Origin of the sequence: Streptomyces sp. SID5469, from assembly GCF_009862865.1 — a bacterium.
GTDB lineage: Bacteria > Actinomycetota > Actinomycetes > Streptomycetales > Streptomycetaceae > Streptomyces > Streptomyces avermitilis.
In genome coordinates, this window is the sequence record NZ_WWIN01000001.1 from 6,404,402 (window position 1) to 6,462,072 (window position 57,671).

General features: G+C 70.2%; 49 protein-coding genes (2 of these 49 running past the window's edge). 26 read left to right on the top strand and 23 right to left on the bottom strand.

Translation table 11 applies throughout. The annotated features are described in order from the left end of the window. Together speB and GTY58_RS27630 are read left to right on the top strand one after the other, a co-directional pair. Positions 1 to 11: the final stretch of an agmatinase gene (gene speB, locus GTY58_RS27625; protein WP_010986689.1), read on the top strand. 958 nt of this gene lie to the left of the window's left edge; only the last 11 of its 969 coding nucleotides appear in the window; the start codon falls outside the window, past its left edge; the stop codon is at positions 9 to 11. After that, complete coding sequence (locus GTY58_RS27630) at positions 8 to 1,693, top strand: thiamine pyrophosphate-binding protein (protein ID WP_010986690.1); 1,686 nt, start codon at positions 8 to 10, stop codon at positions 1,691 to 1,693. Before speB ends, GTY58_RS27630 begins: the two co-directional genes overlap by 4 nt. 68 nt (positions 1,694 to 1,761) lie before the next feature. On the opposite strand, the gene GTY58_RS41395 is transcribed toward GTY58_RS27630, so the two are convergent. The 4 genes from GTY58_RS41395 to GTY58_RS27650 all read right to left on the bottom strand — a co-directional run bounded on the left by GTY58_RS41395 (position 1,762) and on the right by GTY58_RS27650 (position 7,338). Next, positions 1,762 to 3,189 (bottom strand): FG-GAP-like repeat-containing protein, encoded by a 1,428-nt coding sequence (locus tag GTY58_RS41395; RefSeq protein ID WP_010986691.1) that lies wholly within the window; start codon positions 3,187 to 3,189, stop codon positions 1,762 to 1,764. Positions 3,190 to 3,412: 223 nt separating this feature from the next. Beyond that, entirely contained in the window at positions 3,413 to 4,015 is a 603-nt protein-coding gene (locus GTY58_RS27640) for a hypothetical protein (protein ID WP_237528896.1), read from the bottom strand. Positions 4,016 to 4,129: 114 nt separating this feature from the next. Then, positions 4,130 to 4,936 carry an endonuclease gene (locus tag GTY58_RS27645; RefSeq protein WP_010986693.1) on the bottom strand — a complete coding sequence of 269 codons (807 nt, stop codon included), beginning with the start codon at positions 4,934 to 4,936 and terminating at the stop codon, positions 4,130 to 4,132. A gap of 224 nt (positions 4,937 to 5,160) precedes the next feature. After that, positions 5,161 to 7,338, bottom strand: a complete 2,178-nt coding sequence (locus tag GTY58_RS27650; RefSeq protein WP_107277524.1) for a glycosyltransferase family 39 protein — start codon at positions 7,336 to 7,338, stop codon at positions 5,161 to 5,163. Positions 7,339 to 8,001: 663 nt separating this feature from the next. Here GTY58_RS27650 and GTY58_RS27655 point away from each other — a divergent pair. Then, positions 8,002 to 8,481, top strand: a complete 480-nt coding sequence (locus GTY58_RS27655) for a hypothetical protein (RefSeq protein WP_010986695.1) — start codon at positions 8,002 to 8,004, stop codon at positions 8,479 to 8,481. A 377-nt stretch (positions 8,482 to 8,858) separates the two neighbouring features. Beyond that, a complete protein-coding gene (locus GTY58_RS27660; RefSeq protein ID WP_010986696.1) occupies positions 8,859 to 10,769 on the top strand; it encodes a polymorphic toxin-type HINT domain-containing protein in 1,911 nt (636 codons plus the stop codon). A 129-nt stretch (positions 10,770 to 10,898) separates the two neighbouring features. On the opposite strand, the gene GTY58_RS27665 is transcribed toward GTY58_RS27660, so the two are convergent. After that, the gene (locus GTY58_RS27665; protein WP_037649842.1) at positions 10,899 to 11,090 is read right to left on the bottom strand and encodes a hypothetical protein; all 192 of its coding nucleotides are present in this window, start codon (positions 11,088 to 11,090) and stop codon (positions 10,899 to 10,901) included. Positions 11,091 to 11,320: 230 nt separating this feature from the next. Between GTY58_RS27665 and GTY58_RS27670 the strand changes: the two genes are divergently transcribed. Next, positions 11,321 to 11,746 carry a DUF4279 domain-containing protein gene (locus GTY58_RS27670; protein WP_107083045.1) on the top strand — a complete coding sequence of 142 codons (426 nt, stop codon included), beginning with the start codon at positions 11,321 to 11,323 and terminating at the stop codon, positions 11,744 to 11,746. 44 nt (positions 11,747 to 11,790) lie between these two features. Here GTY58_RS27670 and GTY58_RS27675 read toward each other — a convergent pair whose 3' ends face one another. Further along, a complete protein-coding gene (locus tag GTY58_RS27675; protein ID WP_010986698.1) occupies positions 11,791 to 12,012 on the bottom strand; it encodes a DUF397 domain-containing protein in 222 nt (73 codons plus the stop codon). Beyond that, positions 12,005 to 12,799, bottom strand: a complete 795-nt coding sequence (locus GTY58_RS27680) for a helix-turn-helix transcriptional regulator (RefSeq protein WP_037649840.1) — start codon at positions 12,797 to 12,799, stop codon at positions 12,005 to 12,007. Before GTY58_RS27680 ends, GTY58_RS27675 begins: the two co-directional genes overlap by 8 nt. A 163-nt stretch (positions 12,800 to 12,962) precedes the next feature. Between GTY58_RS27680 and GTY58_RS27685 the strand changes: the two genes are divergently transcribed. The 6 genes from GTY58_RS27685 to GTY58_RS27710 all read left to right on the top strand — a co-directional run bounded on the left by GTY58_RS27685 (position 12,963) and on the right by GTY58_RS27710 (position 21,018). Next, positions 12,963 to 13,310 carry a hypothetical protein gene (locus GTY58_RS27685; RefSeq protein ID WP_078234514.1) on the top strand — a complete coding sequence of 116 codons (348 nt, stop codon included), beginning with the start codon at positions 12,963 to 12,965 and terminating at the stop codon, positions 13,308 to 13,310. Next, entirely contained in the window at positions 13,307 to 13,645 is a 339-nt protein-coding gene (locus GTY58_RS27690; protein WP_010986701.1) for a hypothetical protein, read from the top strand. The genes GTY58_RS27685 and GTY58_RS27690 overlap by 4 nt, the downstream gene beginning before the upstream one ends. A 274-nt stretch (positions 13,646 to 13,919) precedes the next feature. Beyond that, positions 13,920 to 14,795, top strand: coding sequence for a serine hydrolase (locus tag GTY58_RS27695; protein WP_237529558.1), 876 nt, complete (start codon positions 13,920 to 13,922; stop codon positions 14,793 to 14,795). Positions 14,796 to 15,083: 288 nt separating this feature from the next. Next, positions 15,084 to 18,833, top strand: a complete 3,750-nt coding sequence (locus GTY58_RS27700) for an ABC transporter ATP-binding protein (RefSeq protein ID WP_037649927.1) — start codon at positions 15,084 to 15,086, stop codon at positions 18,831 to 18,833. Positions 18,834 to 19,081: 248 nt separating this feature from the next. Beyond that, positions 19,082 to 19,474 carry a hypothetical protein gene (locus GTY58_RS27705; RefSeq protein ID WP_037649837.1) on the top strand — a complete coding sequence of 131 codons (393 nt, stop codon included), beginning with the start codon at positions 19,082 to 19,084 and terminating at the stop codon, positions 19,472 to 19,474. 95 nt (positions 19,475 to 19,569) lie between these two features. Then, on the top strand, positions 19,570 to 21,018 hold the full coding sequence (locus tag GTY58_RS27710; protein WP_010986704.1) for a S28 family serine protease: 1,449 nt from the start codon (positions 19,570 to 19,572) through the stop codon (positions 21,016 to 21,018). Positions 21,019 to 21,424: 406 nt separating this feature from the next. Here GTY58_RS27710 and GTY58_RS27715 read toward each other — a convergent pair whose 3' ends face one another. From GTY58_RS27715 to GTY58_RS27725, 3 genes are all read right to left on the bottom strand, one after another. Continuing rightward, complete coding sequence (locus tag GTY58_RS27715; protein WP_010986705.1) at positions 21,425 to 22,057, bottom strand: hypothetical protein; 633 nt, start codon at positions 22,055 to 22,057, stop codon at positions 21,425 to 21,427. Between the two features lie 114 nt (positions 22,058 to 22,171). Continuing rightward, positions 22,172 to 24,022 carry a glycoside hydrolase family 3 protein gene (locus GTY58_RS27720; protein ID WP_010986706.1) on the bottom strand — a complete coding sequence of 617 codons (1,851 nt, stop codon included), beginning with the start codon at positions 24,020 to 24,022 and terminating at the stop codon, positions 22,172 to 22,174. A 418-nt stretch (positions 24,023 to 24,440) separates the two neighbouring features. Next, positions 24,441 to 25,367 carry a LysR family transcriptional regulator gene (locus tag GTY58_RS27725; RefSeq protein WP_010986707.1) on the bottom strand — a complete coding sequence of 309 codons (927 nt, stop codon included), beginning with the start codon at positions 25,365 to 25,367 and terminating at the stop codon, positions 24,441 to 24,443. A gap of 87 nt (positions 25,368 to 25,454) precedes the next feature. Between GTY58_RS27725 and GTY58_RS27730 the strand changes: the two genes are divergently transcribed. Then, positions 25,455 to 26,375 (top strand): EamA family transporter, encoded by a 921-nt coding sequence (locus tag GTY58_RS27730; protein ID WP_010986708.1) that lies wholly within the window; start codon positions 25,455 to 25,457, stop codon positions 26,373 to 26,375. A 56-nt stretch (positions 26,376 to 26,431) separates the two neighbouring features. Continuing rightward, positions 26,432 to 26,881: a DUF6281 family protein gene (locus GTY58_RS39810; RefSeq protein ID WP_048894318.1), complete on the top strand. Its 450-nt coding sequence runs from the start codon at positions 26,432 to 26,434 to the stop codon at positions 26,879 to 26,881. A 1-nt stretch (position 26,882) separates the two neighbouring features. Here GTY58_RS39810 and GTY58_RS27740 read toward each other — a convergent pair whose 3' ends face one another. The 7 genes from GTY58_RS27740 to GTY58_RS27770 all read right to left on the bottom strand — a co-directional run bounded on the left by GTY58_RS27740 (position 26,883) and on the right by GTY58_RS27770 (position 35,151). Continuing rightward, positions 26,883 to 28,706, bottom strand: a complete 1,824-nt coding sequence (locus GTY58_RS27740; protein WP_107083038.1) for an SPFH domain-containing protein — start codon at positions 28,704 to 28,706, stop codon at positions 26,883 to 26,885. Continuing rightward, positions 28,700 to 30,223 carry a TIR domain-containing protein gene (locus GTY58_RS27745; protein WP_242432153.1) on the bottom strand — a complete coding sequence of 508 codons (1,524 nt, stop codon included), beginning with the start codon at positions 30,221 to 30,223 and terminating at the stop codon, positions 28,700 to 28,702. The genes GTY58_RS27740 and GTY58_RS27745 overlap by 7 nt, the downstream gene beginning before the upstream one ends. 101 nt (positions 30,224 to 30,324) lie before the next feature. Continuing rightward, positions 30,325 to 31,311: a serine/threonine protein kinase gene (locus tag GTY58_RS27750; RefSeq protein ID WP_010986712.1), complete on the bottom strand. Its 987-nt coding sequence runs from the start codon at positions 31,309 to 31,311 to the stop codon at positions 30,325 to 30,327. Positions 31,312 to 31,363: 52 nt separating this feature from the next. Further along, positions 31,364 to 31,699 (bottom strand): hypothetical protein, encoded by a 336-nt coding sequence (locus GTY58_RS41720; protein WP_063823071.1) that lies wholly within the window; start codon positions 31,697 to 31,699, stop codon positions 31,364 to 31,366. 356 nt (positions 31,700 to 32,055) lie between these two features. Further along, complete coding sequence (locus GTY58_RS27760) at positions 32,056 to 32,856, bottom strand: sugar phosphate isomerase/epimerase family protein (RefSeq protein ID WP_010986714.1); 801 nt, start codon at positions 32,854 to 32,856, stop codon at positions 32,056 to 32,058. Positions 32,857 to 32,889: 33 nt separating this feature from the next. Further along, on the bottom strand, positions 32,890 to 33,822 hold the full coding sequence (locus GTY58_RS27765; protein ID WP_010986715.1) for a bifunctional helix-turn-helix transcriptional regulator/GNAT family N-acetyltransferase: 933 nt from the start codon (positions 33,820 to 33,822) through the stop codon (positions 32,890 to 32,892). A gap of 288 nt (positions 33,823 to 34,110) precedes the next feature. After that, entirely contained in the window at positions 34,111 to 35,151 is a 1,041-nt protein-coding gene (locus GTY58_RS27770; RefSeq protein WP_010986716.1) for a LacI family DNA-binding transcriptional regulator, read from the bottom strand. A 234-nt stretch (positions 35,152 to 35,385) separates the two neighbouring features. Between GTY58_RS27770 and GTY58_RS27775 the strand changes: the two genes are divergently transcribed. From GTY58_RS27775 to GTY58_RS27785, 3 genes are read left to right on the top strand one after another with little or no spacing between them, the layout of a single operon-like run. Beyond that, positions 35,386 to 36,537 (top strand): Gfo/Idh/MocA family oxidoreductase, encoded by a 1,152-nt coding sequence (locus GTY58_RS27775; RefSeq protein ID WP_010986717.1) that lies wholly within the window; start codon positions 35,386 to 35,388, stop codon positions 36,535 to 36,537. Further along, on the top strand, positions 36,534 to 37,685 hold the full coding sequence (locus GTY58_RS27780; protein ID WP_010986718.1) for a dihydrodipicolinate synthase family protein: 1,152 nt from the start codon (positions 36,534 to 36,536) through the stop codon (positions 37,683 to 37,685). Before GTY58_RS27775 ends, GTY58_RS27780 begins: the two co-directional genes overlap by 4 nt. Further along, positions 37,682 to 38,515, top strand: a complete 834-nt coding sequence (locus GTY58_RS27785) for a sugar phosphate isomerase/epimerase family protein (protein WP_010986719.1) — start codon at positions 37,682 to 37,684, stop codon at positions 38,513 to 38,515. The genes GTY58_RS27780 and GTY58_RS27785 overlap by 4 nt, the downstream gene beginning before the upstream one ends. A gap of 235 nt (positions 38,516 to 38,750) precedes the next feature. On the opposite strand, the gene rbsD is transcribed toward GTY58_RS27785, so the two are convergent. The 5 genes from rbsD to GTY58_RS27810 all read right to left on the bottom strand — a co-directional run bounded on the left by rbsD (position 38,751) and on the right by GTY58_RS27810 (position 44,682). Beyond that, positions 38,751 to 39,140 (bottom strand): D-ribose pyranase, encoded by a 390-nt coding sequence (gene rbsD / locus GTY58_RS27790; RefSeq protein WP_010986720.1) that lies wholly within the window; start codon positions 39,138 to 39,140, stop codon positions 38,751 to 38,753. Beyond that, a complete protein-coding gene (locus tag GTY58_RS27795) occupies positions 39,137 to 40,036 on the bottom strand; it encodes a ribokinase (RefSeq protein WP_010986721.1) in 900 nt (299 codons plus the stop codon). Before GTY58_RS27795 ends, rbsD begins: the two co-directional genes overlap by 4 nt. Before the next feature lie 80 nt (positions 40,037 to 40,116). Beyond that, entirely contained in the window at positions 40,117 to 42,063 is a 1,947-nt protein-coding gene (locus GTY58_RS27800) for a substrate-binding domain-containing protein (RefSeq protein ID WP_010986722.1), read from the bottom strand. After that, the gene (locus tag GTY58_RS27805; protein ID WP_010986723.1) at positions 42,053 to 43,621 is read right to left on the bottom strand and encodes a sugar ABC transporter ATP-binding protein; all 1,569 of its coding nucleotides are present in this window, start codon (positions 43,619 to 43,621) and stop codon (positions 42,053 to 42,055) included. The genes GTY58_RS27800 and GTY58_RS27805 overlap by 11 nt, the downstream gene beginning before the upstream one ends. Beyond that, a complete protein-coding gene (locus GTY58_RS27810) occupies positions 43,618 to 44,682 on the bottom strand; it encodes a LacI family DNA-binding transcriptional regulator (protein ID WP_010986724.1) in 1,065 nt (354 codons plus the stop codon). The genes GTY58_RS27805 and GTY58_RS27810 overlap by 4 nt, the downstream gene beginning before the upstream one ends. A 357-nt stretch (positions 44,683 to 45,039) precedes the next feature. Here GTY58_RS27810 and GTY58_RS27815 point away from each other — a divergent pair, with 357 nt between their 5' ends. The 10 genes from GTY58_RS27815 (at position 45,040) to GTY58_RS27860 (ending at position 55,567) form a co-directional block, all read left to right on the top strand. Then, the gene (locus GTY58_RS27815) at positions 45,040 to 45,372 is read left to right on the top strand and encodes a hypothetical protein (protein ID WP_010986725.1); all 333 of its coding nucleotides are present in this window, start codon (positions 45,040 to 45,042) and stop codon (positions 45,370 to 45,372) included. Positions 45,373 to 45,472: 100 nt separating this feature from the next. Beyond that, on the top strand, positions 45,473 to 45,787 hold the full coding sequence (locus GTY58_RS27820) for a pore-forming ESAT-6 family protein (protein ID WP_010986835.1): 315 nt from the start codon (positions 45,473 to 45,475) through the stop codon (positions 45,785 to 45,787). Between the two features lie 43 nt (positions 45,788 to 45,830). Then, positions 45,831 to 46,226, top strand: coding sequence for a DUF6507 family protein (locus GTY58_RS27825; protein ID WP_052082380.1), 396 nt, complete (start codon positions 45,831 to 45,833; stop codon positions 46,224 to 46,226). Further along, the gene (locus tag GTY58_RS39815) at positions 46,223 to 48,925 is read left to right on the top strand and encodes a hypothetical protein (RefSeq protein WP_010986727.1); all 2,703 of its coding nucleotides are present in this window, start codon (positions 46,223 to 46,225) and stop codon (positions 48,923 to 48,925) included. The genes GTY58_RS27825 and GTY58_RS39815 overlap by 4 nt, the downstream gene beginning before the upstream one ends. Then, positions 48,922 to 49,929: a hypothetical protein gene (locus GTY58_RS27835; RefSeq protein ID WP_010986728.1), complete on the top strand. Its 1,008-nt coding sequence runs from the start codon at positions 48,922 to 48,924 to the stop codon at positions 49,927 to 49,929. Before GTY58_RS39815 ends, GTY58_RS27835 begins: the two co-directional genes overlap by 4 nt. Positions 49,930 to 50,160: 231 nt before the next feature. After that, the gene (locus GTY58_RS27840; RefSeq protein WP_010986729.1) at positions 50,161 to 50,523 is read left to right on the top strand and encodes a hypothetical protein; all 363 of its coding nucleotides are present in this window, start codon (positions 50,161 to 50,163) and stop codon (positions 50,521 to 50,523) included. 41 nt (positions 50,524 to 50,564) lie between these two features. Next, a complete protein-coding gene (locus tag GTY58_RS27845; protein ID WP_037649920.1) occupies positions 50,565 to 51,194 on the top strand; it encodes a hypothetical protein in 630 nt (209 codons plus the stop codon). Positions 51,195 to 51,326: 132 nt separating this feature from the next. Further along, positions 51,327 to 51,689: a hypothetical protein gene (locus GTY58_RS27850; protein ID WP_010986731.1), complete on the top strand. Its 363-nt coding sequence runs from the start codon at positions 51,327 to 51,329 to the stop codon at positions 51,687 to 51,689. A 69-nt stretch (positions 51,690 to 51,758) separates the two neighbouring features. Further along, complete coding sequence (locus GTY58_RS27855) at positions 51,759 to 54,035, top strand: ATP-dependent RecD-like DNA helicase (RefSeq protein ID WP_010986732.1); 2,277 nt, start codon at positions 51,759 to 51,761, stop codon at positions 54,033 to 54,035. Positions 54,036 to 54,277: 242 nt separating this feature from the next. Then, positions 54,278 to 55,567, top strand: coding sequence for a citrate synthase (locus GTY58_RS27860; RefSeq protein WP_010986733.1), 1,290 nt, complete (start codon positions 54,278 to 54,280; stop codon positions 55,565 to 55,567). 656 nt (positions 55,568 to 56,223) lie between these two features. Here the strand turns inward: GTY58_RS27860 and GTY58_RS27865 are convergent. Next, positions 56,224 to 57,671: the 3' portion of a heavy metal translocating P-type ATPase gene (locus GTY58_RS27865; protein WP_010986734.1), read on the bottom strand. It continues 805 nt past the right edge of the window; the window shows 1,448 of its 2,253 coding nt (coding positions 806-2,253); its start codon lies off the right edge, out of view; the stop codon is at positions 56,224 to 56,226.

The following is a 57,671-nucleotide window of genomic DNA, read 5'->3' on the forward strand; positions in this document are numbered from 1 at the left end:
GGAACAAGTGACCCACGACCACGACCTGGTGCTTCGCCCCACGGCCGCCGAGACGTCAGCCGCGTTGAACCCACCCCCGGGGCGCAATGGCGGGGACCTGGTCGTGGAGACCCTCACCGGTCTCGGCGCGACGACCGTCTTCGGCCTGCCGGGCCAGCACGCGCTCGGCATGTTCGACGCGCTGCGGCGGTCGGACCTGCGGTACATCGGCCTGCGGGTGGAGAACAACGCGGGTTTCGCGGCGGACGCGTACGGGCGGATCACCGGGGAGGCGGCCCCGCTGCTGCTCTCCACCGGCCCCGGCGCCCTCACCTCCCTGGCCGCGCTCCAGGAGGCGGCGGCGGCCTCGGCGCCCGTCCTCGCGATCAGCAGCCAGATCCCGACCGCCGGACTGGGCGGCGGCCGCCACGGCTATCTGCACGAACTCCCGGACCAGCAGGCGTCGTTCCGGGGTGTGGTGAAGTCCGTCCACACGGTCCGTACGCAGTCGCAGATCCCGTCGGCGATCGCGGCGGCCTGGGAGTCGGCGCTGACGGTTCCGCACGGCCCGGTGTGGGTGGAGATCCCGCAGGACGTCCTGCTCGCCGAGACGAGCCTGCCGGTGGTGACGGCGCTCGACGCGACACCGGAGGACGTGGTCCCGCGCCCCGAACTGACGGCGGTGGCGGCCCACCTGCTGTCGAACGCCGCCCGCCCCGCGATCATCGCCGGCGGCGGGGTCGTACGGGCGGACGCGGCCGGAAAGCTGAGGGCGCTGGCCGAGAAGCTGGACGCCCCCGTGATCACGACCTTCGGCGGCAAGGGCGCCTTCCCCTGGGAGCACCCGCTGTCGCTCCAGTCCTGGCTGGAGGACCGTCACACGACGGACTTCCTGGAGGACGCGGACGTCCTCCTGGTGGTCGGCTCGGGGCTCGGCGAACTGTCCTCGAACTACCACACGTTCAAGCCGCGCGGCCGGGTGATCCAGATCGAGGCCGACCTCGGCAAGCTGGAGTCCAACCACCCGGCACTGGGCATCCACGCGGACGCCCGGCTGGCACTCTCCGCGCTCCTGGAGACGGTCGGGGAACGCACCGACCCGACGGCGGCGGACCGCGTACGCACCGTCCTCACCCGCGTCCGTGAACGCATCGCCGCCCAGGAACTCACCCTGGAACAGGACGTACTGGCGTCCGTGCGCCGGGCCCTGCCGGACGACTCCCCGTCGTTCTGGGACATGACGATCCTGGCCTACTGGGCGTGGTCCGCCTTCGACCCCCGCGGCTCCAACTCCATGCACTCCGCGCAGGGCGCGGGCGGTCTCGGCTACGGCTTCCCGGCGGCCCTCGGCGCGGCCGCGGCCGACCCCACCCGCCCGGTCCTGGCGGTCTCGGGTGACGGCGGAGCCCTGTACTCCATCGCCGAACTGGCCACGGCGAAGCAGTACGACCTGAACGTCACCTGGCTGATCGTCGACGACGGCGGCTACGGCATCCTGCGCGAGTACATGACGGACACCTTCGGCGAGGCGACGGCGACCGAGCTGTCCCGCCCGGACTATGTGGCCCTCGCGGAGTCGTTCGGGGTGTCGGGGGTGCGGACGACCCGCGAGACGCTGGAAGTGGACCTGGCGAAGGCGCTGGCGACCCCGGGGCCGTCGGTGGTGCTGCTGCCGGCGGTGCTGCGGATGTTCGCGCCGACGCACCTGGGCTGACGGCGCGGGTACGGCGGGGGCGGGTACGGCGGAATGGCCGACCGCCCCGCCGTACCCGGTTCAGCAGGTCACCGCAGGAACGAGCCGAACAGCGCGTTCGTGTAGGGGGCCGACAGGGTCTTCGGGCCGAAGGCGAAGGCCGACTTGGCGGAGAGGCCGGCCGCGTCGCCGCGCAGCACCCAGACCGCGCCGTTGCTCGCGTTCTCGGCCGTGGAGGCCGCGGCGAGGTCGGGGTGGCCGTTGCCGTCGACGTCCAGGAGGGCGGCGGCGACACCGAACCGGTCGTCCTGCTCGGCGACTCCGGGCACCCCGGCGGTGTCCTGGTGGAAGACCTGGGTTCCGGCGCCCGTGACGCCGGAGGCGCTGCCGTGGACGAGGGCGACCGAGCCGGTGTCGGCGATCGTGCCGACGTCCTCGCCCGGTATGCCGAGCGCGATGTCGGCGTAGCCGTCACCCGTGACGTCGCCGACCGAGACCGAGGCGCCGAGTTCGTCGCCCTCCTCCTGGGCGCCCGGGAAGCCGGCGAGGTCCTGGTCGAAGCTCTGGACACGCGACTCGGACAGGCCGGAGGCCGAGCCGAGCGCGACCCGCACCTTGCTGTTCCAGCCGTCGGCGCCGACCACCACGTCGTCGAACCCGTCGCCGTTCACGTCCCCGATGCCGGTGCCCGTGAGGTCGCCCACGCCGTCGCCGGGTACCCAGCCGCCGGTGAAGCCCTTGCTGCCGCCGCCGTACAGCAGGCGGTTGCCCCAGGTGCCGTCACCGGTGTAGATCCACTGGACGATGTCGTCCTTGCCGTCGCCGTTGATGTCGCCGGCCTGGCTGGACTTGATGGGACCGCTGATCGAGCCGGCGGACGTGGCCAGGACGGGCAGGGTGGCGGTGGGCTTTCCGGCACGCGAGACCGGGCCCTTCCACACGGTGGCCGCGCCGCTCGGGGGATCGTCGCCCTCGACCTGCTGGTGGGCGAACAGGGCGAGGTCAGTCTTGCCGTCGCCGTCGAAGTCACCGGCCTGGGGGCTGTCCCCGTACCCGGCGATGCTCGTGCCGCCGGTGAGGCCGGAGGCGGAGCCCCACAGCACGACGGAGCCCGCCGTGCCGCCCGCGATCACGAGGTCGCTGAAGCCGTCGCCGTCCAGGTCGCCCTTGGTGAAGGTCGACCCGAAGCGCTGGCTCGCGGTGGCGGCCCCGGGGACGCCGCTGGTGGAGCGGCTGACGATCTTCTTGTCGGCGGCGGACAGGCCACTGGCGGAGCCGTAGGTGACGGCCACGTAGCCCGCCTTGGCCTTGCTGGACACCGTGGCGTTCGGGGCGCCGACGACGAGGTCGGCGTAGCCGTCGCCGTTGAAGTCGTCCTGGGCGTCCGCGGTCCCGGTGGCGGCCTGGGCCGAGGCCCCGGTCAGCGCCCAGGCACCGACTCCGCCGGCGAGCAGCACCGCGGCGGCCAGAGGGGCGGTCAGCCGCGCGGAACGGGTTCTGCGTCGTGCTCGGGACATGCAACTGCCTTTCGAGACGTTTGAGTTCGGCGCGTCGGGGCGCCGCGTCCAGGGAGTACGACTCGAACGGCGGGTCACTGGTTGTATGCCTGGGCGTCATTGGGGGGACACCGGGCGGAAGGCTGCCCTTCATGCCAGCGGCATGGCCCCTTCGGGCACCGCGAAGGGCAACCCGCCCGGACTCAGCCCGGCCTCCGCGCGCCTCGGCCACGAGACGCCCGGCTCAGCGGAACCAGAAGAAGATGCTGTCCAGTGTCTGCCCGAGCTGCTGGGCGCTCTCCCACTCCTCCGCCTCGAACCGCATGAGTTCCGCGAACTTGCGCGCCGTGGCCCGGTAGTCGGGTCCGAGCCGGTCCGCGACGGCCTCGTACGCGGTGGCCAGGGGGGCGGCCCGCGGTGTCGGCAGGACGCCGATCTGGGGAAACGCGTCCCCGGGGTGCGGCAGCCGCAGCGGCGGTCCACTGAACAGGAACGAGCCCGGCAGCAGGTCCGCGGGGATCCCGTGCCGGGCCAGTTCGTCGTCCAGGGCGAAGAACCACGAGGGCCGGCTCCAGACGCCGAGATCCGTGGGGTCGGAGAAGTGCGCCGCCACCACCTCGTGGAACGCGTACGTGTACGCGGCCCCCCGAGCCCCGCCGGGCACCCCCTCGATCAACTCGTGGAGTGCCTGCTCCACGGACACGTCGAGACCGATGCCCTGCTCCCGGAACCGGGCGTCGGTCTTCGCGCATCCCTCGCGCACGATCCCGAGCGCCCGCTCCTGCTCCGGGGTCCGCTCCACCGCCGTGAGCAGCCGCATCACATCGCGCATGTCACCGGTGCTCATCTCGAGGCAGTAGCCCAATGTCCCATCCCTTCGCCGGACGTCCGCGTCCATGATCTCCAGAGTGGATCAGGAGACGCCCGGCGGGGGCCACGCGGCGGGGCCGCGTCGGGGGGACTACCAGATCGCCTCCACCCACTCCGGGTGGTCGATGAACGGGTTGCGGTTGTGCTGGTAGGTGTCGTAGATGGCCTGGTTGCGCTTCTCCTCGAAGGCGCTCGGCGGGTCCTCGTCGTTCCACTGCTTGAGGACGGACAGCTTGCCGATGTACGGGTTGCTGCCGTTGTTCACCTTCTCGTTGGGCTCGAGGTCGGCCCAGCCGTCGTCGCCCTCGTACCGCACGGCCATGTAGAGGATCATGCGGGCCACGTCGCCCTTGTCGGCGTCGCGCGGCTCGAAGGAGTCGGAGTCGACAAGGCTGCCGCCGCCGCCTGTGACCGTGCTGCCGCCGTTGTCGAAGTCCAGATTGCCCCGGATGCTGTTGACCTGGACATCCGCCGGGCGCAGGTGGTGCAGGTCCGTGCCGGGACCGGTCGCCTCGCCGAAGTCGCCGTGGGACTTGGCCCACGTGTGCTCGCGGTTCCAGTCGCCGACGTCGCCGCCGTTGAGGGACTTGCTGCGCGAGACGCCGCTGTACAGCAGGATCACGTTGTTGCTGTTGTTCGGGTCCTGGTCGGTGACCTTCAGCGCGTTCCAGACGGCGGAGTACGAGATCTTGGTCTGGCTGCTGATGATCGTGTGCAGCGAGGACTTCAGGCTCGTGCCGGTCTTGCCGACGGCGTTCTTGTAGTACGTGCTGTCGTACGCGGTCGTCGTGGCGCTCGCGGGAGCCGCGGTCAGCGTCGGCAGGGTGAGGCCCACCAGTACGGCGGAGGTGGTCAGCGCCAGCGTCTTCCAGCGGCGTATGTGCGTTGTCGCGGGCATCGTGGGGAGTCCGTTCTACGCGTGTTGATTGAGCGGGCAACCGGATCGTGACATGGACATGAGGTCCGGTCAATGAACGGGAGGTGTCGGTTCCATGTCGGAAACCGGCAAGTCGCTTGATGTGCACGCGATGCGGCAGGTGTTGCGCACGCGATGCGGCATGCCGAACGGCCCCCGACCGGGAGAGCGGTCAGGGGCCGTGGTTGCCGGAGCCGGGCTGGTGGTCAGCCGACGTCCGACGGATCCAGGCGGTAGAGGGTCGACGTGGACTGGGCCGACTGGCCGTTCTGCGAGTCGGAGTTCGTGCCGGCGTTCGAGTCGGAGTTCGTGGTCGCACTCGACTCCGAGGTGGTGGTCTTGCTGTAGGCGCTCTCCTTCACCGCCGTGGCGTTCTTCTGCACCCACGCGGTCACCGCGGCACTGACGCTGTTGCCGCCGCCCATGCCGCCGCCCATCCCCGAGCCGCCGACCTGGATGTAGTGCAGCTCGCCCTTCTTCACCAGTTCCTTGAGCTTGGCGACCGTCATGCCCTTGTCGGTGCCGGTGAAGCCGTACATGGAGATGACGGGCTTGTGGGTGCTGAGGATCAGCTGCCCGGCGGACTGTGAATTGGACACCGCGAGCAGCCACTTGGCGCCGTCCTGGTGCTTCTCCAGGTACGAGATCAGTTCGCTGCTGGTCTCTCCTCCCATGCCGCCACCCATGCCGCCACCGCCGCCGCGCTGACCGCCTGTGCCGCCCGGAGCCGTGCCGTTCTCGCCGCCCGTGCCGCCGCCTGGGCCCTCGCCCGTGCCGCCGCCGGGGAAGCCGCCGTTCCCGCCGCCCTGCGGGGCGCCGCTGGGCAGTTCACAGGTTCCGCCGCCACCGGGCGCCGTCGGACCGCCCTGCTGGCCGCCCTCCTGGCCGGCCGCCTGACCGCCCTGCTGGGTGCCGCCGGGCATCCCGCCGCCGGGGCCGCCCGCGTTGCCGCCGGGGCCGCCCCGGCCGCCGCCGAAGCCGCCGTTGCCGGTTGACGGGCCGGCGGTCGGGTTGGTGCCGCCCATGCCGCCGCCCGCACCCCCCGCACCGGCCGGTACGGCGAACGAGTACGCCGCCGGGCCCGCGAGAGCCGCGACGATCGCCGCCGCCAGGGACGCGGCCAGCAGCCGTACGCGGGTGCCGGAGCGGAAGACGAGCAGGCCCACGACGGCCGTCGCCATGACCACCGCGATGGCCGGCCACAGCCAGGTGTTCCAGCCGTCGGCCCGGCGCAGCAGCACGACCGCCCAGATGCCGGTGACCGCGAGCCCGGCGGGCAGGACCCAGGACCAGCGGACGTCACCGCCGCGGAAGGCACGGAACAGCAGGACGCCGCCGCCTCCGCACAGCGCCGCGATGCCCGGGGCGACCGCGGTCGTGTAGTACGGGTGCATCGTCCCCTCGGCGGTGGCGAACGTGACGTAGTGCAGCAGCAGCCAGCCGCCCCAGAGCACCAGCGCGGCCCGGGTCCGGTCGGTGCGCGGGGCGCGGCCGCACAGCACCAGGCCGCCGACGAGGGCGATGCCCGCGAAGGGGATCAGCCAGGAGATCTGGCCGCCCAGGATGTCGTTGAACAGCCGGCCGAGGCCCGCGGTACCGGAGAAGCCGCCGCCACCGCCGCCACCGCCGCCTCCGCCGTTGCCCTCGCCGCCGAGGACGCGGCCCAGGCCGTTGTAACCGAAGATCAGGTTCCAGGCGGTGCCGTCCGTCGAACCGCCGATGTACGGCCGGTCGTCGGCGGGCACGAGCGAGACGGCGGTCGCCCACCAGAAGCTCGACACGGCCAGGGCCACGGCGGCCAGCGACAGGTTCCGGATCCGCTTCGCCCAGCTGAGGCCCGACGCGTACAGACAGACCGCGAAGACGGCGGGCAGCGCGATGTAGCCCTGGAGCATCTTCGTGTTGAAGGCGAGCCCGAAGCACACCGCCGAGCCGAGCAGCGGCAGCAGCCTGCCGTCCCGGGTCGCGCGCAGCCCGAGCGCCGCGGCCGCCACCATCAGCAGGACGAGCAGCGTGTCGGGGTTGTTGTCGCGGTTGATGGCGACGGTGATCGGGGTGAGCGCCAGCACGAACGCGGCGATCGTGGCCGCCGCGTGGCCGAACACCCGCTTCACCGAGGAGTGCAGGATCCAGATCGTGCCGAGCGCGGCCACGATCATCGGCAGCATCATCTGCCAGGTGCCGAAGCCGAAGACCCGGCACGACAGGCCCATGACCATGAGCGCGAGCGGCGGCTTGTCGACGGTCAGGAAGTTGCCCGCGTCGAGCGAGCCGAAGAACCACGCCTTCCAGCTCTGCGTACCGCTGAACACGGCGGAGCTGTAGAAGCTGTTGAGGCCCGAGGAGGACAGGTTCCAGGAGTACAGCACCGCCGCCAGGATCATGATCGCGACCAGGGCGGGCAGCGACCAGCGGGGTGTGGCGGGGGAGGGGGACGGCTCCTGGGCCGGCTCGGCGGCCGGTGCGCCGGGGGTCGTGGAGCGGCCCGGGGCCGGGGCCGGGGCCGAGGACAGTGGGTCGGTGGCAGATGTCACCAGTGCACCTTGCACACGCCCGATGGGCACGGGCTGTGCCGTACCTGGGCGCAGGCTGTGGATGAATGAGATACGGGTAAGAGAACGGCCGGCCCTCCGGGGACACCGGCCGCCGGTACGTGGACCTCATACCTGTGTGTCTGCCCGAGGCCGCTGCCGCCCCACCTGGGGGAGCCTCGATTCAGTCGTCACCCGGGAGCGGTTTGCCGACCCGGACCGTGGTCTTGGACCTGACGTCCTTTTTCAGTCATAACTCTGTTGTGTGGCCGAATCGAGTGCAATGCTGTGACAGCGGTGATCCTCTCTCCCCCGGTGAGGCACCCACCCCTGGCCCCGCCCGCGTGTTGCCACCTGGGCGGGGCCGCGCCGTCCCTCCCGGCCTCCCCACGGGAGGGCCGACGCCTGCCCGCAGCGGCGTCCCCGAGCCGAGAACGGGCCTACTGCCGGGAAGTTGCTCGTGGTCCAGGGGGTTCATCGCGTCGATGTGCCTTCGAGAACCCAGGAGCGTGCACGGTGCCCTCTGCCGAGCAGCAGTTCGCCGGATTCCTGCTGTCGCTGGACCGCTTCCAGAAACAGCTCGCCGAGTTCATGCTCGGCGCCTATCTGGCGTGCGACTTCGGCGGTGATTCCGGCGACGACGGCGATTCGGCGCTCAGCCCGCAGGTACGGCTCGACGTCGTGGACGGCGCACCGCAGGTGACGCTCGACCACGCCGTCATCTGGATGGACCTGGCCCGGGACCAGGAGCCGAACGAATACCGTCTCGCCGTGACCCTCACCTTCACCGAGGCGGGGATCGCGCTGGAGGCGTTCGTCCGGCTCGACCTGGACCGGGACATGGGCGAGTGGCCGGCCGGGGTCCATGTCCCGTACCGGCAACAGGCCGACGGTCTCGGCCTCGACGAGGCGCTGGCCTTCGTGGAGGCCCGGGTCGAGGAGATGTGCCGCCGCTACGACGACGTGACCAGGCTGGGCCTCACCCCGCGGCACTGATGCTCGAACCGCATCTCGTCGAGGTCGTGGAGCAGTTGCGTACGCCGTTCCCCGACGGGGTCCGGGAGGACGATCGCCTGAGCAGCGCCGGTACCCCGGGGGCGGGCCGGGCGTGATCCGGAGCCGGGGAGGCGATATGACGGGCGGTGCGCGTCATGGGAGTCCGTTCGTGCCGGCCGCCGGCATCTCGGCACCGCGTCGGGCGCGGTATGTGACCGCGTGCGGCGTTGAGTTGAACATGACCGAAGGTAACGGTTTACGGTGTTTGCGACCACGCGTTTGACACGCACGCAGCACGAGGGCGGCCCGACCGCCCAGGGGGAAGCGCGGACCCGCGCCGTCGAACGGCGCCCTGGGGTCCGCGCCCTGAGGAACACATGTACCTGCACGTAAAACAGAAGATCGTCACGCTCGCGACCGCCTTGTGCCTGACCGTAGGCGCGGGCGTGGGCACGGCCGCGGCGGCCGGACCCGCCCCGAAGCGGGAGCCGGAGCCCACGCTGCTGGAGATCGCGGCCAAGGTGGCGAAGTACTCCGACTGCGGTTCCCAGCCGCTGCTGGAACGGCCCGCCTGCCTGAAGGAGTTCGCCCTCAAGTCCGCCAAGCTCGGCCTCGGCGTGGGCGTCTTCCTCTACGTCACCCGTGACGCGATGAAGGACGAGGGCACCTCTTTCAAGGGGCTGGAGAAGGAGCTGACCGAGCTGCACAAGCTCAAGCCCCTCCTCCTGCTCGACCCGGACAAGGAGACCGACCCGGAGAAGAAGAAGCAGATCTACGAGCAGACGGTCAAGGCGCTCAAGGCCGCCAAGCCGCACGTGGACAAGCTGCGCACCGACGTCGTGAAGGCGTCCCGGATACTCGACGCCCACACGGAGTCGGTCGAGGCCCTCGCCGTGCTCGCCGTCGCGGTGGGGGACTACTACCCCGACCCCAAGCCCGTCGACGACCGGCCGCCGAAGGACACCTGGGACATCGCGGGCTTCTTCAAGGACATCAACAAGAGCCTGGACCAGATAAACGCCGGCTTCGACAAGATGAACGGCGCCCTCGATGACATGAACAAGGCCACGGCCGAGGTCAACCGGGGCCTGGACAAGGCCAACAAGGGCATCGAGAAGGCCAACCGGGGGATGGACAAGCTCAACGAGGGCATCAAGGAGGCCAACAAGGGGCTGAACGAGACGAAGAAGGCCGTCGACGGCATCGGCAAGGCCGCGTCGAAGCTCCACGAGGTACCCGAGTTCGACTTCGACTTCTCCGGCATCGCCGACAAGATCGGTTCGAAGGACACCACTCCCGGGGAACGGGCCGCGCAGGAGCGCCGGATGTCGATGCTGCTCAACCTGCTGCCCGGGATCGGGGACGGCAAGGGCGTCATCGAGGCCATCACCGGCACCGACCTGGCCACCGGTGAGAAGGTGAGCAGCACCGACCGGGTGCTGGGCTCGCTCGCGGTCATGCGCTGGCTCAAGTACGGGGGCAAGCTGCTCCCGGAGGACATCCGCGCCGCCCGCAAGGGCGACAAGGTGCCCGACTGCAACAGCTTCCCGGCCGGCACGCGGGTCCTCATGGGCGACGGCACCACCACCCTGCCCATCGAGCAGATCACCGTCGGCGACAGCGTCCTGGCCACCGACCCGGAAGCGGGGACCACGGGCTCGCGCCCGGTGGACGACACGATCTACACGCCCGACGACGAGGACTTCACCGGCGTCACCCTGGCCGGCGACGCGGCCGACGGGCCGCCCGCGCTCACCGCGACCGACCGCCACCCCTTCTGGGTCGAGAACCGGGGGCGGTGGGCCGACGCCCGCGACCTCAACTCCGGTGACACCCTTCGTACCCCCGACGGCACCGGGGTCCGGATCGACAAGGTCACGCACTGGAAGGAGCCGCAGGGCGCCTACAACCTGACCGTCAACGACCTCCACACCTACTACGTGCTCGCCGGTACGGTGCCCGTACTGGTGCACAACGCAGGATTGTGCACCGAGAAAATCGACAGCGTCTTCCATAACCCCAGCGGCAGGTCCTCTCAGGATCAGTTCGAATACCACTGGGAAAAGCATGCGAAGGCGCGCGGTGTCACGCGTGAGCAGTACCTCCAGGATGCGAAAGGCTGGGCGACGGGCATTGCCCGGCCAGGAGGGAAGAGAGGGCTCAACGCCAGCTTGGAGGAGTTGGCGGACGGGTCGCGCGGGATAAAATACGTGGACCCCCAGACGGGTAAGGGCGGGATCATCGGCCCCGACGGCAAGGTCGTAACCTTCTGGTATGGCGCCGACTAATGAGAGGATGAGTCGTTGTCGGACTTTATGGAGGACTACGCTCTCTGGCGACGCTTGCCGTTCCCCGGTCTACGCCGCGGCGAGAATGTGTTGCGCGCAGGCGAGAACCTGGCACTCATTCATGGCGACCTAGCTCTCGCTGACGAACATGTGACCCAGGTGATCCTTTTTGTCGACGAGGGGATATTCAAGCCGGCCCGGGGGGACGTCATGGGTTTGCTTGAAGGGATCATCTCTCGCTTGGAACGATTCGGCGAAGGCGCGACCACGGAAGAGCGAGAAGTTGTCGACGCCCATTTTCGGTATGCAGTTCTGCTGCATCGAATCTATGGTGAATTTCTACGCATAGGAGCTCCGTAGCCCGTGACCTGACCAGCAGGAAATGATGAAGAGCCGCTCACAGCGTGTGGGCGGCTCATCGTCAATTCATGCGGCAGAACCGTGACACGCTGGTTCAGGGAGGCAGTCAGGGTATGTATGAGATTCGCGGCTACGTCAACGGGGCTCCGCCGGGAATGCTTGACCGTTCCGACGAAACACAGGTACCGGCCGTGAGCGCGTTCCGGATGTACCTGAGGGTGGTCAGCGAGTCCCTGCAACCGGAGGAGATCTCCGCGCGGCTGGGGACAGGGCCCGACGAAGCGACCGCGATCGGCAGCCGCAGACGCCCCCAGTCGCCGCCGCGCGCGCATGCGACCTGGATCCGGCACGTCCTGGCCGCGGGCGGGCCCGGGCGGCCGGAGGATCTCGAACCGGTGGTCCTCGGGTGGGGGCCGGAGTTCGCCGCGGCCCTGGGGCGGCTGGCCGGCTCCGGGGAGGCTGACGTCTGCCTGGTGGTCGTCCAGGAGTTCACCGACCCCGAGGACCCGCAGCAGAAGGGCATCTTCCTGAGCGCGGCCCTGCTGGCCTGGCTGGCCGAGGCCGGGGCGTCGCTGGACATCGACCAGTACGTGTACCTCGACCGCGACGACCAGTAGCGCCGGTCTTGCGTAGTGCTGGTCAACCGGGCGTCGCCGGTTGTTCAGGCGGGGAACTCGCCGTCCTTGACGGCCGTGACGAACGATGCCCAGTCGGCGGGCGAGAAGACCAGCGCGGGCCCGTGCGGGACCTTGGAGTCGCGGACGGGGACGCCGGAGGGGTGGCCGTCCAGCACCTCGAGGCAGCTGCCGCCCTCGCTGTTGCTGTAGGACGACTTGCGCCAGCCTCGCAGCGTCGCGGCGTTCGGGATTATCTGGTCAGCCATGGTGTCCGTAGTCCTTCGCTGTTGCCCTCAGCAGAGCCACTGACTCCTTCAGCGGCAGTGCGTCGCTCAACGCGAGAGCGTAGCGACCCTGCAACTCCTGAACCACGGACGGGGAGTCGTGCACTTTTCCCATGCGGAGGCCCTCGCTGTACGCCACCGGCGGCTGGTCCTCGAACCACATGAGACTGAGCATGCTCTCCATCAGCGGATGGAAGCCCAGTGCGAACGGCAGCACGTGGACGCGGACCCGGCGACACTCTGCCAAGCACACGAGGTGCATGAGCTGCTCCGCCATGACTTCTCGCCCGCCCACGACGCGACGTAGCACCGCCTCGTCCAGCGTCGCCCAGACTACGGGCGCCCCCGGGGCATCGAGAATCTTCGCGCGCTCAAGGCGTGTGACAACGAGCCTGTCACATTCCTCATCACTCGCAGGAGGGAAGGACTTGCTCAGAACCGCACGTGCGTACCTTTCCGTCTGGAGGATGCCCGGAACGAACGACAGGGCGAACTCGTTGATCCTCACCGCCTGTTGTTCGAGCAGCAGCGCCGCTTCGAAGTAGTCGGCGACCGCCGCGTCCTCCCGCGGCAGAAAGCTGCTCAGCACATTCCCTGTGTTCAGGACCTCGTCCAGGCGTCGCGCGTCCTCCTTGGACGGGGTCCGTCGGCCCGCCTCGATGTGCGCGATGTGCGAGCGCGTCATGACCGCCGCGTCGGCCAGCTGTTGCTGCGTCAGTCCCGCCGTCTCGCGCTGCTGCTTCAGCCAGTCACCGTACGTGCTGGTCATGGCCAACTCCTTTGTGACAAATGCCTGGTCACACCCCGCCCTCTGGCGAGCCTAGCCCGGCCCGTCGCACTCTGTGAGTGGATCGCCACACAAAGCGAGACCCCCGCGACCGAGCGACCGGTCCGGGGGCGTGGCCATCAACGAACCCAACGGAGTTGACGACATGAGCCACCGTATCGCCCGCCTCTTCGAGCCGCTGCTGCGGCTTCTGCTCCCCGGCACGGGACGCCGTCGCCGCGCGGTCACCGCCCCGGCGCACCGACGCCCCACCCCCTCGTACGCCCCTGGACGGACCGCCCGTCGCGACGGGTCCCGCCCCCTGCGCGGCGAGGACAACGCGATGGTCCGCCCCTATCTCGTCGCCCATGAGCGGAGCGAGGAAGCGCGGCGGCAGCGAGCCCGGCGACGCGCCCTGTGGCTCGCCGTGCACGGCATCGACGTCGGCCCTCGGATCATTCACGGCATCGACATCGGCCCGCGGATCATCCACCGTGTGGAGGTGCCCGCGTGACCAGCGACCGGACGGAAACCGTGCGGCTGCTCCCGTGGTCCGGCCCGGAAGGCAAGCCCTGTTACGTCGTCGGCGACGGGACCGGATACGTCTCCCGCATGGCCGACAGCGTCGAGAGTGTGCAGCTGGGCATGGCGGCCCAGATCCTCGACCACGCCGCCGACATGCTCGCCGACCACAAGGCCACCGCCGCGCAACTCCGTTTCCTGGCGGCCCGTATGGCCGAGGCACTCCGCGATGTTCGCCGCATCGCGGAGAGCAGGGGCGCCCGGCTCCCCGGGCCGGCCGGTGAAGGCCCCGAGGACGACACCGAAAGCCCTGCGACAGACGTCTGATTCACCCGCGTCCGCTTCACCCGCGCCTGATCCCCTCGCGTCTGGTGCGGCGCGCACGGCCGGAGGGCAGGCGTCGGCCCGGGTGCGCACAACACTCGGGCCGCACCGAACCCCTGTCCGTGGAACGCGCGTACAACTTTCGGTCATCTCCGTGAGTCAAGGGAGGCGAGTGCGCCCGTGGCGCGCTCGTACCGCTTCAAGGGGATGGGAAGCCTTCATGACTCACCGGATGTCCCGGGGTGCCCGTGTGCTCGCAGTGAGCCTCGGTGCCGGGATGCTCATACCGCTCGCGGCCGCCGCGACGCCCGCCGCTGCCGTGGGGACACCCCAGGTCAGCTGTACCTCGGAGAAGGCAGGCCTGGCCGCCAAGCTCCAGAGCGACATCACCGCGGCTCTCGCGAACCGCAAGGGCACGATCGCGGTCGGCCTCTACGACCGCACCACCAAGACGAGCTGCACCCTGCGTTCCAGCACCGCCTACGACTCGGCGAGCGTCGTCAAGGTCACCGTGCTGGCCACGCTGCTGTGGGACGCCAAGAAGCACAACCGCTATCTCACGTCGCGCGAGACCGACCTCGCCACGGACATGATCACCAAGTCCGACAACACCGCGACCAGCACACTGTGGAGGCAGCTGGGCGTGACCAAGGTGAAAGGTTTCCTCGCTGCCGCCGGGATGACGCAGACGAAGCCGGGAGCGGACGGCTACTGGGGCCTCACCCAGATCACGGTCCGCGACGAGCAGAAGCTGCTCGCCCTCGTCACCGCCAAGAACTCCGTCCTGACCGACAACTCCCGTGCCTACATCCTGAAGCTGATGGGCAAGGTCGTCTCCTCGCAGCGCTGGGGCACCCCGGCCGGCGCGCCCTCGTCCGTCGCCGTGCACGTCAAGAACGGCTGGCTGTCCCGGGCGACGCACGGCTGGCGCGTCCACAGCGTCGGCACCTTCAACGGCGGCGGCCACGACTACACGATGACCGTGCTCACCCACGGCAACAGCACCATGGACTACGGCGTCGACACCATCCAGGCCGTGGCCAAGGCCATCCACAAGGACCTGGTGCCGGCCACCAGCAGCGCGAGCGTCCAGCGGTACGTGCCCACGGACACGCCCAAGGAGGCGTTCCCGGCGGTGCCCGCCACCGGCTGACGTCACCGCCGGCCCCGGCGGCGGCCACCTGTCTGTCCGCCGCCGGGTCCGCCCACGCTCGCGCTCACGCGGACCGAGCCCGTTCGTCCTCCGTCACCCTCGACAGCTTCTCCGACGCCCTCGACCGGAAGACGCTGCGCCTGGTGAACTGTCCTTCACTGGGCGCCCAGGTCTGCGTACTCCCTGCGTGCAAGCCCGCCGATTGTTGCGGAGGGATGAAATCCGGTTCGTTGTGCGTTGGTGCCTTCCGGAAGATCAGGACGGATGGACGGACGGAAAGGCACCGGCGTGACAGCGCACGAGGGGGAGACAGCGCACGAGGGGGAGCCGCGCGGCTGGGCGTATCGGCTCGCGGGATACGCCTGGCGGTATCCCAAGGACGTCGTCCTCGCGCTCGGCTCCTCGCTCGCCGGCATGGCCGTCATGGCGCTCGTCCCGCTGATCACCAAGGTGATCATCGACGACGTCGTCGGGAACCACACCCGCGACATGGCCCCCTGGGCGGGCGCGCTCATCGGTGCCGCCGTCCTCGTGTACGCCTCCACCTATGTCCGCCGCTACTACGGCGGACGTCTCGCCCTCGACGTCCAGCACGACCTCCGCACGGCGATGTACGGGACGATCACCCGGCTCGACGGGCGGCGGCAGGACGAGCTGTCCACCGGCCAGGTCGTCGGCCGCGCCACCAGTGACCTCCAGCTGATCCAGGGCCTCCTCTTCATGCTCCCGATGACCATCGGGAACGTCCTGCTCTTCCTGATCTCGCTCGGGATCATGGCCTGGCTCTCGCTGCCGCTCACCCTGGTCGCGCTGGCGGTCGCCCCCGCCCTCTGGTTCGTCGCCAGGCGCAGCCGCTCCAGGCTCCACCCCGCCACCTGGTACGCGCAGGCGCAGGCCGCCGCCGTCGCGGGTGTCGTCGACGGCGCGGTCAGCGGCGTACGCGTGGTGAAGGGCTTCGGGCAGGAGGACCAGGAGACCGGGAAGCTCCGGGAGGTCGGGCGCCGGCTCTTCGCGGGGCGGCTGCGCACCATCCGCCTGAACGCCAAGTACACCCCGGCTCTCCAGGCCGTCCCCGCCCTCGGCCAGGTCGCGATGCTCGCGCTCGGCGGCTGGCTCGCCGTGCGCGGTCAGATCACGCTGGGTACGTTCGTCGCCTTCTCGTCGTATCTCGCGCAGCTCGTCGGACCGGTGCGGATGCTCGCCGTGGTGCTGACCGTCGGGCAGCAGGCCCGGGCCGGCGCCGAGCGGGTCCTGGAGCTGATCGACACCGAGCCGTCGATCGAGGACGGGAAGAAGACCCTTCCGTCCGACGCGCCCGCGACCGTCGAGTTCGACGACGTGTTGTTCGGCTACGAGGAGGGCCGCCCGGTCCTCGACGGGCTGAGCTTCGAGATCCGCCCCGGCGAGACCCTCGCCGTCGTCGGCTCCTCCGGCTCCGGCAAGTCGACCGTGTCGCTGCTGCTGCCCCGCTTCTACGACGTCACCCACGGCGCGGTCCTCGTCGGCGGCCACGACGTGCGCGAGCTGACGACCGAGTCCCTGCGGGCCGCGATCGGGCTCGTCCCCGAGGACTCCTTCCTCTTCTCCGACACCGTGCGCGCCAACATCGCGTACGGCCGCCCGGACGCCACCCGGGAGCAGATCGAGACCGCGGCCCGTGCCGCCCAGGCGGATCGTTTCATCGCCGAGCTGCCGGACGGGTACGACACCAAGGTCGGCGAGCACGGCCTCACCCTCTCCGGCGGCCAGCGCCAGCGCGTCGCCCTCGCCCGCGCCATCCTCACCGACCCGCGCCTGCTCGTCCTCGACGACGCCACCTCCGCGGTGGACGCCCGAGTCGAACACGAGATCCACGAGGCGCTCCAGCAGGTCATGCGGGGCCGTACGACGCTCCTCATAGCCCACCGCCGCTCCACCCTGAACCTCGCCGACCGCATCGCCGTCCTCGACGCCGGCCGCCTCGCCGACATCGGCACGCACGAGGAGCTCCAGGAGCGCTCGTCCCTGTACCGGCGGCTGCTCACCGACCCGGACGAGCTGGGCGGGGTCTCGCCCGGCCACGCCCAGCCCTTCCCGGTGCGGGAGGACACCTCCGTACGGGACGAACTGGACGCGGAGTTCGACGCCGAGCGGGGCGTCACTCCGCACCTGTGGACCGGCGACCGCGAGCCCAAGGACACCGCGCTCGCCGGAATGCCCGCCACTCCCGAACTCCTCGCCCAGGTCGAGGCGCTGCCCCCGGCCGGCGACCGCCCCGACATCGACGAGGCGCGCGCGGTCACGCCCGAACAGTCGTACGGGCTGCGCAGGCTGTTGCGCGGTTTCGGGGCGCCGCTGCTCATCAGCCTCGGCCTGGTCGCGGTCGACGCGGTGATGAGCCTGCTGCTTCCGGTGCTGATCCGGCACGGCATCGACCAGGGGGTGACCCGGATGGCCCTCGGCGCGGTGTGGGCCGCCGCCGGGCTCGGCCTGTTCACCGTGCTCGTCCAGTGGGCCGCGCAGATCGGCGAGACGCGGATGACGGGCCGGACGGGCGAGCGGGTCCTGTACTCGCTCCGGCTGAAGATCTTCGCGCAGCTGCAACGACTCGGGCTCGACTACTACGAGCGGGAGCTGACCGGGCGGATCATGACCCGGATGACCACCGACGTCGATGCGCTGTCGACGTTCCTCCAGACGGGGCTCGTCACCGCGTTCGTCTCCGTGGTCACCTTCTTCGGCATCATGGTCGCGCTGCTCGTGATCGACGTGCAGCTCGCGCTGGTGGTGTTCGTGACGCTGCCGCCGCTGATCATCGCCACGTTCTTCTTCCGCCGGGCGAGTGTGAAGGCGTACGAACTCGCCCGCGAGCGGGTGTCGGCGGTGAACGCGGACCTTCAGGAGTCGGTCTCCGGGCTGCTGATCCTCCAGGCCTTCCGGCGCGAGCGGTCGGGCCGGCAGCGGTTCGCGGACGGCAGCGACAGCTACCGCAGGGCGCGTATCCGCGGGCAGTGGCTGATCTCGGTCTACTTCCCGTTCGTACAGCTGCTGTCGTCGGTGGCCGCGGCCGCCGTCCTGATCATGGGCGCGCACCGCGTCGACGCGGGAACGCTGACGACCGGTGCGCTGGTCGCGTACCTCCTCTACATCGACCTGTTCTTCGCGCCCGTGCAGCAGCTCTCCCAGGTCTTCGACGGCTACCAGCAGGCGACCGTGTCGCTGGGCCGGATCCAGGAGCTGCTCCAGGAGCCGACGTCGACGAAGGCCGCGGACGAGCCGCTCGAGGTGCTCTCGCTGCGCGGTGACATCGTCTTCGAGGACGTCGACTTCGCGTACGGGGACGACGAAGAGGCCCTCAGGGAGGTCTCCCTGGCCATCCCCGCCGGGCAGACCGTGGCCTTCGTCGGTGAGACCGGCGCGGGCAAGTCGACGCTGGTGAAGCTGGTCGCGCGGTTCTACGACCCGACGGGTGGCCGGGTCACGGTCGACGGCGCCGATCTGCGGGCCCTCGACCTGACGTCGTACCGGCACCGGCTGGGCGTCGTGCCGCAGGAGGCGTATCTGTTCCAGGGCACCGTCCGGGACGCCATCGCCTACGGCCGCCCCGACGCGACCGACGCCCAGGTGGAGGCCGCCGCTCGCGCGGTCGGCGCGCACGACATGATCGCCACGCTCGACGGCGGCTATCTGCACGAGGTCGCCGAGCGCGGCCGCAACCTGTCCGCCGGACAACGCCAGTTGATCGCCCTGGCCCGCGCCGAACTCGTCGACCCGGACATCCTCCTCCTCGACGAGGCCACCGCCGCGCTGGACCTGGCGACGGAGGCCGTGGTCAACCAGGCGACCGACCGCGTCGCCGGCCGCCGTACGACCCTGGTGGTCGCCCACCGCCTGACGACCGCGGCCCGCGCGGACCGGGTCGTGCTCATGGACCACGGCCGCATCGCCGAGGACGGCACCCACGAGCAGCTGCTCCAGCTGGGCGGCCGGTACGCGCAGTTGTGGCGGACGTTCGTCGGAGCGGCCGAGCCAGGGGAGCCGGTGGCGTCCTCCGCCTGACGACGGCGCCCGTCTCCGCGCGCCTTCGCCCGTCGAACGTGCGCCCGTCTCCGCCTGACGGGCGTGCGCCCGTGTCCTGCCTGACGACGGCGCCCGTCTCCCTCCTGATGGCGGCGTCTGGCCTCCGCCCGCTGGGGGCGCCCGATGCGCAAGGCCTTCACGCCTGGGCGCACAACCGGGGCGCAACCATCCGGTGTACGCCGTGCGTCCGTACATCAGTACGCTGTTTTGCGGCGGGAGGGACCACAGTGGACAAAGGTGCGATACGTCGGCGGCTGGCGCTGGGCACGGCAGTACTGACCGCGTCCGGCTTGCTCGCCCTGGCGAGTCCGGTGAGCGCACAGGCAGCCGCCGCCGACCACTGCTCCGGGCGCAAGGTCCGTACCCTCTCCTTCTCCACCGGCTCCGTACAGGTCTTCAAGCGCAACGGATACGTGTGCGCGATGACCTTCCCGAAGAAGCGGAGCGGGCCGAGGTGGATGTCGGTGAGCGTGCAGGCACGCGGCAACCGGCCCGTGGTCGACCAGGGCCACTACACGCATCACGCGGGCCCGGTGACGGTTCACGCCGGACACCGCTGCGTGTGGATCAAGGGGCGCGTCGGGTCGGCCTCGGTCAGCTCGGGCTGGATCCTCTGCTGAGCCATTTCACAGGTTCGGCCAACTTTCCCTGGTGTTACGCCAGTTGATTCCGCTAAGTTCCGGCGGACATCTGCGTAATTTCCAGGGGAGGGTGTATGCGCAAGGCGCTCAGATGGCTGCTGGCGCTCGCGGTGCTCATAGGCACGCTGAGCACGGCCGGGGCGGCCACCGCCGCTCAGCCGGAGGCCACGGGTTCCGCCAGTGCGGCCGACACCGACATCAAGGACCGGCTGCTCGCGATACCGGGCATGAGCCTGATCCAGGAGAAGCCGTACACGGGTTACCGCTTCTTCGTCCTGAACTACACCCAGCCGATCGACCACCGGCACCCGTCCAAGGGCACGTTCCAGCAGCGCATCACCGTGCTGCACAAGGACACCTCGCGCCCGACGGTCTTCTACACCGGCGGCTACAACGTCTCCACGACCCCCAGCCGCCGCGAGCCCACCCAGATCGTGGACGGCAACCAGGTCTCCATGGAGTACCGGTTCTTCAACCCGTCCCGGCCCGACCCGGCCGACTGGTCCAAGCTCGACATCTGGCAGGCGGCCAGCGACCAGCACCGCATCTTCAAGGCCCTCAAGGCGGTCTACGGCCAGAAGTGGCTGTCCACGGGCGGCTCCAAGGGCGGCATGACCGCCACGTACTACGAGCGCTTCTACCCGCGCGACATGGACGGCGTCGTCGCGTACGTCGCCCCCAACGACGTCGTGAACGACGAGGACTCGGCGTACGACCGCTTCTTCGCGAACGTCGGCACCAAGGAGTGCCGCGACAAGCTGAACGCCGTGCAGCGCGAGGCGCTGGTGCGGCGGGAGCCGCTGGAGAAGAAGTACGCGGCGTACGCGGCCGACAACGGCTACACGTTCACCACGATCGGCAGCCTCGACAAGGCGTACGAGGCGGTCGTCCTCGACTACGTCTGGGGCTTCTGGCAGTACAGCCTGCTGTCGGACTGCGACGCGATCCCGGCGGACGCGGCGCACGCGACGGACGACGCGATCTGGGACTCGGTCGACACGATCTCCGGGTTCTCGGCCTACGCCGACCAGGGCCTGGAGACGTACACGCCGTACTACTACCAGGCGGGTACGCAGTTGGGCGCGCCGACGATCCACTTCCCGTACATCGAGAAGAAGCTGGTCCGCTACGGCTACCAGCCTCCTCGGAACTTCGTTCCGCGCTCCATCCCGATGAAGTTCCAGCCGGGGGCGATGCGGGACGTGGACGGCTGGGTGCGCCACCACGCCCGGCACATGCTGTTCGTCTACGGCCAGAACGACCCGTGGGGCGCGGAGCGCTTCCGCCTCGGGGCGGGCGCGCGTGACTCGTACGTCTTCGCGGCACCGGGCCTGAACCACGGCGCCAACGTCGCGGGCCTGGTCGCCGACGAGAAGGCGCTGGCGACGGCCCGCATCCTGGAGTGGGCGGGCGTGGCCTCGACAGCGGTCCAGGCGGACCCGTCGGCGGCGAAGCCCCTGGCGAAGTACGACGCGAAGCTGGACCGCCGGGACGTGGACCGCGAACCGACGCTGCGCCCGTAACGCGACCGACCGCGCCGTCGCGGCACGGTCCGGCGAAACGCCGGACCGCGCCGCGCCGGCCGACCGTGCCGCGCTGCGCCGGGCGCGCGTCCCTGGTGGGCGCGCGTCCCGGCCGTGGTGACTGGCGGCCGCCGACGGGCGCGCAACCCTGACGGGTGCGCAACCCTGACGGGCGCGGACCCCCGACGACGGTGACCGGCGAGCCCCGGCACCGTACGCCGCCCAGCCCGTCTGCAACAGCCGGACGCCGTCCGCGTCGCACCGGTCGGCGTGGCCCGTCCGCATCGGCCGGATGCCGCCCGCCTGGCACCGGTTGGCGCAGGCCGCCTCGCGCCGCCCACCCCGCATCAGCCGGGCGCCGTCCACCTCGCGCCCGCCGGGTGCCGCTCGTCTCTCAGCCGTCGGTTCACACAGGCCGGGCGCAGCCCACCGGGGTGGGGCCGCCCAGTTGGACGTACAGCGCTGTCGACCTCGGGCAGTCGGAGCGTTTCGGGACCGCCGAGGTCACCCGGTACTCGGGGGGTTTCCTGCCCTTGCCGTCGCACGACGTCTCGCGGACCTCGCCCCGGCCCGCGCCGTACACGCAGTCGCCGACGATCGTGCGCGGGCCGCCCCCGCCCCCGGGATCACCCGGGTGCGGCGGCTCCAGATTGCGCATGCACGCGTATCCCCGCGGCACCGCGCCGTCCCCGTCCTCGTCCGACGCGGGCCGCGTCTCGCTGATGTGCAGGACGAAGTCCGTCGTCGCCGGGCAGGCCGGGCCGTCCGACGGCTTCCCGTCGTACCGGGCGATCACCCGCGCCGCCGCCCGTTCGCTCGTGCACGGCACTTCCGTGAAGCTCGTCGTCCCGAAGGAACTGCACTCGTCGACCGCGAGGAACACCGCCCCGTACCCCGAGGGCCGCGTGGACGTCGTCCCCTGTGTCGGCTGACCGGCCTGGCCGCCGGACTGCTGCGAGCACCCGGAGACCACCGCCGCCGACAGGAGCGTCAGCACAGCCGTCAGCAGCCCGCCCGGCAGCGCCGGTCTCGCTCGCATGGTCATTCCCCCGATGCACCCCCGGTCCAGCGTGACCCGCGACACGGGTCCACGCCAGACATCCGGGGTGCTTTGCGACAGTTGGGGGCGTTGCGCCGGATAAGCGGCGTAGGGCTAGTACGTCAGCCCGTACCCGATCGGATACAGCACCTGCTCCGGCGCGTCCGCGCGCTGCACCGCCACCGGAAGCTTCCCCCGCGGTGTCACCCGCCCGCCGATCACCCGGGCCGCCGCGCGCAGTTCGACGTCGGTCCAGGAGTACGAGGCCAGGCAGGCGCCGACGTCGGGGAGCTGGGCCACGTCGTACGGGTTGCGGATGGCGACCGCGACCACCGGGACGCCCGTGGCGACCAGCTTGTTCACCAGGGTGCGCTGAGAACTGCCCGCCGTCACGTTGTACGTGCCCACCACCACCGCGTCGGCGCTCCCGGCCGCCGCCACCGCCTTGGCGATCGTCGCCGTCGACGGTGCCGTGCCGGTGGACAGGGCCGTCGCCGTGAAGCCCAGCTCGGTGAGGGCGGCGGCGAGCACGGTGGTCGGTGGTCCGTCGGTGCCGGACGGTGACGCGGGGTCGGCGCCCACGACGAGGACCCTCGGGCGGGTACGGCGGGACAGCGGGAGCAGGCCCTGCTTGTTGATCAGCAGCGTGGTCGTACGGTCCGCGATGCGGTCCGCCGCGCGCAGGTGTTCCGGGGTGCCCACCGTCCGGTCGACGCCGCGCTCGGTGACATAGGGGTCGTGCAGCAGCCCGAGCTTCGACTTCAGCCGCAGGACGCGCAGGATCGACTCGTCGAGGCGGGCCTCGGTCAGCTCGCCGCCGCGCACCGCGTTCAGCACCGCGTGCCACGCGATGTCGATCGACGGCGGGTTGAGGAGCTGGTCGACACCGGCCTTCAGGGCCAGCACGGGCACGCGGTCGTCGCCGTACTTCTGGCGTACGCCCTCCATGCCGAGGGAGTCCGTCACCACGACCCCGTCGTAGCCCAGTTCCTCGCGCAGGATGCCGGTGAGGATGGGGCGGGAGAGCGTCGCCGGATCGCCGGAGGCGTCCAGGGCCGGGACCATGATGTGCGCGGTCATGATGGAGTCGATGCCGGCCCGGACGGCCGCCCGGAAGGGGACCGCGTCGAGCTCCCCCCACAGTTCGCGGCTGTGTGTGATGACCGGGAAGCCGAAGTGGCTGTCGACGGCGGTGTCGCCGTGCCCCGGGAAGTGCTTGGCGGTCGCCGCGACGCCGGACTGCTGATACCCCTTCACCTCCGCCGCGACCAGACCGGCCACCGCGTCCGGATCGGCGCCGAAGGACCGTACGCCGATGACCGGGTTGGCCGGGTTGACGTTCACGTCGGCGTCGGGGGAGTAGTCCTGGAGGATGCCGAGCGCGCGCAGCTCGGCGCCGCCGATCCGGCCGAGCGTGCGGGCGTCCGAGCGGGAGCCCCCGGCGCCGATGGCCATCGCGCCGGGGAAGAGGGTGGCGGGCTTTCCCACGCGCGCGACTATCCCGTGCTCCTGGTCGGTGGCGATCAGGACGGGCAGTCCGCGCGGCTGGTCGAGGGAGGCCTTCTGGATGCCGTTGGACAGGTCGGCGATCTGGTGCGGGGTGCGGGTGTTGTGCGCCCAGGTGAAGTAGATGATGCCGCCGACGCGGTACGTGGCGATCAGCTCGGCGGCCGTCCGTACGCCGAGCTCCTTGAGGTTGGCGTCGATGTCGGCCTGGTCGGGCGCGGTGGCCGAATGGCCGTACACCCGCATCACGAAGAGCTGCCCGACCTTCTCCTCCAGCGTCATACGGGAGATGAGGGCGCGGAGTTTCCGGTCGCCGCTCGGGCCGGCGTGTGCGGTCCCGCTGACGGCGAGAACGGCGCCGGCACCCGCGGTGGCGGCGAGGACGGTACGTCTGGACGGCTGTGCGGTGTTTCCCGTGTTTCCCGTGTTTCCCGTGCTTCCCGTGCCGGAGTCGCGCATCTGCGCACCTTCCCTCATGAAGGAAACTTCCGAGGGGTCACGAATATCCGGGAAGTTTCTTCCAGTCAAGAGGGTGCACAGTAACGCGGGATGGGGCCGCAGCCCGGTAAGGGGCCGTCACCGGCGCTGTCGGAGGGGGGCGCGCCGGTGACGGCGTGCTGCCGGCCGCGTGCGGCGGAGAGGGAGGTCAGCATTCGCAGCCAGCAGCGAGGCCGACACCGCACCGCGGAGACTCATCCGGCAGCATGCGCATTGGACGAAGCGGGGCGGGGCCGGGTTCCCGGGTTTCGCGGGACGCCGGGAAGTCGGTACGGGGGTGACCGGCGGGACGGGCGGGGTGTGCCGCCCCGGCTCGGCTCGCGCAGGCGGTGGGGCGGGCGTGTTGCGGGCGGGCCCGCGGGCCGGGCGTGGTGCGGGCTCACACGTCACCCTGGTGGGCCGGCGTCCGCTCCTCCGTCCAGTGGGCCTGGAGCGTGCGTACCGTCTCCGCGATCGCGGGCCGACGTGCGGCACCGGCGCGCCACAGGGCGTACAGGCGCCGTACGGGCATCGGGGCGAGCGGCACCGCGACGACTCCGTCGGGGAGCGGGCCGCGGCCCAGGCGGGGGATCAGGGCGATGCCGAGGCCGGCCGCGACCAGGGCGACCAGCGTCGGGTTCTCGTCGGCCTGGTGGACGATGTCCGGCTCGCAGCCGGCCGCGCGCAGGGTCCGCACCAGCCAGTCGTGGCAGACCCGGCCGGGCGGCTGGCAGATCCAGCGCTGACCGGCGAGTTCCGCACGTCGCACGGACGCCCGGCCGGCGAGGGGATGCCCGGCGGGGACGAGCAGATCGCACAGGTCGTCCCCGATGACCGCCTGCTCCACCCCCGGCGGGGCCGGCAGCGGCGCGATGTCCCAGTCGTGCGCGACCGCGACGTCGACCGCGCCCTTGGCGACCAGGTCGACCGACAGATGCGGATCGACCTCGGTCAGACGGGTGTCCAGCGACGGATGCCGCGCGGCCAGGTCGGCGAGCACACCCGGCATCAGCCCCCGCGCCGCACTCGCGAACGCCGCCACCGTCAGCCGCCCCGCGGGCAGCCCGCGCCGCTCCTCCAGCTCCGTCTCCGCCCGCTCCACGATGGCGAGCAACTCCTGTGCCGTGGCAGCCAGTTGCTCGGCCTGCTCGGTGAGACGCACCCCGCGCCCCTGCCGTTCCAGGAGTACGGTCCTGGTCTCCCGTTCCAGCTTGGCGATCTGCTGGGACACGGCGGACGGTGTGTAGCCGAGGGCGGCCGCGGCGGCGCCGACCGTCCCGTGGACGGAGACGGCGTGCAGGGCGCGCAGCCGTTGGAGATCGAGCACGTGAGTCCCTTTCATCAGGGATGCTTCATCCAACCATGCAGTAATCATCGCTGGTGCTTCACGGTCTCCGGGCGTGATCCTCGACGCATGCGACCCGCTCACATCTGCCTCGCCGTCCTCGTCGCCGCCGTCTGGGGCGTGAACTTCACCGTCATCGAGGTGGGCCTGGCGCACTTCCCGCCGCTGCTCTTCTCCGCCCTCCGGTTTCTCGCCGCCGCGCTTCCGGCGGTCTTCTTCGTGGGCCGCCCGAAGGTGGCGTGGAAGTGGATCGTGGCGGTGGGGCTGGTGCTCGGCGTCGCGAAGTTCGGTCTGCTCTTCATCGGCATGGACGCGGGCATGCCGGCCGGGCTGTCCTCCCTGGTCCTCCAGATCCAGGCGGTCTTCACGGCGCTGATCGCCTTCGCGGCGCTGGGTGAGCGCCCCACCGGCATACGGCTGGCGGGCATGGCGGTCGCCCTGTGCGGGGTGGGGCTCGCGGCCGTCGACGAGGGCACGGGCGGCCCGCTCGGTGCCTTCGCCCTGGTGATAGGGGCGGCGGTCTGCTGGGGCGCGTCCAACGTCCTCACCCGCAAGGCGTCCCCGCCGGACCCGCTGAACTTCATGGTGTGGGTGAGTACGGTGCCGGTCGTGCCGCTGCTGGGGCTGTCGCTGCTGACGGAGGGGCCGTCCGCCGACCTGAACGCGCTCGGCTCACTCGACTGGCAGGGCGCGGGCGTCATCCTCTACGTCGCCTGGATCACGACGGTCTTCGGCTTCGGGGCGTGGGGCTGGCTGCTCCACCGTCACCCCGCGTCCACGGTGGCGCCCTTCTCCCTCCTGGTCCCGGTCTTCGGCATGTCGTCGGCGGCGCTGTTCCTGGGGGAGCCGATCGGTCCCATGCGCTGGGGCGCGGCGGCGCTGCTGGCGGGCGGGGTGGCGCTGACGTCACTGGCGCCCGGGAAAGAACGTTCCGGCGGCCCGAACACCTTGGACCTCCGCGGCGTCGGTATTCATGAGGCCGGACGGTGATGTGCGGCCTCCGCACCGTCCACGGAAGCGGAAACGCTCCAAGAGGAGGCGTACCGATGAAGGCCGTAGAGATGAAGGCCGTAGAGATGAAGGCCGTGGCGATGAAAGCCGTACTCCCGATCGGCAGGACCGGATCCGTGTGGATGCTGCCGGCGGCGTTACTGGTCACGATGTCCGTCGCCTGTACGTCGTCCGACGGCGGCGCGTCCGCGTCGTCCTGCGCGTACCTGGTCGAGTACCAGAGCCGCACGTACGCGGGCTCGGCGGCCAGGGACTTCACCCTCGGGGACGAACTCGGTGCCGCCACCCTTCCGCCGTGCGACGACACGCCGAACGACGACAGCGACGGTCGAACGACGCCGACCTCGACGACCGCCTATGCGATCGAGGGAGTGGACCCCGCCATCGCCATCGCGTTGGAACAGTCGTCCGACGACGTCATCTTCATCGACGTCGACTCCGACTGGACGCTGCCTGAGATCAAGAAGATGATCCACGGCACGTGATTCAGTCCACGAGGCGGACGTCACCGTCGATCGTGTCGTCCGTGTCGTCGTCCATGGCGTCGGATTCCTTCGTCAGTACCGGCCTCTCCTGGCCCGGGTCGACCGGCCGCCCCCCGTGCAGGTTGCGCAGCCGGGCCAGGAGGTCCTGCTTGACGGTCAGCGGCAGCATCTGGACGTATTCCGAGATGTCGCCGCCCCCGCCGACGTACTGCGGGACGTCGAACTTGGCGAACTCCCCCACGACGCGGATCAGCGTGACGTTCTCCCGGCCCAGCAGTTCCACTTCCTTCTGGAGTTCGAGGCCGACGCGCCGGGCTTCCGCCAGCGCCTCGTACGTGTCGATCAGGTCCTTCAACTTGGCTTGCTCCACGCCCACTTCGAGGTTGGCGAGCCGCGCCTGTTCGGCGAACTTCTCCTTGAGCTTCTCGAGCAGGGACGGATCCCGGGGGATGAACCTGCCGAGGGCGGTGCCCTGCATGCCCACGCCCCACTTCTCCAGCGCGTGCGTGACCTGGTCGGTGAGGTCCTTGCGGATGTCCTGGTAGGTGCCGAGGAACTCCAGCACCGAACTCGTCACGGCGATCTCGTTGAAGTACCCGGCGACCGTGTTGCCGAGCACGTTCCTGACGAACCGCTGCATGGGGGTCGGGTCGTCGACGAGGCCGCCCAGTCCGGAGGTGCGCACGCCGCCGAACTGGCTGACCAGGCGCGGCGCCACGCCGCGCGGGATCTGGAGGTTCTGCGTGAGGTCGACGTCCAGGTCGAAGCCCTGGACGTTGACGGTGATCTGTCCGAGGTCCGCGTCGTAGTTGTCGGACTCGGACTCCCGCTTGTTGTGCCACGTGAGGTACAGGACGCGCGTGGGGATCAGCATCACCCGTACGAACCAGGGGTTCAGGGAGTAGGTGGTTCCCTCGCCCAGCGTCTCCTCCTGGATGCCCCGCTCGCCGCCCTTCGCGAGGAACACCCAGGGCCGACGGAAGCTGCCGTGGCCCTCCACCCGAGGTGCGACCGTGCCGGTGGTGTCCTGGCGGGGCTCGGCCCCGTCCAGCGTGATGACCACCCCGGTGCAGCCCTCCTCGATGGACACGTCCTGGAGGTGGGCCTCGGTCAGTCCGTCGCGGGAGGCCGTCACGTTGTCGACCGTGATGACGTCGAACAGCTCCGGGTTGATGTCGTAGTACGCCCCGCCGCCGAGGATGGCCAGCTGCCTGCCCTGCTCACCGCCGCCGAGCAGGAACGCCTCGCCGTCCTGGAAGCTGTTGCACTCGACGTGCCGGCCGAACCGCTGGTCGGGGGGCCGGACGGCACCCGCCTGCGCCTGGACCAGGCCGACCGTGCCCGGCGGCACATAGGTGCGCGGTACCGTCTCGACGCGGAACAGCCTGGTGTTGATGTAGTACGACTGGCCGCCGCTGAGCGTCGTCACCTGCACGCCCTGCTCGCCGCCGCCGCGGAGGAACGCCTCGCCGTCCTGGAAGCTGTTGCACGCGACGTGCCGGCCGAGCGGGCGGCCTTCGGTCCGGGTACGGCCCTCGGTGGCCGAGACCAGGCCGAGCATGCCTGCCGGAATGTGCAGCCTGGGCACGCACTCCACCGAGTACAGCAGCGGTGTGAGCCAGTGAAAGCCGCCGGGGAGCAGTGTGCGGGCCCGTACCCCGCGTGCGTTGTCGGGGTTGACCTCTTTGAACGAGGGGTCGGAGTGTGCGGCGCCGAAGTTCCGTTTGACGATGCCGACATGGTCGGCCGGCACGACGACGCGCCCCGTCCAGCCGATCCACCCGGCGGCCGACAGCAGGACCAGCAACACGAACAGAGTCAGCATGGGGCGGCCTTCCACTCTCGCAGCCGTGCGTGCACCGCCAGCACGGTTGAGCTCCAACGGTCGTACCAGTCGGGGTTGTTCTCACGGCCCGGATCGCGCAGCGTGGGAAAGAACCCGGCCCGTCTGCCGGGTCCCGCCCGCCGTGCGAAGTCCTGGTAGAGCCGGGGTACGGCGGCCTCGGCCGAGTCGCGCCAGCCCAGCGCGGCGCCCAGGTCGGGGAAGCGCGAACCCCGCCCGCCCCGGTCCATGGGCGCCAGTGCGCGCTGGCGCCCAAAGCCCTGCCGGCCGTGGGAGTGGGCGGTCCACAGCGCGTCGATGCCGGCCAGCAGCTCCAACGGCAGTGCGGCGGCGTGCCGTTCGCTCAACCAGCCCTCGCCGAGGCGGCCCGCCGTCTCCAGGACGAGCCGGGTGGTCAGCAGGTCGGCATGCTCGTACTCGTCCTCGGCGAGGTGGGCGCGCAGCCGCTCCAGCGCGGCCGGGGCCGTCATGCGCGCCGCCGGAGCCGTCGTGCGTATCTCCGGAGCCGTCGTGTGTACCGCCGGTGTCGTCATACGGACGGCCGGCGGCGCCATACCTACGGCGGGTGTCGTCATACGGACGGCCGGGGCCGAGCCCCGGGCGGGGGCCGCTTCGGGGAGGCGGGCGGGTCGGCCCTGTGTCACGTCCTCGTGCAGCAGGCGCAACAGGCCGAGCTCGGCCTCGTCGAGCAGGCCCCCGTGACGGGCGTCCACATGCCAGGTGGCCGCCAGGTGGTAGTTGACCTCACCGTCCAGCAGGACGGGGACGAAAGCCCGCCCGTGCACCTGGCCCTCCAGGATCATGCGGGTGACGTCGTCGGAGTCCTGCGACTGAGGAGTCATCACCACGACGACTGCCACGGCGTACCGGAGCTGCTGTCTGATCGTCCAGAACTGGGCGTCCCCGGGCCGCAGATCCCCCGTCGACCAGACCGGCAGCCCGGCCGCGCGCAGCTGCTCGGTCAGCCGCCCGCCGTACGCGGCGTCGGCGGGCGCGCAGCACACGACGAAGGCGGGTTCTTCCGGTGCGGTGAGCGGCCGGGGCGGGGAGGGGTGGACGGCGGCCAGGTTGTCCCGGGACGACGCGGCGCCGGCGCCGGTGGGGGCGGGGCGCCGGGCGATGACGGCCGCGAGTTCGGCGACCTTGTCCGTGAACTCCTGGCCGGTCGCGTCGCTGAAGTCACGCCAGACGCGCTGGGCGGCGAACGGAGGCGCGGCCACCTGCCCGAGCAGCACCGGTATGAACCGCAGTCCGTGGGTGGCCGACGCGCCCGCCAGCACCGCGTACTCGTTCATGGCGGGGGCCGAGCGGACGGACGCCGGGCTGATCACGGCGATTCCGTTGGTGGACGCGAGGAGAGCTGCCTCCAGCTCGTGGATCACCACCTGGCCGGGTTCGATGCTCCACTGGTCGAAGAACACCGACAGCCCGTGCCCGGCGAGATGTTCGGCCAGCTTCGTGGCCCAGACGGCGTCGGCGGCCGCGTAGGAGAGGAACACGTCGTTCAACCGCTGGACCTCCTGCGCGCGGCGGTCGGACCGAGTCGTCGGCTCCGGGGAGCGACCAAGGTAAGGGAGGAGCCTCTCCTTCCGCCCTGTTGTCACATCATCAGCACACCTTCGTGTGATGAGTCGGCGTGTGGACGGTCTTCCGCACTCGGCGATGTCAGAGGAAGCGCCTCGGTCAGGGGTGCGGCGAGGGTCCTCAGCGCCGAGCCGCCCCGCTCCTCCCAGTCGCGGCCGAGCGCCGTCCGCGCCGTCCGTTCCAGGTGGGCCAGCAGGGCCTCGGCGCCCGGCCGCAGTGCCGGATCCTTGGTCAGCCCGGCGGCGAGCGGAGCGCGCAGCGGCCCGGGGACTGCCTCCATCGGCACCTGCGCCGTGGTGTGCCGCGCCATCAGACTGAACAACTGCCGTACAGGAAAAGGGAGTTCGCCGGTCAGGCAGAGGTGGAGCACGCAGGCCGTCCCGTACACGTCGCCGCCGGGCGTCGCGGCCCCGCCGCCTCGCCACAGCTCCGGCGCACGCAGCCCGGCGGCGCCGGTGGTCAGCGCGGCCAGCCCCAGGCCGGTCACGGCCGGGACCCCGTCGGCGTCGATCAGCACCTTGGCGGGCCGCAGGTCACCGTGGACCACTGCACGCCCGTGTGCGGCGGCCAGCGCCCGCAACGCCCTGTGGACGACGAGCAGCGCGGCGGCCGGGGGCAGGGCTCCGTGCCGGTCCAGCACCCGCGACAGGGTGACGCCCTCGACCGCGTCGCTGACCAGCGCACCGCCGACCGCCTCGACCGCCCCGGCCGAACGGGTGTACGCGGCCGTGAACCCGGGTGCGTGAACGTACTGCCGGAACGGGACCGCCTCGGGCGCTTCGAGGCCGGTCAGCCGTGCGACGTCCGTCCAGAAGGCCTCCGCCCGCGGGCGGTGGATCAGCAGCCCGGCCGGTATATAGCGCACCGCCACCAGGTCACCGACTTCGCCGACTTCACCGGCCTCGCCGTCGAGCCGGGCCAGCACGGTCCGCCCGTACCGCCCGCGACGCACTTCGCGCACCTCCGTGCTGCGCGGCAGCCGCCACGGCCGGGTCACCACCATCGCAGCCGTCCGTCCATCTCAGGCATCCGTCCCTTTCAGACGCCCGCCCATTTCAGACGTCCGTCCTTCGCCGCAGCCTGAGTGCGGTGTCCGCCAGCCGGGCGACCTCGCCGTCGTAGCGCGGAGTGCCGGGCTCCCGCAGATCCACCGGCCGGCGGATGTCGGCGAACGGCGGGAGTTCGACGCTCCCGGCCCGCGCCGGTACGAACCGGAAACCGCCTCCGTGGACGCGCTGGAGCAGGACCGCGTATTCCTCCCTGATCCGCGAGTCGGCCATCGTTCCGGGTCCGAACAGCAGCACTCCGAGGGTCGCACCCACCAGGGCCCGTTCGGTCTCCAGCAGGGGGACCAGCCCCGGCTCGACCCAGCGCACCAGGAAGACCGACACGCCCGCCTCGCGCAGCCGCTCCGCCAGCCGCTCCGCGGCGTTCGGCCTCCGCGTCCGCGTACGACACGAACACGTCGTACGGGCCCTGCGTCTGTGCCTGCGGTGGCGGAGGGGTGGGGCGGGGCGCGGGGTCGGGGCCCGGGTCGCGACCGCGGCGCCGGCCGGGACCGCCCCGGTTCCGCAGCGGAACCCAGGCGAAGTACGTGGACGCCACCGTGGCAATCAAGCCGACGAGAGCGATCGCCAGGTTGGCCCCTTCCATGTCCGGAATTCTAGGGTAATCAGCCCTCAAAGCAGCGGAGTTGCCGGACATCGCAGGGGAGCTGCCGGTTATGGCCGTGCGGTCGGGGTGCGTGTTACGCCGACTCGTTGAGCAGCCGGGCCAGGTGGTTCCGGCCCGCCCGCAGCAGACCGGGCAGCGGCGCCGCCTGCTCGTACCACCGCTTCTCGTACTCCCAGCACAGCCAGCCGTCCCACCCCTCCCGCGACAGCAGTTCCACGCACTCGGCGAGCGGGAGGACGCCGGTGCCGAGCGGCAGCGGGGTCGTGTCCTCGGCGGACGCGATGTCCTTCACCTGCACGTATCCGAGGTGCGGGGCCAGGGCCGCATACGTCGAGGAGGGCTGTTCGCCGCCCAGCCAGGTGTGCATCACGTCCCACAGCGCGCCCGCGTGGCGGTGGCCGACGGGGCCGAGGACGCGGATCGCGTCGGCGCCGGTGCGATGGGAGTCGTGGGTCTCCAGCAGGATCCGTACGTCGACGTCGGCGGCGTACTCCGCGGCCGTGCCCAGCCGCCGGGCCGCCGTCGCGTCGGCTTCCGCGCGGCTCTGCTCCGCAACCGCGCCGGGGAACACGCGTACGAAGGGGGCGCCCAGGTCGCGGGCCAGGTCGAGGAGTCCGCGGATCTCCGTGAGGACGGGGTCGTCGTCGCCCGGCGCCGCGACCCGCGCGTATCCCGCCAGGCCCAGGATCTCGATGCCGCCCGCCCTGAACGCGGCGGCCACCTCGGCCCGCTCGGCCGGGCCGAGGCCGGGGTGCACCGGTTCCTCGGGGTGGGCGCGCAGCTCGACACCGTGGTAGCCGTGCGTGGCGGCGAGCCGTACGACGTCGGGGACGGGGAGGCCGGGAACACCGAGGGTGGAGAAGGCCAGTTTCATGCCTGAGGACCCTATGCCTTGTGATCCCGTCCGTCACTCATGTGCTTCGTGCAGGTCCAGCCGCCAGTCCTGCCCCACCAGGTCCGCGCCGAAGGAGCGGTGCGGCTTCTCGGCGAGGAGGACGAAACCGTGGCGCTGGTAGATGTGGCGGGCGGCGGACAGCACGTCGTTGGTCCACAGGAGCACCTCGCGGTAGCCCGCACCGCGCGCGAATTCGACCACCGCGCTCACCAGGCGGTCGCCGATGCCCAGACCCCGTGCGTCGGGTTCGACCAGGAGGAGGCGCAGGCGTGCCGCGCCGGGTGCCTCGTCCCGTACGCACATCACACAGCCCGCCGGACGGCCGTCCACCTCCGCGATCCACACCCGCTCCAGATGCGGGTCGTGGTCCTGCGCGAAGTCCGCGACGATACGCGCCACCAGGCCCTCGTAGTCGGTGTTCCACCCGTACTCGGCGGCGTAGACGGCGGCGTTGCGCTGCACGATCCAGCCGAGGTCGCCCGGGGCCGGCTCGCGCAGCAGCACGTCCTCGCGGCGCGGCGGGCGGCCGGCGGAGAGGAGCTCCTGGATCGTGCGCATCGCCTCGGTGAGGCGGGGGTGGTCGGCGGCGGGCACGGTGGAGAGCAGCGCGCCGACGGATGCGCGGGCCCGCTCGGCGAGCAGGTCGGCCGCGTCCCGGCCGCGTGCGGTGAGCGTGATGTGGCGGCGGCGCGGGTCACGCTCCGAGGGGGAGCGCCGGATCAGCCCGTCGTCCTCGAACTTGTTGAGAATGCGGCTCAAGTAGCCCGCGTCCAGGGAGAGTTCGGTCCGCAGGTCGGCCGCGTCGGTGCGGGGTGAGTGCGCGAGCTCGTACAGCACACGGGACTCCGTGAGCGTGTACGGGGCGTAGAGGTGGCGGCCGTAGTCCAGCGCGCCGATGACGTTCGTGTAGAAGCGGTTGAACGAGCGGATGTCGTGGACGGTCATGATCGCCCCCCGGAGACAGTTGACTCAGTCAGAGATGCGATCCGAGCGTACGACCGCTTCGGCCCGTCGTCCATCGGCCGGCGAGAGCCGCCCAGAGCGACCGCTCACGTACCGGCGACGACCGCAGCGGATCGGGGGCGGTCGGACGGGGCGGTTCGGCCTCGCGTACCGACGACGACCGCTCACGTACCGGCGACGACCGTTCACGTACCGGCGACGACCGTTCACGTACCGGCGACGACCGCTCGCGAACCGGGGGCACCCGCCCCCGCCCCCGCCCCCGCACCCTCACCCCCGCGGTGCCCCCGTGGACCCTCGGACCATCAGTTCTCCGCGCACCGTGGCGATCCCGCCCGGCGGTGGTTCCTCGCGGCCCATCGCGATCCGGCCGGCCCGGGCGCCCGCCTCGGTCAGCGGCAGTCGTACCGTCGTCAGCGCCGGTACCGCGTCGATCGCGAACGGCAGGTCGTCGAAGCCCGCCACCGACACGTCCTCCGGGATGCGCAGCCCCGAATCCCGCAGCGCGGCGCACGCGCCCAGGGCGACCGTGTCGTTGGCCGCGACCACCGCCGTGAGCGACGGGTCGCGGCGCAGGAGTTCGAGCGTCGCCTCGTAGCCGGAGCGGCGGTCGTAGCGGCCGAGGACCGTCAGCCGCGGGTCGTCCTCGACGCCCGCGGCCTCGAGCGCCTCGCGGTGGCCCTCCAGACGGTGGCGGGTCGTCGTGCGTTCCTCCGGGCCCGCGATATAGCCCATGCGCCGGTGGCCGAGCCCGATGAGGTGCTCGGTGAGCTGCCGGCCGCCCCCGCGGTTGTCGAAGGTGAGCGCGACCGCCTCCGGCGCGGGCGGCCGTCCGCACAGCACCACCCGGGTCCCCGCCTCCGCCAGCTTCCGCAGCTTCGCGGAGACCGCGGCGGCGTGCGCCGTGTCCTCGACCGCGCCGCCGGTGAGCACGACGGCCGCGGCGCGCTGGCGTTGCAGCAGCGTGAGGTAGGTCAGCTCGCGCTCGGGCGAGCCGCCCGTGTTGCACACCACCGCGAGCCGTTCGCCGCCCGCGCGTCCGCCGGGCCCTCCGATCTCCGACTGGATCGCGCTCGCCATGATCCCGAAGAAGGGGTCGGCGATGTCGTTCACCAGGATTCCGACCAGGTCGGAGGTCGCGGCGGCCAGGGCGCTCGCGGGCCCGTTCAGGACGTAGTCCAGTTCGTCCACCGCCCGCAGCACCCGCTCCCGAGTGGACGTGGCCACCGGGTAGTTGCCGTTCAGCACACGCGACACGGTCGCGGGCGAGACCTGCGCGCGTGCCGCCACGTCCGCCAGGGTCACCGTCATCGTCGTCGTCCTCCGGTCGCGCATCTCGTCGTCCTCGGCCGCGGATCTTGGGACCCGCGTGAGATGTACCGCAGCCTGCGCATCCCGTCGTACCCGACTGCGCGCATCTCGTCATCCACGCGGTCTTGTCCGATCCGCCGCACAGAGGCTAGCGTCTCCTTTCATAGAAAGCGCTTGCTGCGACGCTTACCTGTCGGGGCGTACGCGGCGCCGGACGCGTACGAAGGGAATGACGTGACACGCAAGACGGTGCGTATCGCCATGAACGGGGTGACGGGACGCATGGGCTACCGCCAGCACCTCGTCCGCTCGATCCTCGCCCTGCGCGATCAGGGCGGCCTCGACCTGGGCGACGGCACCGTGCTGTGGCCCGAGCCCGTCCTCGTCGGCCGCCGCGAGCACGCCCTGAAGGCGTTCGCCGAGCGGCACGGCCTGGAGCACTGGTCGACGGATGTGGACCAGGTCCTCGCGGACGACTCCATCGACATCTACTTCGACGCGCAGGTCACCTCCGCCCGCGAGGAGGCGATCAAGAAGGCCGTCGCCGCCGGCAAGCACATCTACACCGAGAAGCCGACCGCCACCGGGTTCGAAGGTGCCCTCGAGCTGGCCCGCCGCGCGAACGCCGCCGGCGTCAAGCACGGCGTCGTCCAGGACAAGCTCTTCCTCCCGGGCCTGCTCAAGCTCAAGCGCCTCATCGACGGCGGCTTCTTCGGGCGGATCCTGTCGATCCGCGGGGAGTTCGGCTACTGGGTCTTCGAGGGCGACTGGCAGGCCGCCCAGCGCCCGTCCTGGAACTACCGTGCCGAGGACGGCGGTGGCATCGTTGTCGACATGTTCCCGCACTGGGAGTACGTCCTGCACGAACTCTTCGGCCGGGTGACGTCCGTCCAGGCGCTCACCGCCACCCACATCCCGCAGCGCTGGGACGAGCAGAGCAAGCCGTACGACGCCACGGCCGACGACGCCGCGTACGGCATCTTCGAACTGGAGGGCGGCGCGATCGCCCAGATCAACTCCTCGTGGGCGGTGCGCGTCAACCGCGACGAGCTCGTCGAGTTCCAGGTCGACGGAACGGAGGGCTCGGCCGTCGCCGGCCTGCGCAACTGCCGGGTCCAGCACCGCAGCGCGACCCCGAAGCCGGTCTGGAACCCCGACATCCCCGCCACGTACTCCTTCCGCGACCAGTGGCAGGAGGTCCCGGACAACACCGAGTTCGACAACGGCTTCAAGGCCCAGTGGGAGCTGTTCCTCAAGCACGTCTACGCGGACGCGCCCTACCACTGGGACCTCCTGGCCGGCGCCCGCGGCGTCCAGCTCGCCGAGCTGGGCCTGAGGTCCTCGGCCGAGGGCGTCCGTCTCGACGTGCCGGAGATCTCGCTGTGACCATCCGACTTCCCGGCGTGGGAGGGGAGTTGCGCACGTACGTCCCGCGCACCGAGCCCCTCGCCCCGACCGCGGGCGCGCCCTTCACCTCCCGTACGGTCTTCTCGGCGGCGCACGTGGTCGCCGACCCGTACGCGGACACGACCCCCGACTCGCCCGCCGCGGTCGACTGGGACGCCACGCTCGCCTTCCGGCGCCATCTGTGGTCCCACGGGCTCGGCGTCGCCGAGGCGATGGACACCGCGCAGCGCGGCATGGGCCTGGACTGGGCGGGCGCGGCGGAGCTGATCCGCCGGTCGGCGGCGGAGGCGAAGGCGGTCGGCGGCCGTATCGCCTGCGGGGTGGGCACCGACCAGATCGCCGGGGGGACGCCGGCCGAGGTGCGGGCCGCGTACGAGGAGCAGCTCGCCCTTGTCGAGGAGTCGGGGGCGCAGGCGATCCTGATGGCGTCGCGCGCGCTGGCCGCGTCCGCCTCCGGACCCGAGGACTACCTGGAGGTCTACGGCCAGCTGCTGCGCCAGGCCACCGAGCCGGTGATCCTGCACTGGCTGGGCCCGATGTTCGACCCGGCGCTGGCGGGCTACTGGGGTTCGTCCGACCTGGACGCCGCCACGGACACCTTCCTCGAGGTCATCGCCGCGCACCCCGACAAGGTGGACGGCATCAAGGTCTCCCTGCTGGACGCCCGGCGCGAGGTCGAGCTGCGGCGCCGGCTGCCGCGGGGCGTGCGCTGCTACACGGGCGACGACTTCAACTATCCCGAGCTGATCGCGGGCGACGAGAAGGGCTTCAGCCACGCCCTGCTCGGCATCTTCGACCCGCTCGGGCCTCTGGCGGCGGAAGCGGTACGGGTACTGGACACGGGTGATGTGAAGGGCTTCAGGGAACTCCTCGACCCCACGGTCGACCTCTCCCGCCACCTTTTCCGGCCTCCCACCCGCTTCTACAAGACGGGCGTGGTCTTCCTGGCCTGGCTGGCCGGCCACCAGGACCACTTCACGATGGTGGGCGGCCTCCAGTCGGCCCGCTCGCTCCCGCACCTCGCGAAGGCGTACGAACTCGCCGACGGCCTGGGCCTGTTCCCGAAGCCGGAACTGGCCGAGGCGCGGATGAAGACCCTGCTGTCGCTGTACGGAGTGAGCCGATGAGCGCGGCCCTGGAGCGTTTCTCGATCAACCAGATGACGGTCAAGCAGCTGGACCTGCCCGAACTGGTCGACGCCTGCCTGGAGTCGGGCGTCCCCGGCGTGGGCCTGTGGCGCGCGCCGGTCCAGTCGTACGGCGTCGAGGCGACGGCGAAGCTGATCCGCGACGCGGGCCTGTCGGTGACGACCCTGTGCCGCGGCGGCTTCCTCACGGCGATCGAGCCGGCCGAGCGGGCCCGGGCGCTGGACGACAACCGCCTGGCCGTCGACGAGGCGGCCACCCTCGGCACGGACACACTGGTCCTGGTGTCGGGCGGCCTCCCGGCGGGCTCGAAGGACCTGCACGGCGCCCGGGAACGGATCGCGGACGCGCTGGGCGAGCTGGGCCCGTACGCGGCGTCCCGGGGCGTACGCCTGGCCGTCGAACCGCTGCACCCGATGTACGCGTCGGACCGCTGCGTGGTCTCCACCCTGGCCCAGGCCCTGGACATCGCGGAACGCTTCCCGGCGGAGCAGGTGGGCGTCACGGTGGACACGTACCACATCTGGTGGGACGACACGGCTCCCGCACAGATCGCCCGCGCCGGTGCGTCCGGCCGTATCCACACCTTCCAACTCGCCGACTGGACGACGCCGTTGCCCGAGGGCGTCCTCAACGGCCGCGGCCAGATCGGCGACGGCGCGATCGACATGCGGGAGTGGAAGGGCTACGTGGAGGCGGCGGGCTACTCGGGCCCGATCGAGGTCGAACTGTTCAACGACGCGCTGTGGGCACGCGACGGCCGCGAGGTCCTGGCGGAGACCGCGGCACGGTTCGCGGAGCACGTGGGGTAGGGCTTGCCGGGCACTTTCGGGTTACGTGTGCCCTGGTTCGCCGGCACGCCGAAAATTTCTCGGAACACCGTGCAACCCTTCCCGTACTCCGCGGGTCGTACTTGGCATCAGGACTTCTGGAGGGGGATCCGGGGGGATCGCGGGGGTTCTGATTCGGAGGGGAAAGCAGAGGGGCCCGGTCGACAAGACCGGGCCCCTTGACGTTGTACGACGCCTGGGCGAAGCCGTACGACGCCTAGAAGAACACTCCGCAGCGCAGCAGCACGTTCGCGTACGGCCGTGCCTCCCCGGTGCGTACGATCAGCCGCGCGTTCGCCGACAGGGACTTCAGTTCCTCGTGCGGGACCAGCTCCAGCGCGGGGAAGCGCGTCTGGAGGAGCGCCGTCGCCCCGGGGTTCGCCTCCCGGACCTCGCGCGCGGCCGTCGCGCCTTCCACCACCAGCTCGTCCAGCAGCCCGTCCAGCACCTCCGCGAACGACGGCACCCCGGCCCGGAACGCCAGGTCCACCACCCGCGGCCCCACCGGGATCGGCATCCCCGCGTCGCACACGAGCACTCCGTGCCCGTGCCCCAGTTCGGCCAGCGCGCCGGCCAGGTGACGGTTCAGTATTCCGGCCTTCTTCACAGCGCCGCGACCTCCTCCGCCGTCGGGAACGACGCCTGGGCGCCGGAGCGGGTGACGGCGGACGCCCCCACCCGGGCCGCGTACGCCGCGGCCCGCACGAGCGACTCGCCGAGCCCCAGACGCCACGCCAGCGCCGCCGTGAACGCGTCGCCCGCACCCGTCGTGTCCACCGCGTCCACCCGCACGGACGGCACCCGGGCGGTGCCCTCGGCGGAAGCCACCAGCGCACCCTCGGCGCCCAGCGTCACCACCACCGAACGCGGCCCCAGCGCCAGCAGCGCCGCCGCCCAGTCCTCGGGGGAACCGTCCAGCTCACCGCCCGCGATGACCCGCGCCTCGTGCTCGTTCACGATCAGCGGATCGCAGGCCGCCAGCACCTCCTCGGGCAGCGGCCGGGGCGGCGACGGGTTCAGTACGAAACGGGTGCCGGGCGCCAGATTCCGTACGACCTCCACGACCGACTCCAGCGGGATCTCCAGCTGCGCCGAGACCACGGCGGCGGACCGGAGGAGGCTGTCCGCGGCCCGTACGTCCCGCGGCGCCAGCCGGCCGTTCGCCCCCGGCGAGACCACGATGCTGTTGTCCCCGGACGGGTCCACCGTGATCAGCGCGACCCCGGTGGGCGCCCCGCCGACCAGCACGCCCACGGTGTCGACGCCCGCCCGCCGCTGCGAGTCGAGCAGCAGCCGGCCGTGCGCGTCGTCGCCGACCCGCGCCAGCAGGGCCGTACGGGCCCCGAGGCGGGCGGCGGCGACCGCCTGGTTCGCGCCCTTGCCGCCCGGGTGGACGACCAGATCGGAGCCGAGCACGGTCTCTCCCGCCGCGGGCCGCCGCTCGACCCCGATCACCAGGTCGGCGTTGGCCGATCCCACGACCAGAAGGTCGTAGTCGTACATGAACTGTCTCCCTACAGAGGTGAGTTGGAGCAATGGCCGAGCGGCCGGACGACTCCCGTCGTCCGGCCGCCCCACCGGTGTCAGCCGCCGAAGGCCGCCACGTTCTTCGCCGTGACCACCTTCACCGGCACCTTCACCGTCTTGTCGACCTTCTTGCCCTCGGCCGCCCGCAGCGCGTTCTGCACCGCGATCCGGCCCAGCTCCTTCGGCTGCTGCGCCACGGACGCGTACAGCGTGCCCGACTTGACCGCCGTCAGCCCATCCGGCGTGCCGTCGAAGCCCACGACCGAGACCGACTTTCCGGCCTTGGCACCCAGCGCCTTGATCGCGCCGAGCGCCATCTCGTCGTTCTCGGCGAAGACGCCCTGGACGTCCGGGTGCGCCTGGAGCAGGTTCGTCATGACGTCGAGCCCCTTGGTGCGGTCGAAGTCCGCGGGCTGCCGGGCGACGACCTTGATGCCGGGGTAGGCCTTCAGGCCCTCGGCGAAGCCCGCCCCGCGCTCACGGCTGGCGGAGGTGCCGGCCAGACCCTGGAGGATCACGATCCTGCCCTTGCCGCCCAGCTTCTCGGCCAGCGCCTTGGCGCCCAGCCTGCCGCCCGCGACGTTGTCGGAGGCGACCAGCGCGGCCGTGTCCGCCTTGTTGACGCCCCGGTCGACGCCCACGACGGGAATGTCGGCCTTGTTGGCGGAGCGCACCGCCGGGCCCGCCGCGTCCGAGTCCACCGGGTTGACGATGATCGAACCGACGCCCGAGCTGGTGAAGTTCTGCACCTGGTTGGCCTGCTGCGAGGCGTCGTTCTGCGCGTCCGTGACCGTCAGGTCGGCGCCCTGCTTCTTCGCCTCCTCCTGCGCACCCGTCTTGATCTGTACGAAGAAGGGGTTGTTGAGGGTCGAGAGGGACAGGCCCATCTTCTGCGTCGGCGAAGCCGACGAGCCGTTGTGCAGGAAGGACATCGCCCCCACGACGGCCGCCGCGACCACGGCCGCGATCACATACGTCATCGCCTGCTTGCCCTTGCCGCCACTCGAGGCACCGGCCACCGGAGTCGCCCCGGCCTTGCGGCGCAGCGTGTCGAGGAGCACCGCCAGCGCGATCACGACACCGATGACGACCTGCTGCCAGAACGCGGACACGGACAGCAGATTCAGCCCGTTGCGCAGCACCGCCAGGATCAGCGCGCCGATCAGCGTCCCGGACGCCTTGCCCGTACCGCCCGCGAGCGAGGCGCCGCCGATGACGACCGCGGCGATCGCGTCCAGCTCGTACCCCTGTGCGGCCTGCGGCTGCGCGGAGGAGAGCCGGGAGGCGAGCACGATGCCCGCGGCGGCCGCGAACAGACCCGACAGCGCGTAGATCGCGAGCTTCTGCTTCTTCACCCGCAGGCCCGACAGGCGCGCGGCCTCCTCGTTGCCGCCGATCGCGTACATGGAGCGCCCGATGTACGTACGGCCGAGGATCAGGGCGGTGATCAGACCCATCACGATCATCACCAGGACGGGCACCGGCAGCCAGCCGCCGAGCGTGTCACCGAGGTGCGAGACCGAGTCGGGGAAGGGGATCGGGCTGCCCTGCGAGATCACCAGCGACAGACCGCGGCCCACCGACAGCATGGCGAGCGTCGCGATGAACGGCGGTAGTTTCCCGTACGAGATCAGGAAGCCGTTGACGAGACCGCACGCTACGCCGGTGGCGACCGCGAGGGCCACGGCGACCACGACCGGCAGGCCGTGCGAAGTCGCCGTCCAGGCAAGGACGGTGGCCGAGAGCGCCGCGACCGAACCGACCGACAGGTCGATGCCCGCCGAGACGATCACGAAGGTCACACCGAAGGCGAGGATGGCGGTCACGGCCGCCTGGACGCCGATGTTGAGCAGGTTGTCCGTCGTCAGGAAGTCGCCGGACAGCGCCGACATCGCGACGACGAGGACGATGAGCGCGGTGAGCGCCCCGTTGTCGAGCAGGAGCCGGCGGACCGCCGAGGCGCCACTCGCGCCCGTTGTGCTCTTGAGCGTGTCAGTGGCCACGGGGGGCCTCCTTCTGGTCTGTCTTGCCTGCACTCGCGTCTGGCTTATCTGACTTATCTGGCTTGTATTGGTTCGTACTGACGGCGAGTGCCATCACGGAGTCCTGGGTCGCCTCGTCGGCCCCGAGCTCGCCCGCGATCCGGCCCTGGGCCATCACCAGCACCCGGTCACTCATGCCGAGCACCTCGGGCAGATCGCTGGAGATCATCAGGACGGCGGCGCCCGCGGCCGTCAGCTCGTTGATCAGCTGGTAGATCTCGACCTTGGCGCCGACGTCGATACCGCGCGTCGGCTCGTCGAGGATCAGCACCTTGGTGTCCGCGAGCAGCCACTTGCCGATGACGACCTTCTGCTGGTTGCCGCCGGAGAGCGTGCGCACATGTTGGCCGAGCCCGGCCATCCGCACGCCCAGCTGTCCGGCGACCCGGGCGGCGGCGTCCCGCTGCCCCTTGAGGTCGACGAGCCCGCCACGGGTGGCCGCCCGCATGGTCACGAGCCCGAGGTTCTCCTCGACGGAGGCGTCGAGGACGAGCCCCTGACCCTTGCGGTCCTCGGGTACGAGGCCGATGCCGGCGCTCATCGCCGCGCTGACGTCGTGCCGCGGCACCCGCGCGCCCGCGACCTGCACGGACCCCCGGTCGTAGGGATCGGCCCCGAAGACGGCCCGTACGACCTCCGTACGGCCCGCCCCGACGAGCCCCGCGACGCCGACGACCTCACCGGCCCGCACCTCGAAGCTCACGTCGTGGAAGACGCCGTCCCGGGTGAGCCCCTCGACGCTGAGCAGCGCGGCCCCGGAGTCCGGCCGTTCGCGCGGATACTGCTGTTCGATCGAGCGTCCCACCATGAGGCGTACGAGTTCGTCCTCGCTGGTGGATGCGGGCACCTGTCCGACGCTCTTCCCGTCCCGGATGACGGTGACGCGATCCCCGAGGGCGGCGATCTCCTCGAGATGGTGCGTGATGAAGACGATCCCGACGCCGTCCTCGCGCAGCTGGCGCACGATGGCGAACAGCTTCTCCACCTCTTCGGAGGTGAGCACGGCGGTCGGCTCGTCCATGATCAGGACACGGGCGTTCAGGCTCAGCGCCTTCGCGATCTCGACCATCTGAAGGCGTGCGATACCGAGTTCACGCACCCGCGCGCGTGGCGACACCTGGACGCCGACCCGCGCCAGCAGTTCGGCGGCGTCCGCCTCCATCTTCTTCCGGTCGATCAGACCGAGGCGGCGCGGCTGCCGCCCCAGGAAGATGTTCTCGGCGACCGTCAGATCGGGAACGAGATTGAACTCCTGGTAGATGGTGGCGATGCCGAGCGCCTCGGAGTCCTGCGCCCCATGGATACGCACCTCCTCGCCCTCGACGAGGACGCGCCCGCCGTCGGGCCGGTAGGCACCCGACAGCATCTTGATGAGGGTGCTCTTGCCCGCGCCGTTCTCGCCGAGCAGTACGTGCACCTCGCCGCGGCGCAGATCGAAGTCCACGCCGTCGAGCGCGACGACGCCGGGGAACGTCTTGCGTATGCCTTCGATGCGCAGCAACTCGTCCGCGTTGCTCACGACTGGCTCCTGTTCGTTACGGGGGACGGCTCTTGGGAGGTCGGTTCTTGGGACGTCTGCTCTTGGGAGGCCGGCTCGCCGCACGAGCGGCGTACGACGAGCCGGGCGGGGAGGGTCACGGACTGCGGGGGCCGTCCCTCGATGCGGTCGACGAGCGCGCGCACGGCGGCCCGCCCCAGCTCGCCGGTGGGCTGGGCGACGGCGGTGATCGGCGGATCGGTGTGCACGAACCACCGGATGTCGTCGAACGCGGCGAGCGCGATGTCCTCGGGAACCCGCAGGCCGCGGGCGCGGATCGCGTCCAGCGCGCCGAGCGCCATCAGGTTGTCGGCCGCGAAGACGACCTCGGGCGGCTCGGCCAGATCGAGGAACCGCTCGGTGGCGCGGCGCCCGCTCTCGGCCTGGAAGTCGCCCTGGCCTATGTAGGCGTCGGGGAGGGGCAGCCCGTACTCGGCCATGGCCTCCCGGAAGGCCTCGACGCGCTCGCTGCCGGTCGTGGTCGCCGCCGGGCCCGCGATGATGGCGAGCCTGCGGTGCCCGAGCCCGTGCAGATGGGCGACGAGATCGCGTACGGCCGCCCGCCCGTCGGACCTGACGACCGGTACGTCCACGCCCGGGATCCACCGGTCCACGAAGACCATCGGGGTGCCGGCCCGCGCGGCGTCCAGCATGAGCGGCGACCCGCCGTCGGTGGGGGAGACCAGCAGCCCGTCGATACGGCGGTCGAGGAGCGTACGGACGTGGTGGTCCTGTAGCTCGGGCCGCTCGTCGGCGTTGCCGATGATCACGCTGTAGCCGTGGGCGCGGGCCTCCTCCTCGACGGAACGGGCCAGCTCGGTGAAGTACGGGTTCAGTACGTCGCTGATGACCAGGCCGAGGGTGCGCGTCTGGTCGGTGCGCAGGGAGCGGGCCACGGCGTTGGGCCGGTAGCCGAGCTCCTGGACGGCGGCCAGTACGCGGGCGCGGGCGTCGTCGCTGACCGACGGGTGGTCGTTCAGCACACGGGACACCGTGGCGACGGACACCCCCGCCGCGGCGGCGACGTCCTTGATGCTCGCCATCGCCGGACCACCTCCTTGTGAGTCCGTGAAACCACGCGAAACCAGCTCGTGGAATCGATTACATCGGTTACATGGAGGATTGGAATCGATTACATCGGGGTTAATCAAGACCTGCGGGGGGCGTCGAGATCAGATCGTGATGTGGAGTGCTCAGATGAGCGGGGGTTGTGAGTGGGGTTATGAGCGGGGGTCCCCCGTGGGATGTGGGCTGTGGGATGCGGGGTGTGGGGTGGCTGGGGCGGTAAGGCCGCTGTAGCAGGGCTGTGACTTCAGATGGTTGCGGGTGTGACGCCCGTTGGCGAACATGGTGAGTGGACAAACGTTCTGTGGCGTCAACTCGCAATAGGGGGAGTCCGGATGAAGTTCGACATGGGGTCGCAGGTTCTGTCGACGTTGATCAGTAACTCGCGTGGGTCGAGTGATGATCTGGGGACGTTGATTCGTCAGTTGGTGCAGGCCGCGCAGCCGTTGGAGGGGAAGTTCAACGGTGCGGGCCGGGTGGCGTTCGATTCGTTCAAGGGGCGGTCGGACGAGATCACGGCGAGCTTGAACTCGGCGCTCTCGGGGATTCTGGGCGGTCAGTCGGGGATGGAGTCGGCGTTCGGTTCGGGTGATCAGGAGCAGGGCGAGAACGCGCGGACGCAGGAAGCGGCGGCGAACTTCGACGGGGCGCGTTTTTCGGGCCGGTAGGCCGCTGGGCAGGGTGTCCGGGTCTCCGAGTGTCTGGATCTCCGGGTCTCCGGGTCTTCGGTCAGTGAATTGATCTTCTTCTCACGGGGAGTGGTGTGTGATGGCTGGTGCGGGTTCGGATCGTCGGTCGTACGACACGGGTGCGTCGGCGGATGCGCAGGGCAATATCCAGGCGGTGATCGGCCGGTTGGAGGAGGTCATCGCGGCGCGGGACCGGCAGGTGAAGGCGGCGATGTCGGATTTCGCGGCTGATGGTGTGGCGGATGAGTACCACGGCAAGGAACTGCGGTGGAATCGCGCGTCGACCGAGGTGAAGAGCATTATCCAGCTGTTGAAGACGACGCTGGAGAAGAACGACGGGACGGCGCAGTCGACGATCTCGAAGGCGAAGGCGGCGGTCGACAACATCGGCTGAGCCGGCGGTAGGTGTCGGGGATTTACGTTTCACGGGGGTTGTGGTGCCGGGCTGGGATCTGAAGCCGCAGGGTATTCAGGGTGTGCTGAAGACGACGGGTGAGACGGCGTCGCACATCGAGACGCATGCGAAGTCGTACGGGGAGCATCTGACGTCGGCGGCGACGAACGCCGGCACCATTTCCGCCGAGGGCGGCGGGGGCGGGGGCGGGGAGAAGGCGGCCGGGGGTCTGGTGGCGCTTGCTCTGTCCCAGTACGCGGAACACGCGGCCACCGACCTGAAGTTCATTGCCGCGCGGGCGGGCAAGTCGTTGCAGGGTGCGGTGGATGCGACGACGGCGTATCTGAACGGGGATCAGGAGATGGCCGCGGAGGCGCAGCGCAAGGCGTTGTCGGCGCCGGATCTTGATCCGATGAAGCCGGGGGTGCAGACGTCGTGATCAAGCCGGAGGCGATTCCGCAGTACACGGGGGATCTGGCGCTGCTGGAGAGCGCGTACGGCGATCTGAAGACGGACGCGTCGCACATCCGTTCCACCGGTAAGGACGTGCACTCCCAGTTCCAGGGGCTTGCGGCGTACTACACGGCGCCGGAGGCGGAGCAGTTGTTCGCGTCGACGAAGCCGGTGGCGGACCGGGCGGACGGGTTCGCGGATGATCTGGAGAAGGTGTCCGGGGCGCTGTCGTCGTATGGCACCGAGATCCGCCCCCTCGTCGACAAGCTCAAGCAGCTGAAGATCGACGCGACCAATTTCGTCAGCTCGGTCAAGGACGACGACGACTGGGAGTACGACGAGGACAAGATCGACAAGCACAACAAGATCCGGGATGACGTGACGGCGACCGTCGCGGCGTTCTGGGCTGCGGAGCGCACCTGTCACAACGCGATCACCAAGCTGTTCGGTGGCACGCAGATGGTGGCCGGTGACGGTTCGGACCGCAAGGACCAGTACGGGTTCAACGCGGACGACCTGAAGAACGCGAAGCTTCCCTGGGGTGACCCGATGGAGGAGAAGCATCACGTCTGGGAGGTCGGGCACTGGGTCAAGTCGTTCGTGTGGGACGGCCTGATCGTGGACGGCGTCTGGGGCACCATCAAGGGCCTGGGCACGCTGGTCGGGTTCGGCGGCTGGGACGCGATGGGCCAGGCCTGGAAGGGCCTCGCACAGCTGGCGACCGGTCTGGCGATTTCCTCGATTCCGGGTGCGAGCGCGCTGTTCTGGACTCTGCCGGACGACAAACTCCCCTCCTGGCTGCGGGATTCGCGCACCGCGATGAAGGAGACCGGCAAGGCGCTGGTGGCGTGGGACGAGTGGGGCAAGAACCCCGGGCGTGCTGCCGGTGCGGTCACGTTCAATGTGCTGACCACCGTGTTCACGGGTGGTGCGGGTGGTGCGGCGGCCGGTGCCGGGAAGGCGGGCGCGGTCGCGAAGGTGCTGTCCGTCGCGGGCAAGGCGGGCAAGTTCATCGACCCGATGACGTACATCACCAAGGGCGCGGGCGCGGGGCTGTCGAAGATCGGGGACATCGCGAAGGGTCTGAAGGGGATCGGCAACATCGAGATCCCCAAGCTCCCCGACAACGCGATCACTCTCCCGGAGGGCGCGCTCAAACTGCCCGACGGGTCGGTGCATATCCCGGAGGGCGCGGCGATCCCAGAGGGCGCGGTCAAGCTCCCGGACGGCAACTTCCAGCTGCCGCACGACACCCCGGCGTTCCCCGAGGGCACGACGAAACTGCCGACCGAGCCGGGTGCCCCGGCGCAGTACCTGGACCCGAAGGGCAACATCCTCGACCACCAGGGCAACGTGGTGGACAACGTCGACCACGCGCCCACCGACGTGGTCGACAAGCCGACCGGAGGGAACCCGGCCGCGGGTTCGGACGTCCCGCACACGCCCTCCCCGATCAAGGAACCGGCCCTGGTCGGCGCGGGTTCGCACACCGCGGACAACGCCGCTCACGTCGGCGACAACGCCGGCCAGACGGTCCGCCTCGGCGACAGCCTGGACAACAACCTCGGCGACGTAGGCCGCACCGGAGACAACGCGGGCACCCCGACCGTGCACGCGGGCGACAACCTCCCCGGCCAGGCGGGCCACGACCTCCCGGGCGGCAATGTCGGAGACAACCTCCCGGGTGGCCGCGCGGCCGACAACCTCCCCGGGGGATCGGCGGACCATCTCCCGGGTGGTACCGCAGGCGATCACCTCCCCGGCGGCCGAGCCGACGACCTCGGCACCGGTCCGTCCGCCAGCCACGAGCCGCCCACCGGCGGTCACACGGACGGCCACACAGGTGGAGAAACGGGCAGCCACGGTGATGGTTCGAGCCCTGGCAGCCACGAAGGCCCCACTACGGGCGGCGACGGACCTGGTGGCGACGGACCTGGCGGTCCTCACGATCCTGGCGGTCCTCACGATCCCGGCGGTCCTCACGATCCCGGCGCCGGTGGTGCCGACGACGCAGGTGGTTGGGAGAAGGCAGAGGACTCCGGCCCGTTCGAGCGCGGCGGTGAAACCGAACAGCAGATCCGTGATCAGCTACGTGGGTCGAACGTGAAACCGGCGGACCTGGACCGGGTCCTGGCAAACCTTGCCGAGAACCCCGCCGGCAAGGAGATCGCCGACACCATGGCGTCCGGCCGGTTCAACGGGCTCAAGAATTACGACCAGGTGATCTCCAGCCTGAGTCACGCCGACAAGATGTCCGGCGGCATCGAGCAACTGCGTCTCGGCAATCGACTGTACGAGAGCGGAGTTCACGACATCTCGTTCGAGCTCAAGGGCGGTTCGGAGATCAAGCCGGGTGTCAGGGCAGGAGAAGGCACGGATCTTGACGTGATGGCCAGGGATGCAGAGGGCAAGGTCCACGGCTATCAGTTCAAGGAAGTCCAGAACCCGAAGAGGCTTGTCAAGAAGATCTTCGATAACATGAAGCAGATGGAGTCGTCGGGTGCCGACTTCAATACCTTTGTGGTCGACACGAAGGGCACATTGGCCGACCACCTGGCCCTTCGGACCGAGCAGCGTCTCACGGACGTTTACGGAAAGTCCGGGATCCAGTTTGTCATTCGCGTCGAGGACGGGGTGCTGACCATCCCGCCCGGAGGCAAGTTCATGCCGGAGGGAACACTGTGATCGCCACCACTCCTGTCGCTCGGTGGACCTGGGGGCGCGAACACCAGGAGCAGGACAATGTGGTCGCCTGCCTCCACGAACTGCTTGCTGCCTATGAGGTCCTGAATGCGCACGAACTCATGATCGGCATTCCGAAAGTCTCGGTGGCCGTGCATGAGGCGGGCAAGCCGAACAGCTATCTGTTCCAGGGGACGGTCGAGCTCGATGCGACCGCCCCTCCGGGAGAGGTCGCGCGTCAGATGGCCGCACGGATCGCGGCCGCAGCGCATCCGGGAGAGGTCGGCTCGGTATATGCCGACGCGAAGAGCGACGGCATCGTCATGCGCGCAGGCGAGGCGATCCGTGAAGAGGGGCTGTTCCGGCTCGGGGCGTCCGCTCTGCTCGATTACGTCAGTGTCGAGTTGGTGACGTACAGCGACGTCTGGATGCCGTATGACCTCGAGGGGCGTGCTCAGCCCTCTGTGTTCGCTGAGAACGGTTCTCGGCTGTCCGCAGCCCTGCGTGATCTCTCGGAGGCGCTGGACACGGAAACCGATCCGGACGACCCGACGTATTTCGGGAAGCCGTCCGAAACAGGCGTCGAAAACTACTTCGAGGAAGACGGTTCAGCTTCGGACGTGTGGTCTCGGTTCGAAATCCCGTATCGGTACCAGGAGTTCACACACGCGCCCGGGTTCGGACGTATCGGCTACAAGCGTACGGCGACCGGAGAAGTGCAGTACATGCCGGTGCATGCTGAGCAGACACTGCTTGGTCATATCTGGGCCAGCGACGTGGAGAATGCCGCGAGCTTCGAGCCCGTGGATGTCGGGGATGAGGAAGCGTACAAGGCGGGGCTGCTCTGGCTGGAACGGCTGCGCGCCGCGCACGACCGCGGTCTTGCGCCGTCGGCCGCTCTGGACGAGTTGTCCCGTCTTCCGGACGAGAACGGCACGGGGAAGGTGGACACCACGACCGAGCAGCGTCGTGCGAGCCTCGCTGACCTGCGGGAACGAACCCCCTGATGTGGCCCTCGATTTCGGTCTGCGCAGCGCTTACGGTTACCGGGTCTTCGAAGTTGAGCGGTGCCTGACCTGGCGGCAATCCGCTTGCGGATGCCGATCAGAGCGCAATTGGCAGATCTGGGCCAGTTCTGACGGCTGTGATCAGGCCTGGTTGAAGACTCGGGTTGCCCAGATCTGCCAATCCCACCACACCCCCTCCAAGGGGCACTGGCGCTCGCGGTGAGGTGCAACATGAGGCGGATCGACATCGACGGCCCTGAGGTCGACATGGATATGGGCCAGCGGCTGCTCTACCGCGGAGAACTGTTCACCGGGGAGGTTGTCGAGTACCAACGGGGTGCGCTCGTCAGTCTCAACACCTATAAGGACGGTGTCGAAGACGGGCCGACCCGTGAGTGGTACATGGACGGGACCCTACGGTCGGAGGGAGTCATGCGTGACGGGGTTCCCGTGGGAGAGCTTCAAAGTTGGCACCCCAACGGCAGGCTGGCGGCACGGATGACTATGAGCGACAACGGGTTGCGTCAGTTGGCGTTGTTTGAATGGGACGAGGACGGAAACCTGACGAAGGAATGGCATGCCGAGCGCAACTGACCGCCGATGGTCGAGGTGAACTGAAACGTATGTCCGCCTTGATGCGCGCACCCGAGGAATGCGCATCCTGGTTCTGGGACCTGGAGGACTACGCGCCGCCCGGGTTGCGCTCAGCGCTCGTTACGGCTGCTCACATGTCGGCTGTGCTGCTGAAACACGACCTGATGAAGCCGGCTTCCCTGGAATGGTATTGGGTCGTACCCGAATTGGGCGGTGCGATCGCGAAGACGCGTTTGCGGCTTTTGTGGCCGCTTGACGACGAGCAGGTGGCCCAGCGCGTCGAGGCGTTGCGCCCTGTCGGATTTCCGCAGGCCGAGTTCAGTGGCTTCCTCGTCACGGGACCCGGGATGTGGCTCGATGAGCATGGCGCGCAGCGTCATGAAAACCGTCTCGTGGAATTGACGGTCTCCTCGGAGCCGCTCGGGCTGTCGGCCGATGTCTCCGTCTTCCACGACATCTGGGGCCCCTTCGACTTTCGTGGCACACCGCATCCGGAAGTGCACCAGCAGAACGCTCCGCGGCTCGCAGTCGCGTTGAAGGAGCTGGACGCGTTGGTGGGGGTGGCGGCGGAACCCGGTGAACCCACCTACTTCGGGAGGGCCGAAGGCCACGGAGTCGGCACTCCGGACGCGGAGGACGGACGCGGCCCGGACCTGACCGATCAGCTCTGAACACAGGCACGCAGGCATCAGGATCCCTGCGTGCCGAGCAGGTGCACAAGGCCGGCCTGCTGTGGCTGGAGCGCCGGCGCTCCGCGTACCACCGTGGTCTGACTCCGTCGGCAGGATGAGGAGAGCCCCCGTATGCGTCGCATCGACATCGACGACCCCGAGGTCGACATGGATCCGGGACAGCGGCTGCTGTACCGCGGGGAGCTGTTCACGGGCGAGGTCGAAGAACGCCTCGGCGGTGCTGTCGTCAGCCTTGAAACCTACGCGGACGGAGTGCTGCACGGTCCGAACCAGGAGTGGTACAAGGACGGCACTCTTCGGTCCGAAGGGATGGCACGCGGGGGACGCCCTGTCGGCATCACACGGGATTGGCACCCGAACGGCACGCTCGCTGCCGAGAGGGAGTTCGCCGAGGACGGGTTGACCATGTTGTCGGACCGGGAGTGGGACGAGACCGGGCAGCCGACGAGAGCGTGGCGCAAGGACGGCGACTAGGTCTCCGGAACGCCGACGGCGGACCGCCCGAGCCATCCCTCTGTCAGTCCCGCACGGTAGCGTCGGATCATGGCCAGTGGGGCGAGTCGGGCGGCACAGCCAGGTACCGGAGAGCGGCACCTGGCCGTGCTCGAAGGCGTACTGGAGCGGATCACGTACGCCAACGAGGAGAACGGATACACGGTCGCGCGCGTGGACACCGGCCGTGGCGCCGGCGATCTGCTGACCGTCGTCGGCTCGCTGCTCGGCGCCCAGGTGGGGGAGTCGCTGAGGATGGAGGGCCGTTGGGGTTCCCATCCCCAGTACGGCAAGCAGTTCACCGTCGAGAACTACACGACCGTGCTCCCGGCCACCGTCCAGGGCATCCGCCGCTATCTCGGCTCCGGCCTCGTCAAGGGCATCGGCCCCGTCTTCGCCGACCGCATCACCCAGCACTTCGGCCTCGACACCCTCCAGATCATCGAGGAGGAGCCCAAGCGGCTGATCGAGGTTCCCGGGCTCGGACCCAAGCGGACGAAGAAGATCACCGAGGCCTGGGAGGAGCAGAAGGCGATCAAGGAGGTCATGCTCTTCCTCCAGACCGTCGAGGTGTCGACGTCCATCGCGGTCCGCATCTACAAGAAGTACGGCGACGCCTCCATCTCCGTCGTCAAGAACCAGCCCTACCGCCTCGCCACCGACGTCTGGGGCATCGGCTTCCTCACCGCCGACAAGATCGCCCAGTCCGTCGGCATCCCGCACGACAGCCCGGAGCGCGTCAAGGCCGGTCTCCAGTACGCCCTTTCGCAGTCCACCGACCAGGGCCACTGCTACCTCCCCGAGGAGCAGCTGATCGCCGACGCGGTGAAGCTGCTCCAGGTGGACACGGGGCTGGTCATCGAGTGCCTCGCGGAGCTGGCGGCGCCGAGCGAGGAGGACGGCGAGCCCGGCGTCGTACGGGAGCGGCTGCCCGGCCCCGACGGAGGGGACCCGGTGACGGCCATCTACCTCGTCCCCTTCCACCGCGCCGAACTCTCCCTCTCCGCCCAGCTGTTGCGCCTCCTGCGCACCGACCAGGACCGGATGCCCGGCTTCCACGACGTCGCCTGGGACAAGGCGCTCGACTGGCTCAAGGGGCGTACGGGGGCGGAGCTGGCCCCCGAGCAGGAGGAGGCCGTCCGGCTCGCGCTCACCCAGAAGGTCGCGGTCCTGACCGGAGGCCCCGGCTGCGGCAAGTCGTTCACGGTCCGTTCGATCATCGAGCTGGCCCGCGCCAAGCGGGCCAAGGTCGTGCTCGCCGCCCCCACCGGCCGCGCCGCCAAACGCCTCGCCGAGCTGACCGGCGCCGAGGCCTCCACCGTGCACCGGCTCCTGGAGCTGAAGCCCGGCGGCGACGCGGCGTACGACAAGGACCGCCCGCTGGACGCCGACCTGGTGGTCGTGGACGAGGCCTCCATGCTCGACCTCCTCCTCGCCAACAAGCTGGTCAAGGCGGTCCCGCCGGGCGCCCACCTCCTCTTCGTCGGCGATGTCGACCAGCTGCCCAGCGTCGGCGCGGGCGAAGTGCTCCGGGACCTCCTCGCGGACGGCGGCCCCATCCCCGCCGTCCGCCTCACCCGCGTCTTCCGCCAGGCCCAGCAGTCCGGAGTCGTCACCAACGCGCACCGCATCAACTCCGGCCGGCACCCGCTCACCGACGGGATGAAGGACTTCTTCCTCTTCGTCGAGGACGACACCGAGGAGGCCGGCCGGCTCACGGTGGACGTCGCGGCCCGTCGCATTCCCGCCAAGTTCGGCCTCGATCCGCGGCGGGACGTCCAGGTGCTCGCCCCCATGCACCGGGGCCCCGCCGGCGCGGGCACGCTCAACGGCCTGCTCCAGCAGGCGGTCACCCCCGCCCGCCCGGACCTGCCCGAGAAGCGGTTCGGCGGCCGCGTCTTCCGCGTCGGCGACAAGGTCACCCAGATCCGCAACAATTACGAGAAGGGCGAAAACGGTGTCTTCAACGGCACCGTGGGCGTTGTCACCTCCCTCGACCTGGATGAACAGCGCCTGACGGTGCTGACCGACGAGGACGAGGAGGTGGCGTACGAGTTCGACGAACTCGACGAGCTGGCGCACGCCTACGCGGTGACCATCCACCGCTCGCAGGGCAGCGAGTACCCGGCCGTGGTGATCCCGGTCACCACCGGCGCCTGGATGATGCTCCAGCGCAATCTGCTCTACACAGCGGTGACCCGCGCCAAGAAGCTGGTCGTCCTCGTCGGTTCGCGCAAGGCGATAGGCCAGGCGGTGCGCACGGTATCGGCCGGACGGCGTTGCACGGCCCTGGACTTCAGGCTTTCCCCGCGGCCTCTCGCCCCCTGATCGACCGGCCCGACGCCCCGTGGCGGAAGGCGTCGCAAAAAATGATCGATCAAACGAGTCGTGAAGGTCACAGAGCACTTCCAGAACCAGGGCGAAGGGGGCAGGATGAGCAGGTTGGCGGCACTCAGTGCCGCCAATAGGCCCAATGGTCGACCCCGAGTGCACTCTCCTGCGCCAAATGGGGGATGGTAGAGACAGTCAGGGCACCTCGAAGAAGAGGCACAACGTCGGTGAGGGATGACGTGAGCGACAACTCTGTAGTACTGCGGTACGGCGATGGCGAGTACACCTACCCGGTGATCGACAGCACCGTCGGCGACAAGGGCTTCGACATCGGGAAGCTCCGCGCTCAGACCGGTCTGGTGACTCTGGACAGTGGGTACGGCAACACTGCCGCCTATAAATCCGCGATCACCTATCTCGACGGTGAGCAGGGCATCCTCCGGTACCGCGGCTACCCGATCGAGCAGCTGGCCGAGCGCTCCACCTTCCTGGAGGTGGCGTACCTGCTGATCAACGGCGAGCTGCCGACCGTCGACGAGCTCTCCACGTTCAAGGGCGAGATCACGCAGCACACCCTGCTGCACGAGGACGTCAAGAACTTCTACCGCGGCTTCCCGCGTGACGCCCACCCGATGGCGATGCTGTCCTCGGTGGTCTCCGCGCTGTCGACGTTCTACCAGGACAGCCACAACCCGTTCGACGAGAAGCAGCGCAATCTCTCCACGATCCGCCTTCTCGCCAAGCTTCCGACGATCGCGGCGTACGCCTACAAGAAGTCGATCGGTCACCCCTTCGTCTACCCGCGCAACGACCTCGGGTACGTCGAGAACTTCCTGCGCATGACCTTCTCGGTCCCGGCGCAGGACTACGACCTGGACCCGGTCGTCGTCTCCGCGCTCGACAAGCTGCTGATTCTGCACGCGGACCACGAGCAGAACTGTTCGACCTCCACCGTGCGTCTGGTCGGCTCGTCGCAGGCGAACATGTTCGCGTCGATCTCCGCCGGCATCTCCGCCCTCTGGGGCCCGCTGCACGGTGGCGCCAACCAGTCCGTCCTGGAGATGCTCGAGGGCATCCAGACGAGCGGTGGCGACGTCGACACCTTCATCCGCAAGGTGAAGAACAAGGAAGACGGCGTGAAGCTCATGGGCTTCGGGCACCGCGTCTACAAGAACTTCGACCCCCGCGCGAAGATCATCAAGGCGGCGGCGCACGACGTCCTCTCGGCGCTCGGCAAGTCCGACGAGCTGCTGGACATCGCGCTGAAGCTGGAGGAGCACGCGCTGGCCGACGACTACTTCGTCGAGCGCAAGCTCTACCCGAACGTGGACTTCTACACCGGTCTGATCTACCGCGCCATGGGCTTCCCGACCGAGATGTTCACGGTCCTGTTCGCCCTCGGCCGCCTTCCGGGCTGGATCGCCCAGTGGCACGAGATGATCAAGGAGCCGGGCTCCCGCATCGGCCGCCCGCGCCAGATCTACACGGGCGAGGTCCTGCGCGACTTCGTCCCGGTCGAGGGCCGGTAACCAGCCGGAACACCGAGGACTGCCTCCCGGTCACTCCGGCTCGCCTCGGCGAGTGAGCCGAAGGGGTGCGCCGGCGCCGGGAGGCCGAACGCGCGAAGGCCCGAAGGGCCGAGCCCGATCGGCCTCCGACACCGGCTGTGGCGCCCCGGAGGCGAACCGAGCCTGAAAAAACGGAAAGCGCCCCGCTACCGGTCCCCCCACGGGCCGGCAGTCGGGGCGCTTTCCTTGTCCCGGTACGGATTCCCCCCACGGGATCCGGCCGGGCGTCTGTGGGAACAGCGCCTGAATCGCTGCGAGCTAAACGAGCAAAACCCCCTGCGCTACCGCGGTCTGCCGGGACGCGTACGGATCGGGAGGGCCGCTCAAAGCTCCCCGGTGTACGTGCCCCGGCAACGCAGTTCCGGGAACGTCCCCCAAGACATCCCCAGATGCCAGTCACGCCCCCCAAGACGCTTCTGACATCGCCAACTTAGACTCACGAACCCCTTCGGTGGTTACGTTCACATCACTGTGATCTGCGTCTCTTGCATATGTCCTGAAGGTGCGCAAGAGAACCGATACGGCGATCGAGGCCCAAGCGTAAGGATGATGCGCGAGCCTTGTGAAGAGCTTATGTGAGGCCCGCGTTGGACTCTAGAGGGACTCCTGCCTCAACGTCATGAGAATGTCCTGAGCCGAAGGCTGTTCGTCACCACGAACACCGAGGAGAAGGCCATGGCCGCCCCCGCGATCATCGGGTTGAGCAGCCCGGCCGCGGCCAGCGGCAGCGCGGCCACGTTGTAGCCGAAGGCCCACACCAGGTTCCCCTTGATCGTGGAGAGCGTCCTGCGCGACAGCCGGATCGCGTCCGCCGCCACCCGTAGATCCCCGCGCACGAGCGTCAGGTCGCTCGCCTCGATCGCCGCATCCGTCCCTGTGCCCATCGCGAGCCCCAGATCGGCGGTGGCGAGCGCGGCCGCGTCGTTGACCCCGTCGCCGACCATCGCGACCGTACGGCCCTGTCCGCGCAGCCGTTCGACGACGGCCACCTTGTCCTGCGGCAGCACCTCGGCGATCACCTCGTCGATGCCGACCGCACGGGCGACCGACTCGGCGACCGCCCGGTTGTCACCGGTCAGCAGCACCGGCGTGAGCCCCAGGGCGCGCAGTTCGCGTACCGCCTCGGCGCTGGTCTCCTTGATCGCGTCGGCGACGGTCAGGACGCCGAGCGCCACGCCGTCCCGGGACACCACGACGGCCGTACGCCCCTCGGCCTCGGCCGTCGCCTTGGCGCGTGCCAGGCCCTCCGGGAGGGCCACCTCGGGAAGCCGGCCCACCAGGACCTCATGACCTTCCACGCGCCCGCGTACGCCGAGCCCGGGGACGTTCTCGAAGCGCTCCGGCGCGGGAAGGGCCCCTGCGCGCTCCTGAGCGCCCGCGGTGATCGCCCGGGCGATCGGGTGCTCGGAGGCGTGTTCCAGGGCTCCTGCGAGCCGCAGGACCTCCTTCTCGGCGGCGCCCTCGGCGACGTACACCTCCTGGAGGGTCATACGGCCGGTCGTCACCGTTCCGGTCTTGTCCAGGACGACGGTGTCGACGCGGCGTGTGGACTCCAGGACTTCGGGGCCCTTGATGAGGATGCCGAGCTGGGCGCCGCGGCCCGTGCCGACCATCAGCGCGGTCGGGGTGGCCAGGCCCAGGGCGCACGGGCAGGCGATGATCAGCACCGCGACGGCCGCGGTGAACGCGGCGACCGTGTCATCGGTGACCGCGAGCCAGACCCCGAACGTGCCGAGCGCGATCAGCAGGACGACGGGCACGAACACGCCGGAGATGCGGTCGGCGAGGCGCTGCACCTCGGCCTTGCCGTTCTGCGCGGCCTCGACGAGCTGTGCCATCCGAGCGAGTTGGGTGTCCGCGCCGACTCGCGTGGCCTCGACGACGAGGCGCCCGCCGGCGTTCACGGTCGCGCCCGTGACGGTGTCCCCCACGGTCACGTCCACCGGTACCGACTCGCCGGTCAGCATGGACGCGTCGACCGCCGAGTCGCCCTCGACGACGGTGCCGTCGGTGGCGATCTTCTCGCCGGGCCGTACGACGAAGCGGTCGCCGACGGTCAGCCGGG

Excerpts from the sequence above, each read along its gene's own strand:
- GTY58_RS27815 (WP_010986725.1), top strand. The coding sequence starts at position 45,040 with ATGAAGTTCGACATGGGGTCGCAGGTTCTGTCGACGTTGATCAGTAAC.
- GTY58_RS27665 (WP_037649842.1), bottom strand. The coding sequence starts at position 11,090 with ATGCAGCAGAACTGCATACCGAAAATGGGCGTCGACAACTTCTCGCTC.
- GTY58_RS27770 (WP_010986716.1), bottom strand. The coding sequence starts at position 35,151 with ATGACGGTGACCCTGGCGGACGTGGCGGCACGCGCGCAGGTCTCGCCC.
- GTY58_RS27640 (WP_237528896.1), bottom strand. The coding sequence starts at position 4,015 with ATGAGCACCGGTGACATGCGCGATGTGATGCGGCTGCTCACGGCGGTG.
- GTY58_RS27750 (WP_010986712.1), bottom strand. The coding sequence starts at position 31,311 with ATGGTGGTGACCCGGCCGTGGCGGCTGCCGCGCAGCACGGAGGTGCGC.
- GTY58_RS39810 (WP_048894318.1), top strand. The coding sequence starts at position 26,432 with ATGAAGGCCGTAGAGATGAAGGCCGTAGAGATGAAGGCCGTGGCGATG.
- GTY58_RS27810 (WP_010986724.1), bottom strand. The coding sequence starts at position 44,682 with ATGGCGAGCATCAAGGACGTCGCCGCCGCGGCGGGGGTGTCCGTCGCC.
- GTY58_RS27840 (WP_010986729.1), top strand. The coding sequence starts at position 50,161 with ATGAGGCGGATCGACATCGACGGCCCTGAGGTCGACATGGATATGGGC.
- GTY58_RS27765 (WP_010986715.1), bottom strand. The coding sequence starts at position 33,822 with ATGACCGTCCACGACATCCGCTCGTTCAACCGCTTCTACACGAACGTC.
- GTY58_RS27715 (WP_010986705.1), bottom strand. The coding sequence starts at position 22,057 with ATGCGAGCGAGACCGGCGCTGCCGGGCGGGCTGCTGACGGCTGTGCTG.
- GTY58_RS41395 (WP_010986691.1), bottom strand. The coding sequence starts at position 3,189 with ATGTCCCGAGCACGACGCAGAACCCGTTCCGCGCGGCTGACCGCCCCT.
- GTY58_RS27845 (WP_037649920.1), top strand. The coding sequence starts at position 50,565 with ATGCGCGCACCCGAGGAATGCGCATCCTGGTTCTGGGACCTGGAGGAC.
- GTY58_RS27645 (WP_010986693.1), bottom strand. The coding sequence starts at position 4,936 with ATGCCCGCGACAACGCACATACGCCGCTGGAAGACGCTGGCGCTGACC.
- GTY58_RS27680 (WP_037649840.1), bottom strand. The coding sequence starts at position 12,799 with ATGACCAGCACGTACGGTGACTGGCTGAAGCAGCAGCGCGAGACGGCG.
- GTY58_RS27650 (WP_107277524.1), bottom strand. The coding sequence starts at position 7,338 with ATGATCCTGGCGGCGGTGCTGTACTCCTGGAACCTGTCCTCCTCGGGC.
- GTY58_RS27675 (WP_010986698.1), bottom strand. The coding sequence starts at position 12,012 with ATGGCTGACCAGATAATCCCGAACGCCGCGACGCTGCGAGGCTGGCGC.
- GTY58_RS27720 (WP_010986706.1), bottom strand. The coding sequence starts at position 24,022 with ATGCGCGACTCCGGCACGGGAAGCACGGGAAACACGGGAAACACGGGA.
- GTY58_RS27820 (WP_010986835.1), top strand. The coding sequence starts at position 45,473 with ATGGCTGGTGCGGGTTCGGATCGTCGGTCGTACGACACGGGTGCGTCG.
- GTY58_RS27685 (WP_078234514.1), top strand. The coding sequence starts at position 12,963 with ATGAGCCACCGTATCGCCCGCCTCTTCGAGCCGCTGCTGCGGCTTCTG.
- GTY58_RS27730 (WP_010986708.1), top strand. The coding sequence starts at position 25,455 with ATGCGACCCGCTCACATCTGCCTCGCCGTCCTCGTCGCCGCCGTCTGG.
- GTY58_RS27855 (WP_010986732.1), top strand. The coding sequence starts at position 51,759 with ATGGCCAGTGGGGCGAGTCGGGCGGCACAGCCAGGTACCGGAGAGCGG.
- GTY58_RS27740 (WP_107083038.1), bottom strand. The coding sequence starts at position 28,706 with ATGCTGACTCTGTTCGTGTTGCTGGTCCTGCTGTCGGCCGCCGGGTGG.
- GTY58_RS27695 (WP_237529558.1), top strand. The coding sequence starts at position 13,920 with ATGCTCATACCGCTCGCGGCCGCCGCGACGCCCGCCGCTGCCGTGGGG.
- GTY58_RS27850 (WP_010986731.1), top strand. The coding sequence starts at position 51,327 with ATGCGTCGCATCGACATCGACGACCCCGAGGTCGACATGGATCCGGGA.
- GTY58_RS27795 (WP_010986721.1), bottom strand. The coding sequence starts at position 40,036 with ATGTACGACTACGACCTTCTGGTCGTGGGATCGGCCAACGCCGACCTG.
- GTY58_RS27760 (WP_010986714.1), bottom strand. The coding sequence starts at position 32,856 with ATGAAACTGGCCTTCTCCACCCTCGGTGTTCCCGGCCTCCCCGTCCCC.
- GTY58_RS27785 (WP_010986719.1), top strand. The coding sequence starts at position 37,682 with ATGAGCGCGGCCCTGGAGCGTTTCTCGATCAACCAGATGACGGTCAAG.
- GTY58_RS27660 (WP_010986696.1), top strand. The coding sequence starts at position 8,859 with ATGTACCTGCACGTAAAACAGAAGATCGTCACGCTCGCGACCGCCTTG.
- GTY58_RS27710 (WP_010986704.1), top strand. The coding sequence starts at position 19,570 with ATGCGCAAGGCGCTCAGATGGCTGCTGGCGCTCGCGGTGCTCATAGGC.